General features: G+C 45.1%; 34 protein-coding genes and 2 tRNA genes (1 of these 36 running past the window's edge). 8 read left to right on the top strand and 28 right to left on the bottom strand.

Annotated elements, in window-relative coordinates; genetic code table 11:
* Window positions 1-834: the 3' portion of a hypothetical protein gene (locus tag FAI41_07485; GenBank protein QCE33432.1), read on the top strand. It extends 93 nt beyond the left edge of the window; the window shows 834 of its 927 coding nt (coding positions 94-927); its start codon lies off the left edge, out of view; its stop codon occupies window positions 832-834.
* 17 nt (window positions 835-851) lie between these two features.
* Here the strand turns inward: FAI41_07485 and lptG are convergent, their stop codons facing one another.
* Entirely contained in the window at window positions 852-1,940 is a 1,089-nt protein-coding gene (gene lptG, locus FAI41_07480; GenBank protein QCE33431.1) for an LPS export ABC transporter permease LptG, read from the bottom strand.
* On the bottom strand, window positions 1,937-3,142 hold the full coding sequence (locus tag FAI41_07475) for an LptF/LptG family permease (protein ID QCE33430.1): 1,206 nt from the start codon (window positions 3,140-3,142) through the stop codon (window positions 1,937-1,939). The genes lptG and FAI41_07475 overlap by 4 nt, the downstream gene beginning before the upstream one ends.
* Window positions 3,143-3,189: 47 nt before the next feature.
* Here FAI41_07475 and FAI41_07470 point away from each other — a divergent pair, with 47 nt between their 5' ends.
* Window positions 3,190-4,365: a glycosyltransferase gene (locus FAI41_07470; GenBank protein ID QCE33429.1), complete on the top strand. Its 1,176-nt coding sequence runs from the start codon at window positions 3,190-3,192 to the stop codon at window positions 4,363-4,365.
* Window positions 4,366-4,428: 63 nt separating this feature from the next.
* Window positions 4,429-6,303: a glycosyltransferase family 4 protein gene (locus tag FAI41_07465; protein ID QCE33428.1), complete on the top strand. Its 1,875-nt coding sequence runs from the start codon at window positions 4,429-4,431 to the stop codon at window positions 6,301-6,303.
* 8 nt (window positions 6,304-6,311) lie between these two features.
* Here FAI41_07465 and FAI41_07460 read toward each other — a convergent pair whose 3' ends face one another.
* The 8 genes from FAI41_07460 to FAI41_07425 all read right to left on the bottom strand — a co-directional run bounded on the left by FAI41_07460 (window position 6,312) and on the right by FAI41_07425 (window position 12,478).
* Window positions 6,312-7,280, bottom strand: a complete 969-nt coding sequence (locus FAI41_07460; GenBank protein ID QCE33427.1) for a carbohydrate porin — start codon at window positions 7,278-7,280, stop codon at window positions 6,312-6,314.
* Window positions 7,281-7,297: 17 nt separating this feature from the next.
* A complete protein-coding gene (locus FAI41_07455; GenBank protein QCE33426.1) occupies window positions 7,298-8,005 on the bottom strand; it encodes a hypothetical protein in 708 nt (235 codons plus the stop codon).
* A 161-nt stretch (window positions 8,006-8,166) separates the two neighbouring features.
* A complete protein-coding gene (locus tag FAI41_07450; protein QCE33425.1) occupies window positions 8,167-8,361 on the bottom strand; it encodes a hypothetical protein in 195 nt (64 codons plus the stop codon).
* Between the two features lie 15 nt (window positions 8,362-8,376).
* Window positions 8,377-9,276: a J domain-containing protein gene (locus FAI41_07445; GenBank protein ID QCE33424.1), complete on the bottom strand. Its 900-nt coding sequence runs from the start codon at window positions 9,274-9,276 to the stop codon at window positions 8,377-8,379.
* Window positions 9,277-9,362: 86 nt separating this feature from the next.
* Window positions 9,363-10,886, bottom strand: a complete 1,524-nt coding sequence (locus FAI41_07440) for an efflux transporter outer membrane subunit (protein QCE33423.1) — start codon at window positions 10,884-10,886, stop codon at window positions 9,363-9,365.
* A gap of 1 nt (window position 10,887) precedes the next feature.
* The gene (locus FAI41_07435) at window positions 10,888-11,799 is read right to left on the bottom strand and encodes an HlyD family secretion protein (protein QCE33422.1); all 912 of its coding nucleotides are present in this window, start codon (window positions 11,797-11,799) and stop codon (window positions 10,888-10,890) included.
* A gap of 58 nt (window positions 11,800-11,857) precedes the next feature.
* Window positions 11,858-12,052, bottom strand: a complete 195-nt coding sequence (locus FAI41_07430) for a DUF1656 domain-containing protein (protein QCE33421.1) — start codon at window positions 12,050-12,052, stop codon at window positions 11,858-11,860.
* A 75-nt stretch (window positions 12,053-12,127) separates the two neighbouring features.
* Window positions 12,128-12,478: a hypothetical protein gene (locus FAI41_07425; GenBank protein QCE33420.1), complete on the bottom strand. Its 351-nt coding sequence runs from the start codon at window positions 12,476-12,478 to the stop codon at window positions 12,128-12,130.
* Window positions 12,479-12,832: 354 nt separating this feature from the next.
* Between FAI41_07425 and FAI41_07420 the strand changes: the two genes are divergently transcribed.
* From FAI41_07420 to FAI41_07410, 3 genes are all read left to right on the top strand, one after another.
* Window positions 12,833-13,318 carry a YcgN family cysteine cluster protein gene (locus tag FAI41_07420; protein QCE33419.1) on the top strand — a complete coding sequence of 162 codons (486 nt, stop codon included), beginning with the start codon at window positions 12,833-12,835 and terminating at the stop codon, window positions 13,316-13,318.
* The gene (locus tag FAI41_07415; GenBank protein ID QCE33418.1) at window positions 13,273-14,022 is read left to right on the top strand and encodes a M48 family metallopeptidase; all 750 of its coding nucleotides are present in this window, start codon (window positions 13,273-13,275) and stop codon (window positions 14,020-14,022) included. Before FAI41_07420 ends, FAI41_07415 begins: the two co-directional genes overlap by 46 nt.
* 37 nt (window positions 14,023-14,059) lie before the next feature.
* Window positions 14,060-14,147, top strand: a tRNA-Leu gene (locus FAI41_07410).
* 44 nt (window positions 14,148-14,191) lie between these two features.
* On the opposite strand, the gene FAI41_07405 is transcribed toward FAI41_07410, so the two are convergent.
* The 9 genes from FAI41_07405 to rplM form a co-directional block, all read right to left on the bottom strand.
* The gene (locus FAI41_07405; GenBank protein ID QCE33417.1) at window positions 14,192-14,686 is read right to left on the bottom strand and encodes a molybdenum cofactor biosynthesis protein MoaE; all 495 of its coding nucleotides are present in this window, start codon (window positions 14,684-14,686) and stop codon (window positions 14,192-14,194) included.
* A gap of 47 nt (window positions 14,687-14,733) precedes the next feature.
* Window positions 14,734-14,973, bottom strand: coding sequence for a MoaD/ThiS family protein (locus FAI41_07400; GenBank protein ID QCE33416.1), 240 nt, complete (start codon window positions 14,971-14,973; stop codon window positions 14,734-14,736).
* Window positions 14,974-15,591: a molybdenum cofactor guanylyltransferase gene (locus tag FAI41_07395; GenBank protein ID QCE33415.1), complete on the bottom strand. Its 618-nt coding sequence runs from the start codon at window positions 15,589-15,591 to the stop codon at window positions 14,974-14,976. It lies immediately after the preceding gene.
* A 10-nt stretch (window positions 15,592-15,601) separates the two neighbouring features.
* On the bottom strand, window positions 15,602-16,111 hold the full coding sequence (gene moaC / locus FAI41_07390) for a cyclic pyranopterin monophosphate synthase MoaC (GenBank protein QCE33414.1): 510 nt from the start codon (window positions 16,109-16,111) through the stop codon (window positions 15,602-15,604).
* A gap of 2 nt (window positions 16,112-16,113) precedes the next feature.
* Window positions 16,114-17,178 carry a GTP 3',8-cyclase MoaA gene (moaA, locus tag FAI41_07385; GenBank protein QCE33413.1) on the bottom strand — a complete coding sequence of 355 codons (1,065 nt, stop codon included), beginning with the start codon at window positions 17,176-17,178 and terminating at the stop codon, window positions 16,114-16,116.
* A 76-nt stretch (window positions 17,179-17,254) separates the two neighbouring features.
* Window positions 17,255-18,457, bottom strand: a complete 1,203-nt coding sequence (locus FAI41_07380) for a molybdopterin molybdotransferase MoeA (GenBank protein ID QCE33412.1) — start codon at window positions 18,455-18,457, stop codon at window positions 17,255-17,257.
* 51 nt (window positions 18,458-18,508) lie between these two features.
* Window positions 18,509-19,561 carry a branched-chain amino acid aminotransferase gene (locus FAI41_07375; GenBank protein ID QCE33411.1) on the bottom strand — a complete coding sequence of 351 codons (1,053 nt, stop codon included), beginning with the start codon at window positions 19,559-19,561 and terminating at the stop codon, window positions 18,509-18,511.
* A gap of 177 nt (window positions 19,562-19,738) precedes the next feature.
* The gene (gene rpsI, locus FAI41_07370; protein QCE33410.1) at window positions 19,739-20,230 is read right to left on the bottom strand and encodes a 30S ribosomal protein S9; all 492 of its coding nucleotides are present in this window, start codon (window positions 20,228-20,230) and stop codon (window positions 19,739-19,741) included.
* 9 nt (window positions 20,231-20,239) lie between these two features.
* Complete coding sequence (gene rplM, locus FAI41_07365) at window positions 20,240-20,722, bottom strand: 50S ribosomal protein L13 (protein QCE33409.1); 483 nt, start codon at window positions 20,720-20,722, stop codon at window positions 20,240-20,242.
* Window positions 20,723-21,248: 526 nt separating this feature from the next.
* Between rplM and FAI41_07360 the strand changes: the two genes are divergently transcribed.
* A complete protein-coding gene (locus tag FAI41_07360; GenBank protein QCE33408.1) occupies window positions 21,249-22,946 on the top strand; it encodes a hypothetical protein in 1,698 nt (565 codons plus the stop codon).
* 16 nt (window positions 22,947-22,962) lie between these two features.
* Complete coding sequence (locus FAI41_07355) at window positions 22,963-23,904, top strand: hypothetical protein (GenBank protein ID QCE33407.1); 942 nt, start codon at window positions 22,963-22,965, stop codon at window positions 23,902-23,904.
* Here FAI41_07355 and FAI41_07350 read toward each other — a convergent pair.
* The 9 genes from FAI41_07350 to FAI41_07310 form a co-directional block, all read right to left on the bottom strand.
* A tRNA-His gene (locus FAI41_07350) sits at window positions 23,893-23,968 on the bottom strand. The genes FAI41_07355 and FAI41_07350 overlap by 12 nt on opposite strands.
* An 89-nt stretch (window positions 23,969-24,057) precedes the next feature.
* Window positions 24,058-25,419 (bottom strand): autotransporter strand-loop-strand O-heptosyltransferase, encoded by a 1,362-nt coding sequence (locus tag FAI41_07345; GenBank protein ID QCE33406.1) that lies wholly within the window; start codon window positions 25,417-25,419, stop codon window positions 24,058-24,060.
* Window positions 25,416-26,711, bottom strand: coding sequence for an autotransporter strand-loop-strand O-heptosyltransferase (locus FAI41_07340; protein ID QCE33825.1), 1,296 nt, complete (start codon window positions 26,709-26,711; stop codon window positions 25,416-25,418). Before FAI41_07340 ends, FAI41_07345 begins: the two co-directional genes overlap by 4 nt.
* 176 nt (window positions 26,712-26,887) lie before the next feature.
* Window positions 26,888-28,753 (bottom strand): fatty acyl-AMP ligase, encoded by a 1,866-nt coding sequence (locus tag FAI41_07335; GenBank protein ID QCE33405.1) that lies wholly within the window; start codon window positions 28,751-28,753, stop codon window positions 26,888-26,890.
* The gene (locus FAI41_07330) at window positions 28,753-34,794 is read right to left on the bottom strand and encodes an SDR family NAD(P)-dependent oxidoreductase (GenBank protein ID QCE33404.1); all 6,042 of its coding nucleotides are present in this window, start codon (window positions 34,792-34,794) and stop codon (window positions 28,753-28,755) included. Before FAI41_07330 ends, FAI41_07335 begins: the two co-directional genes overlap by 1 nt.
* A 143-nt stretch (window positions 34,795-34,937) precedes the next feature.
* A complete protein-coding gene (locus FAI41_07325) occupies window positions 34,938-37,859 on the bottom strand; it encodes a hypothetical protein (GenBank protein ID QCE33403.1) in 2,922 nt (973 codons plus the stop codon).
* A 108-nt stretch (window positions 37,860-37,967) separates the two neighbouring features.
* Complete coding sequence (locus tag FAI41_07320; protein QCE33402.1) at window positions 37,968-39,503, bottom strand: acyl--CoA ligase; 1,536 nt, start codon at window positions 39,501-39,503, stop codon at window positions 37,968-37,970.
* Between the two features lie 119 nt (window positions 39,504-39,622).
* Window positions 39,623-42,907 carry a hypothetical protein gene (locus FAI41_07315; protein ID QCE33401.1) on the bottom strand — a complete coding sequence of 1,095 codons (3,285 nt, stop codon included), beginning with the start codon at window positions 42,905-42,907 and terminating at the stop codon, window positions 39,623-39,625.
* A 267-nt stretch (window positions 42,908-43,174) separates the two neighbouring features.
* Window positions 43,175-47,005, bottom strand: a complete 3,831-nt coding sequence (locus FAI41_07310) for a hypothetical protein (protein ID QCE33400.1) — start codon at window positions 47,003-47,005, stop codon at window positions 43,175-43,177.
* Window positions 47,006-47,329 lie beyond the last annotated feature (324 nt).

The following is a 47,329-nucleotide window of genomic DNA, read 5'->3' as shown; positions in this document are numbered from 1 at the left end:
GTTCTTTCTGAAAAGCTTGTTTTGATTGCCTCTAAGCTTTCCATGACGCCGAACATGGTTTCTCTCCTAGGAATGTTTTCAGGCATATTTTCGGGGATTTGCTACTATATTTTCATGGAATCCGTCCGTGGCCCCTCCCCTTTTCTATACACGGATTATATTTGGGTTTTTCTCGCTTTCGGCCTAATGATTTTTTGGCACATCTGCGATGGAGCAGATGGGCAACTTGCCAGACTAACAGGAAAAACTTCCAAAAGTGGTAAAATCATTGATGGTCTCTGTGATTATGCCTGTTTTGCGGCTGTGTATTTCGGTATTGCCTTACCTGACTTATTTAATAATCAGCACTGGATCTTTTGGCTCGGTCTTGCCGCCGGTGCTTGCCACGCGATTCAAGCGGCCTCTTATGAATTACAACGGGAAGAATATGCCTACTGGGCATATGGACGTGGAGATCTTCCACTTGGACATACGCCACAAGGTGGAAAAAATCATCTTTTTTCAGGTCTAAATATTTTATATGAACTCTTACAGAGCCTTGCTGCAGGACGTACAAAACAGTTTCAAGTAGATCTTCAAAACTATATTGAAAATCACCCTGAGCACGGGCGTGAGACAGTTGCAAAATACTATAGAGACGCTTTTCCGAGCCTTATCCATATATGGTCTTTTTTATCCGGTAATACCCGTACTCTTTTAATTTTTCTCTTCACTTTTGCACAGCATCCTCTTGGATATTTCTATTTTGAGATTGCGGTGATGATGCCATATTCATTTTTTATGCTTTACTGCCTCCATAAAAAGCAAAAAGCCTTTATGAGAAGCCTTCCTTAACGAAGGCCTCTCCAGCCTTACCCATGGGGATTAGAACGTGCATAGAGCTGTACGGCGGCAGCAACGACCAATAATGGCGGTAAAAAAGCGCTAATAATCGGTGATATACCTGTTACAAGCCCGGCCCTATCCAAAATTTCTTGGAATAAAGTATATGCAACGGCAATCATCACGCCGATGCCGATACGACTTCCAACCGTTTTACTTCTGGTCGAGCCAAACAAAAACGGTGCGGCAAAAAAGACAAGGGCGACAATCGAAAAAGGCAATGCTAAGCGTTTCCATATCTCACGCTCACATAAAATCGCAGGCTCTCCCTTTAAACGCCCATCAATGATGTGCTGTACCAGTGCTGTTGGTGAAACAAAGCTGATTGGAAAAGTAAGATAGTACATCTCATCTCTACTCAGAAACGGCATCCAGTCTAAACTCTCTAAATTCTCCTCTACAACACGATCTCGGATAATTGTTTTCTTTAAGAGATGGGACATATGCCAGCTTCCATCTGAATTTAAAACAGATTTATCCGCTTTTAAAAATTCTTGTAACTTACCATCACTTCCAATTTTAAAGCGCTGTATATTCCAAGCCCTTCCGTCATCTGCAATACTGCCTACTTTTAAAAAAACGCCGCCTTTGCCTAACGCCCAAAAAAAATGCCCAGTATTCGTTTTATCCCAAGACGCCTTTGCCTGTATTTCTTGAGAAAGATGATAAGCGGCCGGTATCATAAATTGAGACATTAAAAAAAGAAGAACAGAAAGCGGGATAGCCAGCAACGAAGTGACTTGAACAATACGCCAGTCAGAAACTCCAGTACCTGTTAAAGCCGTAAGCTCTTGATGCCGCGCAAGCCCCCCTAAGCCGATCAAACTACCTAATAAAGCAGCCATTGGCGTAATCTCAATCAGTTTACTTGGCAAAAAAAGACATGTCTCAAGCGCTGCATCAAGTAAGGTATAAGTTCCATTACCGGACATCTTTAACAAAGTGACGAATTGCAACAGGCTAAACAAGGCAATAAGTCCTGCTAACGCAACGAGAAATCCTTTAAACGCTTCTTTCCAAACATATCTGACCCAAATCGGCGGCATTATAATGTTCAAGGATTTTTCCTGACTTTATTCAATATTTTATCTACACGAAAAAGAAGTTTAAGCTCATGCCAACCAGCACCATCTGCGAGATATTTTAATAAGAGGACAACCACTAAAATAGATAGACCAATAGGTGCCCACCAAACACCAGGAAAGGCAGGGATCATACCATCCTGCATCCAGTTACGGGTTGTCATATAAGACATATAATAAATAAAATAAATAACGATCGCAATTCCGAGACGGCCGGACTTATTTTGCCGTGGACCATTTCCTTGGCTTAAAGGAACAGCAAGCAAGGCAAGTAAAATTGTTGCAACAAAAGTAGAGCATCGCCACTGCACCTCTGCAACACGCCGTCGATCCCCTGCTGGGAAACGTATCAGATTTAAAGTTGAATCCTTTTCATAGTCAACAAGACGACCTTTTTCCTCTTTTTTGGGCGCTGACTGCAAAGAAGCTCTATTTCCACGACGCATCTCCATAATTCGATCCGAAATATGCGGAAAAATACCGATCTCATACATATGTGCATCTTGAAACTGCAACCAGTCTCCATGCGCCTTTTTATCAATTTTATCTTCATTGATAACAGAAAAGCTTTTACGTGAGGCAATCACACGAAGACGATTATTTCCTAAAGCTTCAAAAACATAAACGCCTCTCGCTTCCTCACCTAAAATCGTTTTGTCCTCTAGATAAATTGTTCGTCTGCCTTCATCTAAAGTATAAAAATTTCCTGGCAAAAGTGCGCCGACATCCATATTGCTCCCTGCACGGGTGGTTAAATCCTCTAACTCCCCATAAGACCATGGACGTACAATATTCGAAATCAATGCAACCACTACCCCCATGCCCAAGGCAGCAATCAAAGCAGGCCTTAAAACAGAGACTGGAGATATTCTCAATGCCGGGATAACGTAAAGCTCACTCCCATCATAAAGCTTTCCAAAAGCCATGATAATTGCAAGATACAGAGAAACAGGGGCTAACACTTCTAAGGCGATGAGCAGCTTAGCCAGCATAATCATACCGATCATATTCGCCGCTAACATGCCATTCGCAGCATCCTGCAAATAGTCAGCAACCCCGTAACTGCAAAAAAGTGCACTGGCAATACCAAGAACACTCGCAAAAGGGCGAAAAATTTCTGACAAGAAATAACGTGTTAATGTTTTACTTTCTTGAACAGTTATGATTTTACTTGTCACAGCTTCTCTTCATTGCAAAATTATTTCGATACAGCCGAAAGAACCCCATGAGCCTATCTTCACTGCGCCCGAAAAAAAAGCATATTATTTTGATTTTTAGACAGAATCTTTTTCGTGCCTCTGAAACTTTTATTCCTTTACAGACTAAAAATCTAGAAAGATACCAACCTCTTTACATGGGGCGGGTTCAATGGGGAAAAACACCCTCTGGCCAAAAAGCGGTTTCTCTTTGGCAGGTATCTTCCAAAAAACGATCTTTTAGAGAAGTCTTCCATTTCCTCAAAAGTATTTTCTCTCTTTCTGCAAAAGTCTGGTTGAAGCTTACAACAAAAGAACAGCAAGAGGAAATTAAACTCATTCATGCGCATTTCGGCCCAGATGCCGTACGTGCTCTTCCGATAGCAGAAGCGCTCAATGTCCCTTTAATTACAAATTTTCACGGTTTTGATGTAACGTTGAATAATTGGCGTTTTCTAACCTCTCCTGTCTGGTTCCCCTATCCTTTTCTGAAAAAATCCCTTGCAAAAAAAGGAGCAATTTTTCTTTGCCCCTCTCGTTTTATTAAAAAACGTGTTCTTGAAATGGGCTTTCCAAAAGAACGAACCATTCTGCACCATGTTGGTATCAATCTCACGGAATTTAGCTTACGTTCTCCGGAGAGGGAGGAAAACTATCTTTTACATGTGGCAAGACTTGTCCCTGTCAAAGGGACATCTATCCTTATTAAAGCGCTCTCTCTTCTTTCAGAACGCCATAAACATATAAAGCTCGTTCTTATTGGAGAAGGCGATTTACGGAAAAAACTCGAAGCTCTTGCTGAAGAACTTTCTCTTTCAAACCGAGTCATTTTTATGGGATCTTGTACGCATGATGTCGTAAAAGACTATACCTCACGTGCAATGATTTCCATCTTACCCAGTATTCCAACAGCAGATGGCCGTGAGGAAGGTCTTGGGCTAGCCTTGGTCGAGGCTTCCGCCTGTGGTGTTCCCGTCATTGGCAGTCGTTCCGGCGGAATTCCTGAAACAATGGATGAAGGGGAAACAGGTTTTCTTGTGCCGCCTGCAGACCCACACGCTTTGGCAGAAAAAATAACCTATTTACTGGATAATAAGGAACTCAGGATAGAAATGGGAAAAGCTGGGCGTAAATTTGTTGAAAGAGAATTTTCTCAGACAACCCAAAATAAGACACTTGAAGCGATCTATAACTCCCTTTTATAATCTCATATGCTCTAAACTCAGCATATTCTTCTCTCAAAATATATTCTTTTCTGGTTTTGCTTTATGAAAATTCTCTTCACTTTTGAAAATCCTCTCCCAAATACGGCAGCGGATGCTGAAGTTTTTCTCTCTACGGCAAAAGCCTTACGGAAACATTTTCAAGATTCAAAAATTTTACTGCCTTTAAATAAAGGACAATCTCTAAGAGAAGTTGAAGAAAAATATGGCGTTCAAGTCATCCCATATAAAGTCCCACTCTCACCTGCTGCATGGCGTCATTTTTGCTGCGGATTAACTTTAGGTTTCCGCAGCAGTTTCCGACAAGCGGATGTTCTTTACACACGCAACCTTTGGGTCGCTTGGGTTTCAACACTTTTTGGCAAGCCAACGGTTTATGACCATTACCGTGCATGGACAGACCAAATTCCACCGCTAACTGTTTTTATTCTCCAGTTTATTCTTCGCCCTTCTTTTCTTTTTTACGCATGCCATTCGAAATATTTAAGAAACAAATATTTAGATATGGGCTGCCCGCAAGAAAGAATTCACCTTGCCCATAATGGCTTTAATCCAGAACGTTTTGCCAATCTCCCTTCAGTGGAAGAAGCCCGTAAACTTTTAAATATACCATCAGAAAAACCTATTATTCTCTACTCTGGACGCATAAACCATAAAAAAGGTCTTTCTGTTGTTTTGGAGGCTGCCAAAAAACTTCCTAATCATCTTTTTATTCTCGTTGGGCATGAAAAGGATAATTCTGTTACTGAAGAAGCAAAAAAGATCCCGAATGTGGAACTCCGACCATGGGAAACAGATGAAAAACGGCTTGGGATCTATTTACAAGCCGCCGATATTCTTTTAATTCCCCCTTCTCTGGACCCTATTGCTGTTGCCGGCGCTACAATTTTACCTTTAAAAACCTTCCTGTATCTCGGAAGCGGTAAAGTGATCGTTGCCGGTACCACACCAGACATTATGGAGCTACTTAAAGATGGGGAAAATGCAAGACTTGTAACACCAGATCACCCTGATGAACTTGCCGCATGTCTTCGTGAATTGACCAGTGACCCAGAGCAAATGGAACGTATCCGTCAAAAAGCATATAAAGATGGAACATCTCTCACATGGGACATGCGTGCAGAACGGATTAGTAAAATTCTCCAGCAAAGATTTGAGATCACGCTTAAGACAAATCAGCCTCCCTTATCGCTGAAAAAATTAAATATTAACTGGGGAAATGTTTTACAAAAAACAGGCAAATGGCTCTTTCGTTTAGCCAGTGGCAAAGGCTATATCCTGCCAGCCACAAATCTTACAAAAAAAAAAGTAAAAAATAACAAGTCAGGTCTTCTTTCCCTCTTTCTTTTATCTTCTCTTTTCGCTGGTTTTTACACAACACCGGTACATGCGTTAACGGCAGCCTATGATATTGATCTTACGCCGGAGCTGGATGTCTGCCGCTCAAAAGATTGGACGGCGAAAGAGTTTAGAGAATTGCCAGCGACATTACAAAGAATACGCAAGACGACCCTACAAATTCTTAAAGAGGCTGTTAAAAAAGCGGCTAAAGAACAGCAGACGCAAATTCGTATTAACAGTCATGAGCTTGAAAAACTAAGGCTAGTGACAAATTCCTGCCCGTACAAAAAGCCAGCACGTCTGCTTTTACAAGCAGACCCTGACAATAATGAGGCCAATGGCTCGCCAACAGTGGATATTGTTCTTGGGCCTTTTACCCGTAATGAATGCTGGAAAATTCTTCGCAATCCAAGCATGCAAGGCCTCACACCCTATTTTATCAATATTGAACTAGATGGGCAGCCCGTCATTTTAGGAACACCAGATGACACCTATAAATGTGCCCGCAATACATGGGCAATCGCTGCTGAGAACAAATTTACCTTTGTTTTACAACTGGGAAATCCCGTTTCTGAATAACAAGGAATCTAAAAAATAATCCCTGTTTCTATGCCAACAACTGTTGCGGTTGCATAACGGTTTGTCCCCCCGGGTGAGAAAATAAATTGTAAATCTGGGCGGATAAGAAGCCAATTAGCAGGTCGCCATCCATAGTTAAGTTCTAGGGCGCTTTCCATATGGGGGGCATAACATCCGCCCGGATAGCCAAAAGATCTATCATTGCAAACAGATTCCGGTAAATTTTTCACAGCATCTGTCAACTGCTCATTCACAAAGAGCATTTTTCCACCCAAAGAAATTGTATCATTGGGACGGTTCGGAAAAGTTCCTTTTCGAACAAGTCCCAAGGTTACAAAGTAAGGCGAAACGGACTCTCTTGGATCACCCCAAGTAAAGGTTCCAAAAATTGTTGTTCCTCGCCTTGGATCCCTGCCGTCTCTTTCAAGCATTGTGTCGCCCTGTATCCAGGCACCGTACCGACTTCTTGTTACTTGAGCATTATTAACGATGGTAGAGGCGGCGGCGGCTGGTAAAGCGTTTCCTGCAAACATACCCATTTGTGAATACACATCTTTGGTCCACTGCGAATCCCAATAAGCACCAATTTTAATATTACTCTGCAATGGCCCTGAATAATCAGAAGTACCGCCACGGTGCCAACCAAGCTGAACAGGTACAAACGCCCCGACAGCCTGACTTAAGCCTAAATTCCAATAGTTGACCGGAGCTGCTGGATTCTTATTTTCTGCGTAAATACCACCAGAAATCAACCAATGGTCATCCCCTGTTGGATAAAATTTAATATACCCACCTGGGGAAGATGCAGGATACCATGTATAGCCTGAGTTCATCGCAATGGATTGCGGCATACCGCAAATCCCATTATTGACAAATTGACAGTAAAGGTTTGCTCCCCAATAATTTGAAGATTGCTCAAAGTCAGATTCCGCATTCATTTCTCCGATTTCAGTACGGACATACTTACTCCAAAGCATTTCCCATGAAAGTCGGGTTAAGCGGGTAAAATCATAGCCCGGTGTTCCTGTCCCCCCCCTGCAATTTCCTGTGGTGGGTCAAGCGCTGGAATAGCGCTGGCAGAAAGCGCTACCGACCCCTGACGCATTGTCATCAGATAATGGATCGTTCCCAGATGAACCCCAAGTAATTTTTGCAAATCAAAATCAGCGTAAACAGCTTCCTCATCTGCAAAACTTCCTGCATGTTTTCTACCACCGCCAGGATCACCATTCCATTCCATGAGCCAGCGCCCACCAATATTGACCCCACGATTTTTAAGAAGTGTCCGCCAACCTCCCCAGTCACCTGTTACCGTTTCCTGATCCATCCAAGCTGGAAAGCTTTTAGGAAGCCAAGTTGCTTCTTCAGGCTCATATGTTGAACCAGCACCAAGATAAGGTGCAAACTCCCCCCCCGCAATCGGCAAAGGCATTGAGCCAAAAGCTTTTGTCTCTCCTCTTAAAATCTGTGTTTCATTATTACTGCGAAAAGGTTGAAAGCCAGAATTCCGCTGGTTCATTAAAGATGAGGTAGGCGCATATGAGTGCGTTTTAGTGCCACCATTCAAAGCCGATGCCAGACTATTCGCTTTTTTATGCGGCTTAACCTTAATGACCTCCTCCCCATCTGAAATAGTTGTCATCGGCGGAGGGTTACGTAAATTGGCAAAAGCTGACTGCGCCCTTGCATGTTGCAAAGGCATAAAAAGAAAAAAGATTCCGAAAAGAAATTGTCTCTGAAAGCGCCTCTTCCCCTGTCCTATTTTCAACAAGAAAAAGGAGAGAAAGAGACAATATCCATAAAAGCAGGTTAGCCAACTATCAGAGAAACAAATGATTTTCATCACCAACCTGCCAAGTAACGCTAAGCCTGGCCATAACTGAAACCCTGCATGCGCAAGACACCATAAAAAGTCAGTACAGCAAGAAACAAAACAAACAGCATGGCACCAAAACATTGCATCATTTCAACATGCAATAAATGATAAAGCCAACCTGAAGTAAAAAAAGACTTTTCGCTATTACGTTCGTCAGAAAATGGCGGGACAGTATTCGTCATTTTAAACCTTACATCTTAAGGAGCCTCAGCATTAACTTCCTCTTGCAAGAATGCTTTGAGCTTAGAATCAACTTTTCCAAGAATGACTCTCAAAGTAACAAGTAGATTTCCTGCGGCATGTGTTTTGTCTGCAGCAATCCCCCTACCTGGAACCCTTAGCACCTTTCCACTATCTGAATCAGCCGGTACCGTCAATCTAACAGAACCTTGCGGGGTTGGAATTTCGAGCTTTCCTCCCAGAATAGCTGTTTTAAAATCAATATCAACAACTGTTCGAAGATCACGTCCCTCACGTTCATAACGATGATCCGGCTTAATGTGAATTGTCAAGAGCAAGTTCCCTGCAGGCGCACCACCACGTCCTGGCTGTCCTTTTCCCTTTAAACGAAGCGTTTGACCGTTTGTAATACCCGGTGGAATTTTAAAACTAACAGATTTACCGTTAACAAAAATTTCCTCGTCTCCCCCCAGCACAGACAAAAGAAAAGGGATCGTCAGTTCAGATCGAACATCCTCACCTGCTCTTGGCCCACGGGCGCCAAAACCGCCACCGCCAAAACCAAACCCCCGTAAAATATCTTGTAAATCTTCTGGGCTGGCACCGGCACCGCCAAAACCTGCGCCACCACCAAAACCACGAGGGCCAAAGCCACCGCCACCGAAACCACCACCGCCAAAACCACGGGGTTGCCCATCACCATCAATGGCACCTTGATCGTATTGGTTGCGTTTTTCTTTATCCCCTAGAATCTCATAGGCCTTACCAACCTGTTTGAACTTCTCTTCAGCCTCTTTATTATCTGGGTTAAGGTCTGGATGATATTTTTTAGCTAGACGACGATATGCTTTACGAATTTCATCATCCGTTGCTGATTTTGTTAGGCCAAGCGTAGCATAAGGATCGCTCATAATCAGATAGTTCCTTTTTTAATCCAGTGGTTCTGAGAACCTAATAATATGACGTTATGTCGATGAAGAATAGCGAGAAATCAGAGAAAATCCTAGCGGGTAAAGATTCTTGCAAGAATTCCTTGATCATGTTTTTCAATTGGCAATTCTGTATTCATCAATTCATCTCCTTGCCAACCCGCACCCATCGCAACATAAAGACCGATGGCATCTTCTAAACGTTTAATCCGTGAAACAACCCATTCATCTTTTGTGTTCAATGCTGTTTGCTCTGTCACCAAGATATTAAGGAAACTCGTTAAGCCATGATTAAACAAAGCACGGGCACGATCTCGTGCTAATTCGGCCTGAACCTCAGCAGAATAGCGTTCAACAACTGTATTATTATCCTGCCCCCAGTCTGTCATTCGATCTTCGACTTCTTGAAACGCATTCAACACCGTCTGATGATACATAAATCGGCTCTGCTCGGCCTCTGCACGAGATTGTGAAATTTTTGCCGTTAACTGACCACCATGCATAATGGGAATAGAGGCCATAATCAAAAAGTTCCAAGCCTGACCGTAAAGCGAAAAGGCCTGATAAAATGCAGAAGCATTCGGGTTATAGTTTAAAGGTGCATTAAAATTAGGATAAAGTTGTGCAACAGAGACGCCAATATTAGCCATAGAAACAGCATAACGACGTTCCGCTAAGCGAATGTCAGGACGGTTAGCCACAACCAAAGACGGTAAGGTTGCTGGCAATGGTGGGGGTTTAGGCATGGACTGAACCTGCAGCAATTCAGGCAAATCCTTACCGGGCATTTCGCCCATTAAAACGGCAATCGCATGACGCATTGTTGCCTCTTGCGCTTTTAATCCCGGAAGTCTTGCACGTTCACTATGAAGTTCAGATTCTGCCTGTGCTACAATAAGGTTATTACCGACACCGTGAGAGAAAAGGCGATTCACCATGTCGCAAACATTTGCGGCGACCCGAATAGATCCCTCCACAACAGCAATGCGCTCCTGTGTACCCCGTAAAATAATATAATCTGTTGCAACTTGGCTAAGAATCGAAAGAAGGAGACCCCGCCGATCTTCAATCGTTGCCTGAACAGAACGTGTCTGCCCCTCAACCTGTCTTGAAATACGACCGAAAACGTCAATTTCCCAGTTAGCGTTCACACCATAGGTAATGATGGAGGCGCCTGCATACTGCCATGCGCCTTCACCATCTGTACTGGTAGAATTATTCGGACGCAAAGGCCAGTTATCAATTGCAGTTGAATAACGTGTTGCACCACCACCGGCATCTGCATCAACCTGTGGATACCATTGTGCCTGCGCTTCACGCCTCAAAGCACGCTCACTCATAATATGGTTCGTAGCGGCCATAAGGTTATAATTTCCCTTAATGGCACGATCAATCAGCTGATTTAAAATAGGATCATTAAAACGGCACCACCAGTTTCTTAAACCCTGTTCCATATCCGCAATCTCATCTGCTGTCGGCACATGCTCCTGCGAAGAGAAGTGCGACGGTAAACGAACATGATCTGGTTTATATTCAGGCCCCACAGTACAGGAAGCTAAAAGCATTGCCCCTGCAAGAGCATAGGAAAGAATACGCATATTACAGGTGATTTTGCAGCCACATAATGAGCTCTCCCCGACCACCAGGCGGCTTTGGTCCAACGGCCACACTGCCTGTCATTCCAGAAACCAAAATAACATTTGGGGGAATTTCATCAAACTCAATACGAACAGGAATACGCTGCGCAAGACGTACCCATGTAAAAATAGGATCTACAGTTGGCAAGCCTAAACGATCCCACTCACCATTTTTATCGTTAATCCCTCGCCCGATACTAACAACGTGCCCTTTCAGTAACTCCCGATAGCCCATCAATTTAATTCGTGCGACATCCCCAATATGCACCCCATGGATTTTTGTTTCCTCCATATAGGCATAAATCCAGAAAGTGCTTGAATCAATCACCGACATGACAGGCTGTCCGATATGAACATAATCCCCGACACGTAAATTCAAATCCGTTATATAGCCATCAACAGAAGCGTAAACTGTTGAACGCTGTAAATTCACCAAAGCTGTATTAAGCTCTGCCTTTGCCTCATTAAGATAAGCCCGTTTCACAACCGTTTCAGAATCGTAATCTTCTTCTTCTTCACGCGAAACGGCACCGCCTAGTCCTAAACGGCGATGCGCATTACGAACGGCAAGCTCATACTCATCCTGCGCGCCAGAAACACGGGCTTTTGCATGCTGGACATCAAGCTGAAATCGCAATTTATCAAGAACATAAATAGGATCACCACGATGAACAAACTGATTGTCCACCACAGGAATAGACGTTACCGTCCCCTCAACCTCAGGGGCACTAATAACAACATACACACGGACACGGCCATCACGTGTCCAAGGATTTAAAACATAAACATCCCAAACGATATATCCCAGCCCAATGGCTAAAATAATCACCATGCTGGTTAATAAGGGGCGTATGATTGTACGAAAACGACTCACAGGCACGTTATCCCAAGACAACAATTAAAAAAGATACGAGCGATTACAGCAGAGTCCGTCATAAATACAATATCAATAAGCTTAAGATGCAACAGAATAAGGCGATCTCAAAGAGCGCCACATGCCAAAACCACTGCAACACGCCAATACGCCATAAAACAGTCCGGAGCAGAACAGTTAAAAAAACTGCAATTAAGCCGTAAACGGTAATCGGCGCAATATAAATACCAAAAAGATTAAATTCAGCCATCATGATAAGGATGTTCTTTCCAAAGGATATCCTCTGGAAAGACCTAGCACTTCATCACCGTAATCAACAGTCTAATTTTTAAAAAAGACGCCAAAACCATCCACGGCCTTCTCTGCTAAAATCTAACCTTTTTTGTCTTTTTTCTTCTCTTTCTCTTCTTAAATCTTCTTTTCTTGTATTCTTTTTGTTTCTAAAAAATGGACTTGTCAGCCAGCTCAGTACCCAGATGACGGATGTTTTTCCAAGGGGAGAATTTAAGAAGGTCAATATGGTTGAAACAGACAGCTCACTACGAAGCTCTTCTATTTTATCCTCACGTTCCAGATAAACTTCTCTCTGTTCACTACTTTGTTTCCTCGTACGTGTTGCAAAAAAGATACAAACACAAAAGCTGACGAAATCCATGAACAACATCGCCAAAGAGGCCAAAATAAAATGCCCCGGCATAAAAAATAAAAAAGTAGCCCAAAACAAGGCATGGAAAGAGAAAACCATAAAAAGAAGTGCGCAAAGCATAGCCCCTACCCACAGCATTCTATGGCCATATCGTCTCACAGCAAGTGCAAGAATCTCCCCCTGAAGACGAAAAAGTTCCATGACTAAATTGATCGGACCATTCATTTCTTATCCCTCTTTCAAAATATGTTCCTCACCGCCCTCATCATGGCTTTCTTTTTTTTGAGGTCATTTTCATTATATACTTAACACACTTCTCTTATTATCAAGGGAACTCTTCAAGTCATAGATATAATCCGAGATTTACCTCTCTCACCTTCAAATTTTATTAAGACCGAAAGTCTAAACGTGTCTGAATTTTGGAAAAACAAGCCCCTTGAATCCCTCTCACACGAAGAATGGGAAAGTCTGTGTGACCATTGTGGGCGCTGCTGCCTTAACAAACTTCTTGATGAAAATACCGGCGAAATCGCCTGGACAAAAGTTGCTTGCCGTGGCCTCGACTGCCAAACAGGGATCTGCAAAAACTATACGAGCCGTTTTCAACTTGTGCCTGACTGCATCTCCCTTACCCCTGATTTGGTAAGAACCATTACATGGCTCCCCCCAAGCTGTGCTTACCGCCTTGTTGCCGAAGGGAAAGACCTGCCAAGCTGGCACCCCCTAAAATCCGGCAAGATAGAAACAATGAAACAGGCTGGTGCTTCTGTGGCTGGTCGTTGCATCAGTGAGCGTGAAGCCGGAGATTTAGAGGATTATGTTGTTGCATGGCCAGAGGAATGGCCACGCCCGTATCGTCCAAAGAACAATTAAAAGTAAAAATGAAAGAAAATTTTTACACTGCCTTTCCTTGGCCTATTGATTGGAAATATTCCACCCGCTCTCGTAGGCTTTCTTTACGGATCAATCCACGGACAGGCGGCGTTGTCCTTTCTCTCCCCCAAAATTTTCCAAAAGAAAAAGCGCTCCTTTTTCTAAAGGCACATCAAAAATGGGTCACGGCACAATTAGATGCGCTCCCGCCACCTGCTGTCCAAAGCAATGAAATCTATATTGAAGGGAAGATCTTTCCGATTGTTCGAATCCCGGCTCTTCCCTCTTTTCTTCCAAAACTTTATCCAGATAGATTGGTGATTCGAGAACATGACCAAAATGAATCTCTTAGAATCGAAGCCTTTTTAAAAGCACGTGCGAAAACACGTCTTCCCGCCTCTTTTCAACGCTGGTGTGAAATTATGGGAACGTCTCCCAGCCGAATCACTTTGCGAGATGCCAAAACACGCTGGGGAAGTTGTAATGTGCAAGGGGCTATTATGCTGAACTGGCGTCTGATTCTCGCCCCGAAATCCGTTCAAGATTATGTCATTATTCATGAATTAGCACATTTAACGCATTTCAATCATTCCGCAGATTTCTGGGCTTTAGTCGAAAATTTTTGTCCGAATGGCAAAATTGGACGAAAAGAAAGTGAAAAATGGCTTAAAAAGCATGGCATAAAATTACAAAGAACTGTATAAGAGCCTTATCAAAGCTGATTCACTCAGCAGGATTTTTGCGAGCTTGGCGGAACCGGTAGACGCACAAGACTTAAAATCTTGAGTTCCATAGGAACGTGGGGGTTCAAGTCCCCCAGCTCGCACCATCTTTTCCATAAAAAATCAAGAGAAGTCCCCACCCCGCATAAAATTATTTATGTTCGTGGTTGCAACCTGCGCCATGATGATGGGCGTGGTCGGCATCGCTTCCCGCTGCGGCGCATTGATGGCAAGCCACCCATTTAGCTTCACCTGTCTGATAATGTTCTTTTTTCCAGACGGGAACACGGAATTTAATCGCATCAATCACATAACGGCAGGCTTTAAAAGCATCATCACGATGTGCCGCTGAAGCACCAACCCAAACAGCCATATCGCCAATTTTTAAATTACCATAGCGATGGAAAGCAGAAACACCGGCAATATCAAATTTCTCCAGCGCCTCTGCAATAATCTTTTCTCCCTCTTTTTGCGCAAGGGCTTCATAGATTTCATATTCTAGACCTGAAACTTTCTGGCCTTCATTATGATTTCTTACCCATCCTTCAAAAGCGCAGTAGCCACCGGCCTCCGGCTTTTGAAGGGCTTTTGCCCATTTTTCAACATCAACTGGCTGGTTAGAAAGAAAAAAGCCTTCTTCCTTCATCTTTAATCTCCTTAAATGATATAAATATTTTTCAAATGAACGATCTCTTAACCACCGGTAACAGGCGGAATAAAAACGATCGTGTCATTTTCCTGAATCTGATGATCCCACGCCACAAATTCATCATTCACAGCGACACGGATATCTGAAGAGGGCATTGGAAAATGATATTTTTCTTTCAATGCTTCATAGAGCGCCATTAGGCCAGCTTCCGGCATTTCAACAGTTTCACCTGTTTTTGCGGCAAGCTCTTTAAGATGTGCAAAATATTCAACACGCACCTTCATTTATGCTTCTCCTTCCTGTATTTTTTGCCATTCATCAGGCGTATTCACATTTTCTAGAATGCTTCCCTCTGGCGTTAAAAGAAATTCTGTTAATCCTTTGAAAGCCTGTCTTGGGCAATGCGCCCCTTCCTGAACGACTTTTTCAAGAGATTTTAAAGCTGCTGGCTCCCAAATGGCACAAAGAGGCTCTGCTTTGCCGTTAAAAGGGCTTTTCCATGAAAAAACAACAGGTTTATCAGCGATTTCCCCCTGCCATTCTGCTCTTGCCTTCACCAAGGGAGCCAAAGCATTAGCATCTGCAAACGGCAAATCACATGCCAAGACAAGCCATGCGACTTCTGGATACGCACGATGCGCCGCTAAAAGACCGGAATTTGGCCCATTAACCCCTTCAATATCAAAAATAGGCTTATAAGCCTGACGCAAAGGATCTGACTGCTGATCTTTTCTTAATGAAAGAAATTGCTGGTCTGTAAATTCTGACAAGAATGTCATCGCCCGTACAAGTTGCGGACGACCTTCATAACAAAGCGCTGCTTTATCTTTTCCCATACGCTGGCTTTTTCCACCGGATAAAAGGAGACCGAAAAGCTTTTCATTTGAAAAAATATTAGACATGATTGCCTTCTTATTGATGACGATTAAAATCCCGTTTGCCACCACTTTTGGCAATCAATTTAATCTCTTTGATAATCATGTCATGGCTAAGCGCCTTGCACATATCATAAATGGTTAATGCGGCAATGGATGCACCTGTCAACGCTTCCATTTCAACCCCTGTACGCCCTGAACAAGAGGCGGTCACTTCGATAACTGCCTCATCCCCTTCCATATAGATTTCAATATCACAGCCATTTAAAGGCAGGGGATGGCATAAAGGAATAAGATTTGATGTTTGTTTTACCCCCATGACAGCGGCAATACGTGAGACGGTAAAAACAGCACCTTTGGGCGTGACATAATCTGTTGCCCGAAGTTTTTCCGCCACCTCTTTTGGGAAAAGCAGACGTGCCTGCGCCGTTGCCTCACGTGAGGTAATCTGTTTATTGCCGACATTGACCATTTTTGGCGCACCATCCTGCTCGTCAACATGGCTTAATTTATCTGCTAAAAGACCTGAAGTTTTATTTTCTGTCATCACTATCCACCAATATAATTCATTTCAATTCGGCGTCCGCCATCAATGGCGCTCTTCCGGTGTGTTTTTCCGTCCTCTTTGAGAAGGGATTTACGATCCAAACTGTAGCGGTCTTTACGCTCGTGCCAGACATTCTCAAAAAATGCTTTTAACTTTTCTGTATTTTTTTCTTTTAGAAACGGACGCAAGTCAAAACCAGAATCTGCAAACAGACATGTATAGATTTTTCCCTCGGAAGAAAGTCGAACCCTGGAACAATCACCACAAAAAGGGGTACTGACAGAGGAAATAAAACCAACCTCGCCCTTACCATCTTTGTAACGGTAACGGTCTGCGACTTCTCCTTTATAAAGCTCACCCAAAGGTTCGAGCGCCCATCTTTCTTCGAGAAGGCCACGAATATCATCGGAGGACATCACCCTGGGCATACTCCAGCTATTGCGTGTACCAACATCCATATATTCGATAAATCGTAGAATGATATTTGTCTCTCTGAAATAAGCCGCAAGCGGAATGATTTGGTCATCATTGACGCCTTTTTGGATCACCGCATTGACTTTAATACCGCCAGGAAAATTAGCTTTTTGTGCGGCCTCAATCCCTTCCAAAACTTGAGAAAGTTTTCCTCGTCCGCCTGACATCCCCTCAAAGGAGCTTTGACTCATTGCATCTAAACTCACAGAAACCCGATTCAAACCGGCATCCTTAAGCTCTTGCGCATATCTTTGAAGCAAAATCCCGTTAGTTGTTAAGGCGATATCTTCAATCCCCTCAATCTTAACAAGACGCTCAATAAGCGTATTTAAGCCCTTGCGTAACAAAGGCTCTCCCCCTGTTAGACGAAGCTTTACAACGCCCATAGAAGCGGCAATTTTTGTAATTTCTTCGATCTCATCAAAGCTAAGGCGCTCTTGTGGCGAAAGAAACTGATAATTGTCGTGAAACGTCTCTTCCGGCATGCAATAGGCACAGCGCAAATTGCAACGATCCATTACAGAAATTCTAAGATCTCTTAAGGGGCGTTTAAAATAATCTCTTACAATATTTTCCGGATCTTTAGGCGGCATTTCTGGCCTCTAATCTTAATAACAGCATATATTATCTCTACAGCAGATTTTCATTGAAATTTTGAAAAAAGGCACTTTACCAAGGGTGGAATGCCACCAAAGAACCTGCTTGAACTTCCCCTTCTCCAGCAGGAATTTCTGCAATACCTGCTGTTTCACCAAGATGCATAAAATCACCGGAAGTTGGAACCTTATGGGGAATCAAAATGGCTTTACCTGCTTTCCATTCCAAACGAACAGGCAAGAAGAAAGTTCGCTTATCCATAGACTGAACCGTTTCTGTCAAAACCGCTTCAGAAGGAAGTTTGGAGAAACGATTATGCATTGCCTTTTTCAATAAAGGCAAAACATATCTTGCACCACAAGCCATCGCTGAAACAGGATTTCCGGGCAGACCAAAAATACGTTGCCCTTCAGGTCCAATCCCAAACCACATTGGAGCTCCAGGACGTTGCGTAATACGATGAATAAGTTTTTTTGCCCCCACTTTTTGAAGTGCGGAAGGCACATAATCGAAAGCGCCCATAGAAACGCCCCCGCTTAAAATCACAACATCTGATTCTTTAAGAACCTTTTGAAGCATCGTAACGAGTGTTTCAAAATCATCCGGAATATGTGAGACATAAGAAGGCACAAATCCCCCTTCTGCCAAGACCCCCCGCATCATTGAATCATTGGAACGGCGAACTTGCCCCTCACCAACCTCCGCATCCACATCGACAAGCTCATCACCCGTTGCTAAGAGCGCGATTTTAGGCAGACGATAAACACTTACTTCCGAATAACCATTTGCGGCTAAAAGGGCCATGATAGGCCCATCAATGACGATGCCTGAATCCAGAAGCAAATCCCCTTTTTTTGCATCTGATCCTTCTGGATGGATAAAGCGACCTGCAACACGTGCCCCGCCATCTCCCGACTTTAAGGAGACTTCAACTTCTTTGCGCACCAAAGCCTCAACAGGAATCACACAATCTGCACCATGCGGCAAAGCGGCACCTGTCATCACTTCCCAGCACACATTTCCCTCAGGTAAAGTTGGTATTTTTCCACCGGCCTGATGGCGTCCAAGACATTTTAAGGGAAAATCATCTGCGGCACGGCAGGCAATACCGTCCATCATCACACGGTCAAAAGGCGGCTGATTACGTTCCGCGGAAATATCCTCTGCCAAAATCCACCCTGCCGCTTGAGCTAAAGAAAGTTTTTCTATGCCAAAATCACCTGCATTTTCTAAAACAATTTGATCTGCTTCTTTAACGGTTATTGCTGCACACATCTGCTTAAATCCTATCTTAAATGTTATTTTCCCATAATTCTAAAGATGCTTTTAAACATAGGTTTTTACCCATCCATGCTTATCTTCGGCTTTTCCTTCCTGAAGATCTAGCAAAGCCTTACTTAGACGGGTTGCAACCGGAAAAGACTGATCTGCGCCTTTAAAATGAACCGTTTCAATCTGACCATCTGCTCCCTTTCGGACAAGTTCGCCAATTGGAAGAATGCCAACGGCCGTCCCAGAGGAAAAGGCCTCTACAATTTCACCGCTATGCCCAGCCGCAAAAACATCATCAATCGCAAGCGGCTCTTCTTTCATCTCAAATCCAAGGTCACGGCCAAGCGTCAAAATGCTATCCCGTGTAATCCCCGGCAGAATAGAACCATTTAAAGGCGGTGTCACAATAGAACCGTCTTTTTTGACAAACATCACATTCATCGCTCCGGCCTCTTCAATATATTTCTTTTCTTTGGCATCAAGAAAAAGAGATTGATGGCAATGATGCTTTTTAGCTTCCAACTGTGCTGTGAAACTAGAGGCGTAGTTGCCTGCGGCCTTCACATCCCCTGTTCCACCGGGCGCTGCACGTGCAGAATCTGCAATCCATAATTTTAAAAAACCATTATCATCCGAAAAATAAGCCGCCATCGGAGAGGCAATAATTGCGAAAATATAGCTATCGGCAGGCCGAACCCCTAGAAAAGCCTCTTCGGCAAACATATAAGGACGAAGATAAAGACCGCTACCAGAAGCTTCTGGGGTTAGATGACCGTCTTTTTCAAGAAGGAGACGCAATGCATTCAAAAACATTTCATCGGAAATTTCAGGCATAACCAAACGACGTGCAGATTTACGCAGGCGGGCAGCATTCTGCTCCGCTCTGAATAATGTGACCTCTCCCTGAGGATTACGTCTGGCCTTCAATCCCTCAAAGATTGCCTGGCCATAATGGAAAACAGCCGCTGCCGGCATGAGAGAAAAAGTTTTTGCATCGGTGATCTCAGGTGATGTCCAGCCTTTCCCCTCCTCATAACGTGAGCAAACCATATGGGGTGTAAAGCTTGCGCCAAATTTTACAGGCGTTTTCGATTTTTCTGTTGTCATTAAGAATATCTCCGCTTTACAAAATATTTTTAAAGTAAATAACTTCTATGGCTCTCACCCACTTTAAGATTTTTCTCCTTTAAACGCTAGGAATATAGATACAAAAAATGCCAGCGAGGAATTCCCCGCTGACATTGATTGAATTCTGAAAAACCTGTGTCGTTCGACACAAAGAAATCAGCGTTTTGAGAACTGGAAAGAACGACGTGCTTTTGCGCGACCATATTTCTTACGTTCAACAACACGGCTATCACGTGTTAGGAAGCCGGCTGCTTTAAGAGGCTTACGCAATTCTGGTTCATAATTAACCAAAGCGCGGGAAAGGCCATGACGCAATGCGCCAGCCTGACCAGAAAGCCCACCACCTGCAACGGTGCAATAAACGTCAAATTCATTGTGACGGCCTGCAACGATGAATGGCTGTGCAATAATCATGCGCAAAACTGGACGTGCAAAATATTTCTCAGCGGATTTTCCGTTGATGCTATATTCACCTTTACCCGGTTTAATCCAAACACGTGCGACAGCGCCTTTACGACGACCTGTGCCGTAAGAACGACCTTGCTCATCACGTTTTGGCTGAACTGGGGCAGCTTCCTGACCGTCTTTTAAAGCCGCAAGAGACTCAAGCCCAGAAGCGGCATCTTTTGTAATTGTTGTTTCTGACATACGCTATTCTTAAGCCTTACGATTTACAGTATTTTTGGAATTCAAGGCAGCAACATCCAGCTGTTCTGGATTTTGTGCTTCATGCGGATGCGTATCTTCTGGATAGATGAAAAGATGACGCATTTGCGCACGCTGAAGTGGTCCACGTGTAATCATACGTTCAACAGCCTTACGAACCAGATGATCTGGATTGTGGCCTTCCAAACGCTGTGCAACACTTCTTTCTTTAATTCCGCCAGGATAGCCTGTGTGATAGTGGAAAACTTTCTGGGAACGTTTTCTGCCTGTCAAACCGACATGCTTTGCGTTGATGATAACAACAGCATCACCACAATCGACATGCGGTGTGAACTGAGGAAGATGTTTGCCCCGAAGTCTGTTGGCAACGATGCTGGCCAAACGTCCTAGCACCAAATCGCGCGCATCAATCAGAACCCATTTGCGCTTTACTTCTGCCGGCTTTAAAACCGGTGTTGATTTCGTAAGTGACATATTGTCTTTCCGCGTTGAGCTATATCTCAAAAGTAATTTCTAAAATAAGCCCTCGGCCATTCAGAAGATTTTTGAGAAAATGCCTTAAAATAATAACTCTGTTTCGTGGCATGCAGTCTTAAACCGCTTCTTGCCTCTCAGAAGGATGAAAGTTCCATCCGCCGCAAGCTTTAACGATGTGCCCCATCGCTGAACAAATAAAATCAGGTTTTTCAATCCTCATACGAGAACGATCCCTGCTCTATATTAGGATAGTCTTATCTCCTATTTTAAAGGTTTCCGTCAAGCTTATTTTTACATTTTTAAAACACTAAAAACCGCTGAAATCAGCTATTTTTTACTATTTGGTATTATAATACCGCAATATTTTTACGTCTTTTTTCATGTATCTACAAAGCCAAAACGGCTTTTTCTTTGACTTTAAAAGGATTCGTTATTTTTGTTTTTTAGGAAAAATTTTATTTTTCATATATAGTCTAAAGTCATTTATGTTCTCATTTGTTTTTGACTAAGGAGTTTCTGTGATATGCGGCAGGGATGGCTTACCCTTATCACCCTAACAATCGCAAGTGTGATTGCCGGCGCAGAGATGTTACATAAAATAAATGATGCCAGCAGAAGTGACATTAACGACTTTCTCAAAAATATTCCGCCTGAAATCGACTTTAAATATACTTCTGTAAGTCCTGCAATTACGATTCAAGGCATGAATATCCGCGATGCCTCCTTTCACATTGGAACAACACAATTCTTTTTTAAAAATCTGTGCCTTGGCCATCCGCATATTGAAGAAAATATTCTTAAATTTTCCAGCTTTACGATGGATCACGCTAGGATCATTTCTGATGAAAATATTTTTTCCTCACGTAAGGGAATCCTTCGCAATTTTGAAATCGTCCCCTCCTCTTCCAAAATTAAGAAATGGGATGAACTTATTTTTGACGAAAATACGCTTGAGGAAAATAAAGGCTTTTCGCCGAGCATTCCGGAAAACAAAAAAATTGTCTCCTCCTTTTTCCATCGCCTTTCCAACCATACGCCTGATCTAAGCAATATTCGTTTCGGACGTGTTCAATTTGAAAATGTCAAAATTGAAAAACGTTTTAAGACGGCATCATTGCTTACGCCAACACAGCCAGCACAACGCACACACAGCGTTGCCTCTCCTCTTTCAGAATCACCACATTCAGAGGAAATCCATTCCCTTATTCAAAAAGACGGTGTTCTCATCCCCTCTCTTTCTGTGGCAAATATCAATATCGAAGGCTATGGCACAGGGGCGCATCCTATCGCCTCTCTCCACAATTTAGAAATTGATATTTTATATAATCTTCTCAATAAAAATCTTCGAAATCCCGAAGATGAAATTCGCAAACTAACCCTTTCTCTTGATGAGGGCGAAATCCATGAGGGGGGTAATCTCCTTCAACGTCCTGGACGTGATGAGATTATTGCCGCACGTCAGTTCTGGGATGATCCCGAAAAGTTTTTTAATACAGCCCCTTACGGCATGACCTTGATCGGTCTTAAAGGCCATCTTCAAGCTAAAACCATTCCGGAAAAAAGATTTTATATTCCTAAAATCACAGGAGAAAGACGTCTCAGCTCGATGAATGAGCGTTGGGCTCTGAAATCTTATTTTGATTTTTCAGGCATTGAGGCAAATCTCAATAATTGGCCGAAGCTCCCTGATGAACTCACGGCCTCTTTCAACACACATGGCCCCTCAATCAAAATTTCCTCTCTATCGGTTCCCAATGAACCAACAGTAAATATACCTGCACGCTGGGTCTCCAAATTAACCCTTAATGTCAATATTGATAAGCAAAACCAAATCAAAGGCTCTTTTGCACTCCGCTACCCGCCAATTACGAAAACGCTTTTCCAAGGTGGCGAGCAAAGACTTGCCTGGGAAAATAATCTTCAAATAAGCAATCTTTCCCTTCTTTTTGCTGGCAGGGAGCTTCCGGTGTTGCTCTGTGCCGCTTGGCAGAGTTTAAAAGAAACGGATACGCTTTCTTATAAGCAAATGCTTGAAATTTTCCACGACCATTCAGCCGATCACCCAGATCTTGAAAATATCGTTGACTGGATGTCCTCTCCCCAAAAAAGAAGCTTAAAGACAACCTTTAATCTTTCCAATTTTTGGGAATGGAATAACCTTCCTGCGAAAGAGGCTTTAGCAGAACTTCCCTTAAAAGAGGCAACAATCAATCCTCTCTGAAACGAGACATTATCGGATGCAACAGCAAGCGCCCCATATTCTTATCTTTGGACTAAGCGGGGCGTGTGCTCAAAGCGCCTTAATACATCTTTCTCAAAGCATCCCTAATGCCATTTTCACAGGATGGAGCCGTACACCACAAAAAATACCGTCCCATCTCCGACAATTATGCAGGGAAATAAAAAGCGGTGAAATTGCAGATATTCATTCAAAAGAAATCTTCAAAGAATTTGACCTGATTATTTTTACACCACCAGCAAAATTTCTGCCCAAAATCTTACAATTAAGCCATTGCCCACTTGTTGCTCTTGGTTCAACACGAAAATTTACAAAATGGCCCGATGCCTATGCTTTTGAAGTTTTAACCGCCGAAAAACTTCTTTTTGCAGATAAACGCCCTGCTTTTTTCCTTCACCCAACAATGATTTTCGGCGATGAGAATAATCAAAATATTTCAAAACTTGGGAAGATTATCAAGAAATTCAAAATCCTTCCCCTACCCAAATCAGGTAAATATCTTGTTCAGCCCATCCATTATGACGATGTTGGCAAAGCATTGGCCGAAGCGGCTAAATTATTACTATTGCGAGTAGAAACTTCGCCTTGCTCTCTCATTATTACAGGTGCTCAGGCATTTTCTTATCAAGATCTTATTCACCTGCTCTCAAAGGCACAAAATCTCTCCAGACGCTTTATTTTGCCCCTGCCTTTACCCTGCCTTCTTTTCTTTAGCTTCACATTTCGCAAAATAACGAAATTTTTTCCTAAACTCACAGCCTACATCCCTTCGCCAGAAGCCATTCGCCGCCTAACAGAAGATAAAGATTTTTCTTTTACAGAAATGGAAGAAATTCTTGGCTTTTCACCAACCGCTTTAAATGCGGAAAATTGGCAAAAAAAACTCTGCCTAAAAAGACAGAGAATCAATTTTCCTAAAAGGAAGGAGTGGGGTGAATGACGGGACTTGAACCCGCGACCACCGGTACCACAAACCGGCGCTCTACCAACTGAGCTACATCCACCAGCACGAGTTATTCTTTAGAAAAAATTAGCGAGAACGTCTAGCCCTAAAATGAGAAAAAATACATTTTAAAGCATTTTGGGGCATTCTTTATTTTTTCTTACGTGTTTTTCGATCTTTCGGCGCAACAAGATTCGATTCTTTCATTAAACGATCAATCGTTTCCTTTACATATTCTGATGTAATAATACGGGTGCACTCAAATTGCCGTGGTGTGTCTTTCTGACGTGGACAGAAAAGGTAATTTGTATGTTCAAAAGGCACTCTGACATCATGCCAGCAGGAATTACAGCCATTGGCAGAAAAGATGCGCCACGGCGTATAAAATTCATTTCTTGGATGGGTAAAACCTGAGATCATAATAATCTTGGCATTTACCGTCCATGCCAGCCAAGAAAGCCCAGAAGACAGACCGATAAAGAAATCCGCATATTTTATCCAGCGTGCCCGCTCTGCTAGCGGACGGTTCCCTGTTTCATCTTCAGCGCCATGTGGAATATGATTCCAATGAATGCCATTTCCTGTCACAGCCTCTTTATCAATGCAAATCACACGATAACCCAGCGTTTTAAGATACGTAATTACATCATGCCACCCCAAAGGGTTATTCCATAATTTACACGCACTTGACCCCTGTGCGGCGATTACAACATAGGGATCGGGAATAGGCCGCTCATCAGGCTCTTCAATAACCGGCTTTGGTGCCTCTTCGGTCAGATCAACCCCCAGCAAGGCGCCTGCCGTTCGATGAAGGCCCAACATCCGGAAATCATCAGGCTGGAACTCATTCGTTTCGTCCTTAAAATAAAGCCCCATGTAATAAGTCGCATATAATTTCTCCCTGATTTCCTCAGAGAATTCCTCTCTTGTGATGAAAGAAATCTGCGGATAGCGCTTTGCGAAAAGATCTCGAATATGCTCCGCGACAACAAGAGTCAGTTTACATTTATGTACATCTGCAAAACGTGCAGCATAGGTAAACCATGCAATTGAATCCCCTAAGGTTCCCCCCGGTAAAATAATGGCAATTTTTTTACCTTTGCCGTTCCATGCATGAGACCACGTCAATCCTGTTTCCTGATTGATGACTTCAAGACGTAAGTTCATCCAGTATTTTTTACGTGCAACAAAAGTGACGTCTTCCGCATGAAATTCATGCAAAAGACTTGCCGTATCTAAATCTCTAACACGGATAATCCACTTCCCCTGCGGAACATAAATTCTTGCCCCTATATTAAAATCATAGCGTATGCCGTGCTCTCCCTCTTGCGTCAGGTTCTGAGCAGGGGCTGGAAACGAATCTTTACGGAGCACCTCTTTTGTCGCTGTTTCCTGCTTTTCAGGCTGATTTTCAACAGGTGCTAAGGTTTCGATATCATGCAAAATATCTTTTAAAGCGGATTTTTTCTCCCCGGATGCGGAAGGGGAGGATATCTGATGTTCTAAAGTCATTTTGACTTCCCTTTTTCTCTGGGAGTACGGCTTGTTGTGGCCTTCTTCAAAGATTTCCGCTGTACCTTAACCGCTGTCGATTTTTCCTTTTGAGGCTTTTTTTCAAGAGAAGGAATCTCTGAAGAAAGTTTTAAACGTGCTCTTTTTTCCGCTGACAAGTCTAAAATCAAAGATTCACAGGCTTTAACGACCTGTGTCCCCGAAATTAAACGGCTACACTCAAAAGCACGGTTTGTATTTTTATGACGTGGGCAAAAGAAATAATCTTTTAAATCCAGTCGAATTGCCAAATCATTGGCACATCCATGACAAACATGGCGATTAATGATCCGCCAAGGGGTTTCAAATTCATTATAATCCTCGGTAAAACCGCCGACCATAATTACTTTTGTCTGCGCCGCCCATGCAAGCCATGACAATCCAGAAGAAAGGCCGATAAAGAAATCGGCATATTTCAGCCATCTTGCCCGCTCTTTTAAAGGACGACTGCCTGTTTCATCCTCCACCCCGTGTGGAATATGTGTCCAAACTGTATTCACCCCTGTCACACGTGACTGATCAATACAAATCACACGATAACCTAAGGATTTAAGGAAAGTAATCACCTGACGCCAGCCATAAGGATTGTTCCACATTTTCCCAAAACCAGATCCCTGAACGGCAATAACAACGTAAGGATCTGAAATCGGCGCTGTTTCTTCAATCTCAATGTCAGGCCGGCGGTTTTCAGGGGTTAAGCCAAGCATATACGCCCCCATCCGCCCCAAACCTGCCTGACGATAATCCAAAGGCTGCCAATTTCGATCATGATCGTCAAAGAAAACCAAAACCTTATACGTTGCATATGGATCGGCAGGTACGTCCTTAATGGTGACAAAATGGATATCGGGATTGGCAGGCGCTAAAAGTGCGACCATATCGGGACGAACAACACAGGTTAATTTTGCGCCGTGCTTACGGCCGAAAGCGATCGCCTGCCCTACCCATGCGAGATGGTCTCCCAGACCGCCAAGCTCCATATGAATGGTAACATTTTTACCATATAATTCGCACTTATGCCGGAAAACAGGTTCCGCATTATTTTCTTCCCAAACGGTAATCAGAAAAGGAACATAATAGCGTTTTGCACTTTGAACACGTCCGCCATCTTCAAGCCACTGGTCAAATAAAACCGTATCCGTACTTGCATCCTGAAACTGAACACGCCATTTTTTACCGCTAGGTACATCTACACGACATCCGTCATTAAAATCAAAACGGATGTTTTTTACGCCTTCCATCGCAAGCTGCATCGGGGCAGAAGAGCTTGTAGACTGTTTTTCCTTTTCAGCCATAGGCGAAGGCGGCCCTGGCATTGGAATCTCCATTGCCAGGTTTTTCTTCAATGATTTTTCTGAAGGTGTACCTTCTTGACTTTCTTGCTTCTGCTCTAAAGAGACATTTTTATCTGCTTTATCGTTGGAAAGTGCTACGGAATCAGCCATTCCAGCTCCTCATATTCTGTCGTTTTCAAATCTCTTGCACCGAACATATATTCCCCATACGTCCTGAAATCACCTAAACGGATCTTTTCGGCGCTGGCTTTAAATCTCAATTTTCCATTTGGCGTCCGGGCTAATCCGCCTTTAGGAAGAAAAAAAACTTTGATAGAGCGTGTACCGCAAATTTCAAACAAACGACGAGAGGCAGCCAGAGCGGCTTGTCGTTCCTCTTTTAAGGCAGCAGCAACTTCAATCAAAACATGAAGATTTCCTGCCTCTTGATAAATAACAATTGCTTCTATTCTACTGCTTTGCCTATTTTCAGCTTGGAAAGAACGAACGGCGTAACGAACTTCCTCCGCCAGATCATAGGGATCAAAAATTTTTCCCTCTTGTATCACCGCATCTTCGACTCGTCCAATCACAAAAAGCTCGCCTTCAAGCAGAAACCCTGAATCGCCTGTCCGAAACCATATTTCTCCCGCTTGATCCTGTTCAAAAAGCATCGGACGCTGGGTCTTAGAATTCCCCTCACGCTCAAAAGTACCGATATAAGATTTTGCAACGCACGGACCGGTGACCCAAATATCGCCGATTTTTCCCTCTTCCAACCATTGATCCGTTGCGGGATTACGTAAACGCAACGCATGATCTGGCAAAATTTTTCCACAACTCACCAAGGAAGTTATTTCACTCTCCTTATCTTCTGCACGTGCGGGTACGGCAGATCCTTTGGCCATCTCAGAACGTAGGAAATTCTTAACTTTCAGCCCCATTTCCGAGCTAATCATCAAAGTTGTTTCTGCCATGCCATAGCCTGTCCGAAAAGTGGAAGCTAAAAAGCCATTCTCCTGAAAAACCTCTATAAATTTTTGTAAAGACAACGCATGAAGGGGGCCTGAACCAACACAGGCAACCTGCCAACAGGAAAGATCTAAATGATCCGCCCTTCCCTCCAAAGCCTCAACCGCTAAATCATAAGCAAAAACGGGCCCGGCGGCGCTTCGAATAGCATAAGAGCTGATCGCCTCAAGCCACCCTGCTGGATTTTGAATAAAATGTTCCGGCTGTTGAATATAGCCCTCGTTTCCTGAGGCTAGGCCGAAAAAAAGCCCCATAATCAACCCCATATCATGCGTAAAAGGCAGCCAAGTTAAGCCTGCCCCTGTCGGTACAGAAAGTACCTCCTCAGCCTGACGGTGCAAATTGATGGAAATCCCCTCATGGCTAACCGGAACACCTCGTGGCTTTCCCTCTGTTCCAGAAGTATATTGAATGAAAGCTGCCGCCTGCCGACTTTCCCTCAAAGGTTTAAAAAAAGGAGCGAAATCCTCTCTGTCATCAATGGCCAGCCATTTCCCTCCAAAGTCTGAGCAAAAAGGGGAAAATCCTGACAAATCCTCTTTTAAACCAATGACGGCTTCCGGCTGCGAATCCTTTAAAATATGTTTCAGATGCCGAACGGCTCCCGACAAAGCAGGGGAAACACCGGAAACGGGAATACAGCCTGCATAAATAATGCCAAAAAAACTGATGAAAAATTCGGGATTATTTCCCCCTAAAAGGACAATGCGACTTCCGGCCTTAACATAATTGGCAATCATTCCAGCGGCTTTTTTTGCCTCCAGATCCAAAGTCTGAACAGAAAGCGTTCTTTCAATTTTCCCTGTTTTATCCAGAAAATGAAAACCGGAATCTTCAGGATGCAAGAGTGCCCGCATCCCTAAGATCTGATCCAGCCAGCCTGTTTTCCAATCCAACGCTGTGCGTTGTTTATCCTTGCCATAAGGGCGAATGACCACAGGAAGATCGGCAAGCTGTAAATCCGTCAAATGGTTTGCAGAAAAAGACATTATGACACCGCCTCAGCCGGAAGATTTTGAGAAGTTTCTAGTGTAAGAGCAGCAATTTTACCCGCCAAAGCGTCCGGTGTTCTTGCTGTCGCTAAAATGGAGACCGGCACTTCGACACCTAACCTTTTTTGCACGGCAACCTGAAGCTCCATCCCTGCCAAAGAATCCAGTCCTAAAGATTCCAAGGGGGTTCTTGCGGTCACTCCGCCTGTTTCAAGTTGCAAAATTGCTGAAATTTCTTCCAAAATAACCCGTAGCGCAAAAGTTCGCCGTTCCGCAGGTGGCAAAGATAAGAGAACCTTATCGCTGTCTATCTCCTCTTTTTCATTCAAAAGCGAGAAACGAGCTTCCTTTCCCAATTCTGAAAGGGTTTTAAAGAAAAGCGGCCAATCCACAATCGCGACAGCACCCCATGATTTTTTTGCCTGCATGAAGACCGCCATAGATTCCAAAGCTTTTTCTGCCTTGAGCAGTCCAATCCCTGACTGACGGAAAATGGCTGACGCATTGCCTCGCTTCATCATGCCGCCCTGCGCAATCGCCCCCCATCCAATGGAAAAAGCATTTACACCTTTTTCCCTTAAAAACCCTGCAAAAACATCTAAAAAGACGTTTGCCGCCCCATAAGCTGCCTGACCAAAATTTCCTGTAAAACCGGCAAGCGAAGAATAAAGCATAAAATGGCTTGGCTGGATGCCGAGCTTTTCACAAACATTCCAAATTGAAAGTGCTCCGCTTATTTTCGGCTGTAAAACATCTGCCATATCTTTCAAGGATAGTTCTACCAATGGGCCATCCTTCAAATATCCTGCCGCATGAAAAATCGCCCCAAGCTTTCTTTTTTGGGTCATTTTCAAAAGAATTTTCTGAATGTCCTCTTCATTTGAAAAATCTGCGGCATGAAAAATCACTTCTGCTTTCTGTTTCTGCGCTTCTGCGAGAAGATCTTGCCATGCCTGACGTTCTGAAGGGTCTTTCCGTGCGACAACATGAAGGCTGCGTGCGCCATTTTTCAAAAGCCACCGCAATGTTTCCATTCCGAAACCACCGGTTCCCCCCGTAATGAGATGAGCCGCTTCCAGATCAGCAAAAAAACTATTTTTAGGATTTTCCCGTACGGCAAGAGGAATCTTTTCCTCATCCACATTTTCCGGACAAAAATCTAAAATAATTCTGCCGGAATGCGCGTTGCTTGCAAAATGCCGAAAAGCCTCCTGTGCTCTGTTCATCGGAAAAAAAGTGGATTGTGGCGGAATAATTTTCCGTTCTAAAATGAGCCCATAAATTTTCCGGCAATCCTGTCGAAATATTTCAGGACGAGCATGCAACATGCGATCTAAATCATAAGAGAAAAAAGCAAGATTTTCATTAAAAGGCGTCAAGTTAAGGGAGCCACCCTCAATAATATCCCGCTTACCGATTTCAACAAAACGACCGAAAGGCGCCATTAATTTTAAGGTTGCCTGTAATGCCTCACCTGACAAGACATTCAAAACCACATCGACACCTCTGCCGCCTGTCGCCGTCTTAATGCCGTCATAAAAAGCTAAAGTCCGACTATCAAAAACGGCCTCGACATTTTTTTGCCGCCGGAGCCATTCCCGGCGTTCCTCACTCCCGGCGGTTGCAAAAATTCTAGCGCCTTTAAGCTGTGCAATTTGCAGTGCCATTTGACCGACACCCCCAGCAGCGGAATGAATTAAAATACTTTCCCCCTGCTCTAAATTTGCTAAACGCACCAAACAGGCCCACGCTGTCGCCGCCGCAACCGAAAAACCTGCCAAGGCTTTAATCATGGAAAGCGGAAACTCTTCTCTTACCCCTTTGGGAATAGGAAATAAAAGCGTTTTATCAATCTGGAGCAAACGCCGAGAGGTAAAAGCCCCTGAGACAAAGGAAAGGCACAAATCGCCTTTTTTCAGCTCCGTCTCTTCCGGAGGACAGGCCTCAATCTCTACCAATGCTTCCAGTCCTAAAATCCCTGCTGTATGGGTATTTTTAAGAACAAATTCGGGCACAAGCCCCATAACATTCAAAAAATCTTTAAAATTCAATCCGGCCGCAATGGTTTTAACCCTTACCTGCCCTTCGGAAAGCTTAGGTAGAATTTGTGTTTCCCATCCTAGCCCCTGCGTGAATTTTCTGCCTTCAAAATCCCTTATGAGTACCAAGGCATTCTGAGAATGGTCTTTAAGCGCCAGAGGATTTTCCGTTTTAGCGTGAAGCAGTGAAAGCGGTTTAACAGGATTTGCCCGAAGTCCGTACCGCCCACGATCCTCTAAGAAAATCTCCGTCTCTGTTGGGGAGTCAGCGACCAATTCCGCCGCCAGTGCCTTTTCGAGTGAAATTCCCTTATCTTGGAAAAAAATAATTTTAAAAGAAACGGATGGATATTCAACACGTGCCGAACGTATAAATCCAACCAGCGGTGCAAGCCATAAAGCACGCTTTTCAAAAGAAACATTCTCAAGACCGGCAAAAGCCCCTTGCCCTGCAATACAAAAAGCAAATTTTTCCTCTAAAGGAATTGCCTTCAAAAGCGACTGTATCTCCTGCAATAAATGTGAAATTTCAGTGATGGGATTTTGGGAAATTTTCAGACTGGGAAAATAAATCAGCTTTTCAGGTTTTTTTTCTGCCTGAAAAGATTTTTCAAACTCCGGTAAAGCAGAAAAATGTGAAATCAGACGGCCATTTTCCTGAAGCCTCTCCAACGCATTCTGCGCTACCTCATCCGGCTGGCCGAAAATAAATAATGCCTGCTGCTCTGCCAAAAGCGAGAGAGGCGGCAAAGATTCCCATTTTGCCTCTAACAGAGAAATCTGTTTTTTCTTGGCAAGCGCAACACATTCCAGCCCCCGTATTTCACCTAGAATATGGCCTTCGAAATCATAAAGAACCCCATCTAAAAGAAGCTCATTTTCAGACAATGATTTTAAAATCATTTTCGCACGCATCTGCCGTAGCGGTGTCTCCGTTTTCCGGCCATGCCAAATAAAATGCGTCATCGCCGAAGGTGCGTAAGACGTTTCCGAGGCCTCCGGCATCAAAGCCGCCGCCATTTGAAAAGCACCATCCAGCAAAACAGGATGAAGAAGATAACGATCCTCATCCTTTTCAATCGCATTTTCAGGCAAAACAATCTCGCCAATGGCAATATCCCCGGCCTTACGTCCTGAAATTTTTAAATTTTTTACAGAGCGAAAAGCAGGGCCATAATAAATCCCAAAACGGCGGAAATTTTGATAAAAAGTGGAAATTTCCACCTCTTCCATCTCTGGTAGCGGCGTGTCCGCTTCAATTTCCTGCGCCTCAACACACCAAGGCGCTGATTTTGCAATCGTAACGGAACCGTGAGAGAGAAAAGGATTTTCTACGCCTAAGCTTGAAGGGGTCAAGCTCGTCAATTTAAGCTGCCTGTTTTCCGAATAAAAATGCCAAAAAACAAGCGTTGTGAGATCTCTTGCCGGAAATAACGGCATTTTCAAGGTCATATTTTCTAAAACGCAAGCAGATTCCGACGTCATATTTTTATGCGCTGCTAAACCGGCCTCGACAAAAGCCGCAAATGGAAAGAGCCAATCCGAGGCCTGTCCAGTTTTACGCCGCATGGCATGATCCGGCAGCCAAGGTAAAAAGCCCGTGGTTAAGTCTGCTTTCCAGCTTTTTTCTACCCCTTCCTGTAGCGTTCCAAGCAAAGGATGTACCGTTAAATCTATCCGGTCTTTTCGTGCGGTTAAACGCTCCGGCCCGGAAAGAAATTCCAGTCCCATCGGATAAATGGGCAAGACAAGATTTCGTCCTCCTGCTGACGGCAAAATCATACCAGCCCCATCGGCCAATAGAGAAGCGGCGGCATCCTTTAAGGCTGTCTCAAGCGGAAATTTACGTTTTAAGATTGTCGCTGAATGCTGTCCGCCAGCATTTCCCAACAACAATGCCAGCGACGCCGCCGGCGGCGAAGGCAGAGAAATTTCCTTTAACGCCTGTCCGTCACATAAAGCGGCAAGTGCCGTTTTGGGCGTAAGTTTCTGATTAAAATAAAGCGCAATTGTGCGTGCAATCTGCGAACTTTTCTGCATTTCAACAATCGAAGCGCTCACTTTCAAGCCCAAAGACTGCAAATATTCTCCTGCTGAAATTTGGAGCAAGGCACTGACAAAAGGCGAAAGTGCCTGAAATTTTCCAGCCTCCCGCAATTCTGAAAAAATTTCAGCTTTTAAATCTAAATCTGGAAACTGAAGTTGCCTTGCCGCAAAAAGCTTGTGCGCCAGCTTAACCGTCCGAGCAGGCAAATCTAATAGGAAAACAGCCCCTTCTCGCAAGGCAATGGCAGGTGAATCAGCACATAAAAGAAAGATATTTTCCAAAGAAATACTATCGGAAATCTCCCCCTGATATTTACCGCAGGAAGGTTTAAATGCCTCTTCTGTCTTTGCGAAATCAGAAAGCGCCGCCACCATTTCATCCAGCGGCCGATTTTCTCTGCACAGAACCAAACGATGCGTTAGCAAATCTCTCTGCACCAAGAGATTTTCACATAATTCCTGCCAAAAATACGCCTGTTTTTCTGAAGAATCAGGATTTTCCTGAAGAAAATTCTCTATAAAATCAGCATATTCTTTGGCCAGATGCTTAAGCGCCAAGCCGCTCGCCGCACTGAGTATAAAGAAACTTTCAGGGCGGTCATTCTTGTGTTTCCGCCTTTTTCCCGGCAGCTCTTTCTTCTGAAAGGAACGCATCAAAACAGCGGCATTTGCCCCGCCATACCCAAAAGAATTCGCTAAAATATAATGCGGACTGCCTTTCTTTACAGAAGAGAGTTTCATGCCCTTTACGGGCAGATATAAATCATTTGCAGAAAGGAATGCGGCTGGCTTCCCCTCGCATGGCCAAGGCGGAAGTGTTTTATTTTCAAGACACAGCATGGCCCGCATCACACCGGCAACACCGGCACTCGCTTCTAAATGGCCGATATTGGCCTTGATGGAGCCGATAGGAAGCGCCGGTAAATTCTCAGAACGATTTTCTGCGATCGCCCCTGAAATAGCGGCGGCCTCAATCGGATCGCCGACAGGTGTTCCTGCGCCATGCGCCTCTACCGCAGAAATTTCATCGGGATGAACCCCAGCCTTTTCTAAAAGACTTTTCATTAAAAGCGATTGCGCTTTGCGAGAAGGCACCGGAACGGCCGAAGTGCGTCCATCCTGATTCAATGCCCCTGCCGAAATGACGGCTCGGATGGGATCTTTATCCTCCAAAGCTTTTGCCAAAGGTTTTAAGAGGAGAATCCCGGCGCCTTCTCCTCTGCCATAGCCGTCTGCTTTGTCAGAAAAACTCTTAGAGCGTCCGTCTTTTGCAAGGAATCCAGATTTACTCATTGTGATAGACGGTTCAGGTATCATCATATAGCTTGAACCGCCGGCCAAAGCCATTTCACAATTTCCCAGCGAAAGATCCTCGCACGCCCGAACAATCGCCGTCATAGAGGAAGAACAGGCTGTATCCACACTCATTGCCGGGCCAAGAAGATTGAATACATGCCCTAAACGTGCGGAAACCATCCCGGCAGTACTACAAACTGCCGCATAATGATCCTGAATTTGGACACGCATTTCAGAACGTCCGGCATAGACGAGAAAATCATCTAAAAAGGCGCCGACATAAACGCCGGTTTTTGTACCTTTGATCTGTCTTGGCGCTAATTTTGCATCCTCTATCGCCCGCCATGCCGCCAGCAAAATATTGCGCTGTAACGGATCAAGCAAGCTTGCCTCTCTGGGAGAGAGACCAAAAATAGCGCAATCAAAGGCTTTGGCATCATGGAGAATAAAATTGCCCTGCGCCATTGTTGTTTTACCAGCCGTTTGAGGGGCTGGAGAATAAAAACGCTTGTTTGACCAGCGATCCGGCGGAATATCAACAGCGGCATTCCCCCGTTGCATCATAAAATTCCAAAGATCGGAAAGAGATTCAATTTTTGCAGGGAAAAGCAAACCTGCACCAATAATGGCAATTTCCATTTGTTTTGAATCGCTCATGATCTTCTATCTCTTTACGAAAGGGGAAAAGTGAATTTAGACTAATTTATTTTGTGCTTTAATGCCTGATCTTAGCATTCAGGAAGGCGCATGATGGCTTTTTTCTAAAATAAAAATGACATTCATAAACAAAAGAGGATTTTTTACGCCTCTTTTTCCATCTTATAAGGATAGGCCTTTGGCTTTTCCTGCTCAGGATAAGGGCCGCCGGCGAGGATTTCGACAATCAGGGAAGCGCCAAAAATAAGTTCCTTATCCCTACCCAAGTCAGGCAACGCGGCCTCCCCTTTTGTCCAGCGGCAAGGACTGCTTTCCACAACATCCCATCCTTGCATATTTGCTGCATGGTAATGCGTTTCAATCGCATGAAAATGTTGCCCAATCGCTACCGTCATCTTACCAACCAGAACCCCTAGCTGACGACGGTCATCCATCCAAGGCCCGACAGATTCCGAAGGACGGAATTTCTTTGAGACCAGTGTAATGGCCCTTTTCCCTGCCGGAATCTGGAAAAAATACTGGTTTCCCCGACGGTTCTTCGCCTTTAAAAGCATCCCATCCTCCAGTCGAAGGCAAAGATCTGGATCTTTCTTAAATTTCGGCAAATAATTCTTTTGCGCCACGATCCCCAGAGACAAAGCCCTTTGCTTAAAATCATTCCAAAGATTTTCGGCAAAAGCATGCGAAACGTCCAAAGGTGCCGCCGCATCTTTTTCCCACCTTCGTGAAGGGATCCGTTCCAAACGGGTAATTCCGTTGGAAAGATTAACCGCCTCACGCCGCTCTTCCGTATTGAGCCAGCTTTCCGTCAAAACACCTTCTGCACGGATAATCGAATGCGGCTCGGTCTCAATGTGGAAAAATTCAAAATGCGCCAGTGAAGTATCGTAATAAATACTAAAACCGTTCACAAGCATCCGAATAGGAATAAAGCGTCCTTCAAAATAAAAACAATGTTCTGAAGTCACCCTTAAATCCCTCAAAGGCAAATTATCACCGAATGCGCCTGCTTTAATACAGACAGACCAACCGGCAAGATCGACTGGAAGCTCCCGATTTATCTTGCTTCTTTTTGATCGGGTTGCCGTAATTTTCCGTTCTATTTCTTTGCCGTCAACCAATGCCCAGACGGTATCGCCTGCTTTCAAATCCTGAATTTCAGTCTCACCCCTTGGGGTGGAAATCAACGTCCCACGCAAGAAGCACTGATCGTAAACAATAACCGCTGTACCGCCATCATCCCAGACTTGAAAAGAGCTTGGATTGTAGCTGCTGCCATCCAGAGTAGCCCCCCAAACCGAATGATTGTTCGACATGAGCGTGATTTTACCATCCGCATAGGTGACACTTTCCCCTGCACTGTAATGCACACCCATCACTTCAATTTGACCGAAATTTCCCATATGAAGGCCACGCACCGTTGCCCCTTTTTCGACACGTAGCAAACCGCCCATCTCCGTAACAGTTGATCCGGTTCCCTTCCCATCATCTAGCCAACCGTCAGAAAAAGTTCCGCCTTTTGAAATGATGCCGCCATCCTTTCCCTCATTATCCTTCAGCTGATTCCCCCCATCCCATTTATCCATTCCGGCACCAATCGTTGCGCCGCTGGCATAACCGCCGGCTTTAACAATCATTGTGCCGCCCTGCATCACGGTCGCATTATCGGATTCCCCATCCTTATCCACCTGTATGTGAGCACCCTTTGAAACCGTTGCGCCGGAATCAATCCCACTTTCGCCAATGATAGCTTTACCACCATTTTCAATAACGGTATCACTGGTCGTTCCGCCAATATTCGTCATTGCGCCAGCGATTTCCGCCCCTGAAGCATAGCCATCACCATTCACAAGGATTGTTCCGCCATGAGAGATAATCGCCCCGAAATCAGAGCCTGTATCATTCACAGAGATAATACCGCCGGCTTTCACCTGTGCATCTGAATCAAGACCGCCGGAATCAACAACAATCTTACCGCCGTTGCTGACAATCGTATCTTTTGAGGTTCCTGAGCCAAACTCATCCGGTGTACTTCCCGTAATGACAACTTGCCCGCCATCTGCCCCTTGCGCCACGTGATGCGCATAATTGGCCCCGACCTCAAGGGTGCCGCCAGCCTGAACCGTGTTGCCCATTGCAGTACCGCCGGCAACAGAAACCAGCGCACCATTTGCAAGCGTATTGCCTGAAAAAGTACCGCCAACATCGACATAGCCGTTTAATCCGCCATAACCATTATCCGTTCCCCCGTTAAACAAAATATCCTTTAACGTGCCGCCGCTTTCCACCAAGCCATAGCCAAGAATTTTTCCGCCTGAAATCAAACCATTCTGGTTGGCATCCACCATACCGCCGGCATCCACGAGCACATTTGCCAAAGTACCTGTTCCGCTCGCAACACCACTGGTGCCGTTTTTGACAATGACAAGCCCTTTATTCCCACCGGCCAGTCCAAAACCGCCGGAAAGAACATGCGCATTCTGAATTAAGGAATTACCATGCGTATAATCATGCCCACGCACAGCCGCACCGCCGGCATCTAGAAATCCGCCATTTCCGGCTGTGAGGTTATAGGCTGTTGCCCCACCGAAAACATCCAATGAGGCCCCGACAAGGCTCCCCTTACCATCTGTTCCGGCAATGGCCATCCCCTCTGAAAGACTGGCACCACTGCCATAAATAAACGCTGCCTGACCACTGAAGGAAATCCAATCTGAGTTTCCAGCGCCATCATCACGATGTTCTGTTGGACCATAAAAAACAGTAGAGGGCGTATCATCATCATTATATGCGGTACCTGCGCCTGTCGCCCCCCTGCCGCCTCGTTTACTCGGGTCTCCGAAATTTGTTCCATCAACATTAATAACACCACCGCCACCAACAACTTGAATCGTGGCAAAATCCGTCACAATTGGTCCTGCATTATCTGCCTGAATGGGTCTTCTGGCGAGATCCGAAAAGCTTTGAACCTGCGCACCATTCGACACAACAGAGGAGGGATTCTGTGTATTCTTCACGTCACGGGAAGAAACTGCACTATGAGGTGCCCGGGGATGATGCGCCATAAATAACCTACATTTTACTTACCGGCAGAAATACCAGATCTTTTTTATTCATAAATTCACGGACAACCATCTTAATAATTTTTTGAATTTTTATCCAGCCTCTGAAAACTAAGCCTCACCGCCTAGATTTTGGGGGATGCGTCCTTTTGCATTTTTAATCAGCAAATGCCGTTCCACCATCCCAAAAGAATCACGTGGCAGGCGCTTAATTCTAAAAATTGGCAAAGGTGGCAGGCCGGGATAGAGTCCATGGAAAAGCATACTTAAAGATTTAAAATCTAATTCACAGCCCTCCTTTGCCACAACGGCACAAGATAATCTCTCCCGACCATCCCCATCCGTATAAATAAAGCTTCCGGCTTCCTGAACATTGGGGTCTTCGCTTAACACAAGATCAATTTTTGCCAAATCAAATTTACCGCCGCCCAACGTGACCAGATCATCTGCACGCCCCTCAATCCATAAAGTCTTAATGCCATTTTGAAGGATAATTTTTCCTCTGTCTCCGCTCAAAAACCATCCGTTTTGGAAATATCTTGCATTTGCGCCCGAATAGGAATCTTTTCTGCCATTCAGTGCCTGATAGGATAAAATCCCATCGGTAACTTTCAGCCAGATTTCCCCTGTTTGACCGGCTGGCAAAATCTCGCCATTTTCGCCTACAGCTTTGACCTGCGCCCACGGCAAAATAGGCCCGACATGCTCCGGTGCAATCCGTTTATTTCCGGTAATCATCGCAATCGGCCCTGTTTCATCGGTTGCATAAACAAGGCGAACATTGGGAGTGAAATGCGCATAACAACGCTCCAACAGACGATCACTCGCCCGTCCGCCCCCTAAAATAAGCGTAATATTGGGATGGGGGGAGGAAAGCGGCTCTAAACTTTCCAAAACGATCGCCACATGCGCCGGCGTTAAAATCGCCACAAATGGCCCCGCACCGACAAAAGCTTGCGCCGGGTTCGCCGGATCATGGAAACGGACCTGCAATCCACTGGAAAAGGCAGAACAAAGTGATAGAAAACCCGTCAAGGAAGAAGGATGCACGGTCGAGACAAAAATAGGACGTGCGCCCCCCTCGATCAAAACAGAATCCATCCATAAAAGGCGAGACATTACCTCCCGCACTTTGCGGCGATTTAAAATAACAGGCTGATTACCACCAACAGAGGCCCCGGCAAGACCGACATAAAATGGGCGATCCTCTGAAATATCAAAATCTGTAGAGATATTCTCATCAAAAGATGTGGGTGTTTGTGCCTGAAATACTTTTTTGAACCATTCGGCACCCAACACAAGATATTCATGTGCCTGTGTTTCCTGCTTTTTGCGCCTTTCCGTAATAATAAAATCAGGGGCTAAAGCCGATAAAGATTCTTCCGTAATGCCTTCGGCTTCCGGCGGTAAAGTGCAGCAAGGCAGGGATAGACGTGCCAACGCTAAAAAAACGATCCAATGATAGAGAGAATCTTCAAAATCAATCGCAACCAATCTTGGCGCCTGTTTTTTCAAAGGCCCTAAAACACCGGCAAGCTTTTGAACCGCAACTTCAAGTGCCCCGAAACTGAAAGCACGCCCCTGCGATTCAAGGGCTATTCTTGTCGGATATAAAGCTGCATTACAGGCTAAGAATTGATCAGGCATTTAAAAAGCTCACCCCTCCGGATTTATGTTTCTCTCTTTTAGAAAGTTTATCAGGAGAGAAAGATTTTATAAATTCCTTCTGTAAACAGGAAGGATGAAACTTTCCACTTAATCCTTTCTCAAGCCTCTTTTGAAAGATCATGATCATAGATTTCAGGATTGTTCTGTTCGGGATATGGACCGCCAGCGAGAATTTCAACAATCAAGGACGCACCGAATTTCAGCGCCTCTTCTGAACCTAAAGAGGGAAGTTCTGCCTCCCCTTTTGTCCAGCGGCAAGGGCTGTTTTCAACAATATCCCAGCCTTTCAGATTGGCCGCTTGATGATGCGCTTTAATCAAATGGAAACGATCCCCAATGGCAACGGTCATTTTTCCAACCAGAACACCAAGCTGGCGACGGTCATCCACCCAAGAACCAATGGATTCGGAAGGACGGAATTTTTTAGAGACCAGCGCAACAGCCCTTTTTTCTCCCGGAATTTGGAAAAAATACTGATTCTTCCGGCGTTTAAGCGGTTTCATCAGGGTGCCATCAGATAAAAGGAGTTGCAGATCGCAATCTTGGCTGAAGAGTTTCTTCTCTGATGTCCGAAGCGGCAGATCTGACGCAACCGCCCTCTCCTTAATTTTCTGCCAAAGGCCACCGACAAAATCCGCTGAAATATTTAGAGGCGCAGCAGCATCTTTTTCCCATGTCCGTGAGGGGATACGTTCTAGGCGGGTAATCCCGTTGGAAAGATTAACAGCCTCTCGCCGCTCCTCTGTATTGAGCCAGCTTTCTGTCAGGACACCCTCGGCCAGAATAATTGAATGTGGCTCGGTCTCAATGTGGAAATATTCAAAATGCTCACGGGAAGTGTCATAATAGATATTCCTGTCATTCACGAGCATCCGGATCGGAACAAGATTGCCGTTAAAAAAGAAACAATGTTCGGGTGTCACCCACAAAGTTCTCTCTGGCAAATTCTCGCCAAAAGCACCTGCCTCAATACAGACAGACCAGCCGGCTAAATCCACAGGAAGGGCTTTGTTAATCTGGCTTTTTGCGTATCGAAGTGCCGTGATCGGACGTGCCGTTTTTTTCCCACCGACAATCGCCCAAATCCTATCCCCTTTCCGAAGATCTTGGACTTCGACCTCTCCTTGCGGTGTGGAAATATGCGTTCCACGCAAAAAGCACGTATCATAAACGATAACCGGCGTACCATTATCATCCCAAATCTGGAAAGCGCCGGAATTATAATTTCCAGATAAAGTTGCGCCCCACACAGACTCGCCATTTGACATGAGTGTCAAATGATGATCGCTGTAAACAACACTTTCGCCAGCGCCATATTGCACGCCCAACACTTCGATCTGGCCATAATTTCCCATATGCAAGCCTGTGACCGTTGCGCCCGGCTCCACACGGATCAAACCACCCATTTTCGAAGGTGATTCTCCACTCCCTGCGCCATCAGCCAGCGAGCCGTCAGCAAAAGTTCCGCCATCTGAAACGATCGCACCATCCGAAGTCGGATCATCCAAAACACCATTCGCCCACGTATCCTGATCTGCACCAATGGTTGCACCGCTGACATAACCGCCAGCATTCACAATTAAAGTTCCGCCTTGGGCAATCACAGCACCTTTATCCGTGCCGCCGGCATCCACACGAATGGTTCCCCCGGCAAGCGCCGTTGCCTTTGAATCCACGCCGCCCGAACTCACAATCTGTGTGCCGCCACCGGAAATCACATCATTCGTTGCTGTCCCTTTTGTCAAATCACCGGAATAATAAGTGCCGTTCCCCTTTGCGCCAGAGTTGAAATAATGCGAATTTCCCTCTCCGATAATGATAACGCCTCGATCCCTGATATCATTGCCGACAGCCGTTCCAGCCACAAAAATGGTCGCCTCGCCTTCGACAGTATTACCGCTGAAAACAGCATTAGAATTAATATAGGCATTTGCATTGTCTGGGGCACCCCCTGGCAGAATATTGGCATTTCCAACCGGTGCACCGGAAAAGAGAACGCCGCTTATCAGGCCGCCATTTTCAATCAAAGCAGTACCGTAAACATTTCCGCCAATCACGGTGCCGTTTGTATTCACATCTAAAATACCGCCGGCATCCACCGTCGCATCTGAAATAAAACCAGAACCGCCCAATGTATATTTTGAGCCATTTTTAGTCACTGTAAGACCAGCACCGCCGCCAGCCAAACCATATCCGCCCGACATGACATGCGCCGCTGAAATATATCCCTGCGCTCCGCCGCCGGCACCGCTAATGCCAGCAGCAGCAAGCAATCCGCCGCTCATCGCGGTTCCGCCAAGAATTGTACCGCCATTCAGCGCATCCAAAGACGCATATCCCGAAACCGTTCCCCCCTGAACAACTCCTGCCGGCCCATTATTAAAACCGTCCTTTGTTGCAACACCCTTATAAACCGCACCGTAACCATCATTGTTAATGACGACATGAGAGGCCGTTCCGCCATTCCCAACGGAAATGGCACCGTAAATGGCAGAAGCATTACTGCCAGTACCGCTGAGATTTCCCGTTGCCGTCAAGTTCGAAACGATGCCGTTTGATCCTGCAACATAAATAGAACCGCCGCTAATCGCTGTTGCGTTGGCAATATTCGCATTATTTTCATTGAGTGACGCACCACTATAAACCTGCGCACCATCAACGGTAGCGCCCGCAGCAATATTGACATTACCGCCGGAATAAAGCGTAGCTCCCTCAACCACACCACCATTAGAAATATTCATCAAGCCGCTGTAATTAACGGTGACCCCGTCTACAAGACCGCCTGAAGAGACATTGACGACACCGCCTGAATCAACGGTCACATCATCCGAAACACCGCCACTACTGACATCTAAAAAGGCGGAGGAACCGGAAACAATCACATCCTCAACAATACCGCCATCATCAACATTGATTGCGGCAAAATTGCTGACGGTGGCGCCGCTAATGAGATCGCCTTTTCCGACATTGACGGCAATAAAATCCGTATTTCCTAAAAAATGGGACGCACCTGAAAGCTTTATGTCGTGACTTGTGCCTTGCTGATTAACATTTTGAAGATAGCCGACCAAGCCGCCATAAATATTGGTATAGGTTCCCCAGCCATGGCCTCTGTCCGTAGGATTGCTTCCCCATGCGACAAGAGAGCCATCTGTAATGTCTGAATTTGTTGCATTAATGTCTTGTGCCGGCCCGTTCGTAATGACCGTACCCTCGCTAATGCTTGTACTTCCGCCGCCTTGATCTAAATTGATATTTTTTTCTCTAGCTTTAAGTTCTGCAAAGCTCTGAATATGCCCGCCCCCCACAATTGCAGCGGCATTTTTTTGCAAATCGGAACTATTGGAAAGCTCTTTAGAAGAGGGATGAGAGGAAGACATCATTCACTAACACATTAAATAAATAGAATATTACCTCTATATATCTAAACATCTCACTCTATCCAAGTCGCTGACAGGGAGAGGAAATCGCCAACATGTTAAGCATTGGCGTTCATAGGCAAAAAATATAAGAGGGCGCAATGACTCTGAGTTATGGCATCTAAGCCTATGAGAAGCAAGCCTCCTCAAAAATCCTTTTGCATCAGAAACATTCATGCAGGATTTTATAAAATCCTGCATGCTGTCTTTTTTCGCTTTCATAAGGCTGTTTTAGGCTAAAGATCTCTCGCCTTCAAAAGTAGAAATCTCAGATTCTGTGGCTGCCATGATTTGATTCTCCGGATAAGGACCGCCGGCAAGAATTTCAACAATAAGAGACGCACCGAATTTTAACTCCTCTTCCGAACCCAAGGATGGTAGCTCTGCCAACCCTTTTGTCCAACGGCAAGGGCTACTTTCCACAACATCCCATCCCTGCATATTCGCCGCATGATGATGCGTCGTTACAGGGCGGAATTCCTGTCCGAATGCCACCGTCATTTTACCGACCAGAACGCCAAGCTGGCGGCGATCATCCATCCAAGGGCCTACGGATTCAGAGGGACGGAATTTCTTCGAAACAAGATATCCTCCCTTAAAACCGGTCGGAAGCTGGAAGAAATATTGATTGCCACGCTTATTCAGCGGTGCGATTTCCTGCCCATTTTCTAAACGCAGACGGAGTGCCATCTCTCTTGAAAATCTTTTTTCCTCCGGTGCGTAAAAAGGAACCTGCTGAAGTGCGGCATATTCTGCAAATTTTTGCCAAATTGGCTGCACAAAATTCGCAGAAACCTCCAAAGGTGCCGCCGCATCTTTTTCCCAAGTGCGGGGTGGCATGCGCTCCAAACGGGTAATCCCATTGGAAAGATTGACAGCCTCACGCCGCTCTTCCGTATTGAGCCAGCTTTCCGTCAAAACACCTTCTGCACGAATAATCGAATGCGGCTCGGTCTCAATGTGAAAAAATTCAAAATGCGCTAACGACGTATCATAATAAATCGTTCTGCCATTAATCAGCATACGAACCGGCACTAAACGATTATGAAAAACAAAGCTATGTTCCGGCGTGACACGCAAATCACGTTTAGGCAACCCCTCTCCGAATGCACCTGCTTTAATACAGACAGACCAGCCGGCAAGATCAATCGGTAAATTTCTGTTTATCTGATTTCTTTTTGATCGGGTTGCTGTGATTTTCCGTTCAATTTCTTTGCCGTCAACCAATGCCCAGACGGTATCGCCTGCTTTCAAATGCTGAATTTCAATCTCACCCCTTGGGGTGGAAATCAACGTCCCACGTAAGAAGCACTGATCGTAAACAATAACCGCTGTACCGCCATCATCCCAGACTTGGAAAGAGCTTGGATTATAGCTGCTGCCATCCAGAGTGCCGCTCCAAATAGCCTGACCATTCGACATAAGTGTGATGGTGTTATTTGCATAGGTAACACTCTCCCCGGCGCCATATTTCACGCCCATCACTTCAATCTGGCCGAAATCCCCCATATGAAGATTATCAACGATTGCGCCTCTTTCCACACGAATTAAACCGCCCATCTGGTCAACGGTCGATCCCGTCCCGACACCATTTGCCAGTGATCCGCCGTACCAAGATCCGCCATCTGTAATAATGCCGCCATCCTCGCCATCTGTATCTTGTACCGAGTTCCCCCCAACCCATTTATCCTGGCCGGCGCCAATCGTTGCGCCATAAGCTGCACCGCCGGCTTTGACAATCATTGTGCCCCCCTGCATCACGGTCGCATCCGAATCCCTGCCGCCATTATCAACAATCTGCTTTCCGCCACTGCTGACAACACCGGAAATAGAAGTGCCACCCGCTAGATCTCCACCGGATGACACAGCTAATGAACCATTTGCTCCCTGCGTAACATAACGGGAATAACCTTCCCCAATCTCAACTGTACCGCCAGCCATAACCGTATTATTCGAAGCCAGCCCGCCGGCAATACTCAAGAGAGCCCCGGACATCACCACATTGCTAGAGACAATCCCGCCTACATCCACATAGCCGTTAGCGCCATCTATTCCACCATCTGCGGCACCGCTAAAAAGCACGCCTGAAATCGTACCGCCGCTTTCAACCAGCGCATAGCCGCCAACACTGCCGCCCAAATAGGTGCCCTGACTATTCACATCGGCAATACCACCGGCATCCACCAAGAGATTGGAGAAAATGCCAGAACCGTCGAGCGTGATTTTTGTGCCATGTTTCGTCACGGTAAGGTCTTTATTTCCGCCGACCACCCCAAGGCCGCCCTTCTGAATTTGACCGCCATCAAGCAAAGACTGACCGCCACCGCCATTCCAAGGAAGATTTACCGTGCTTCTAATACCGCCAACAGCGATAATACCCCCGGAACCCGCTGTTCCCCCAAAAATTGTTCCGCCGTTCAGCGCATCCATCGAGGCAGGACCATCCGCACCGCCGGCCACATAACCGCTGCTGATATAAGCGCCGGAACTTACGGCGCCAATTCCGGCCCCATCCAGCACAGTGGCATGAGACATCGAGCCATTCGAAATACCGAGAACCTGACTACCCAGAAAAGTAATGGAATCATAGGTTGCCCCATTAACAACCCCGCTGCCCTCCCCTGCATTGCCGAACCAGCCCTTATTGCCCGGATCGTAAAGCGTTGCCCCGCCGTAAAGCGTGGCGTTTGAAATCACTGCCCCCTTATTAACGGCCAAAGTTCCGCCTGAATAGACCGTTGCCCCTTCGGTGCCGCCCTGTTCGGCATCCATCACACCGCCGGATAAAACCGTTCCGTTACTTACCTTACCGCCATCTGCAAAAACAGTCGCATAGGCATTGGCTATTGCACTGGTCGCCGCCCCCTGAACGTCGATCACGGCCCTCGAAACACCTAAAAAACCATCAGAACCGCCGGAAGCACTCAAATTTGTCGCATTTGCACCGGCATCAACCGTTATCGTTCCCCACGTATCAACGGTCGCACTGTTAATATGCGCACCCGATGCGACATTCACAACGGCACTCGCACCCGAGGCAATTTTTCCAATGCCTAAAACATTCAATCCCGCAGCCGAACCGGAAACAACAAGTCCTGAAACGGAACCGCCCGCATTAACATTCAATGTCCCTGCCGCCGCAACTGTTCCGTTAAAAGTTCCCCCATCAGCAACATTTCCGATTGCCGCCGTTCCGGCAGAATAAACAACTCCAACGCCAAGGGCACCGAGCTGTTCTGACGCAATACCAGAAATTAATCCTGAAACAACAGAGCCGTGCTCCCCAACTGCCAAAGTTCCGTAAGCGGCCGCTGTCGCACCACTGGCAACGCCGCCGGAACCAATATTAATCGTTGCACCGACAGGCCCTGCGTCAACTCCGAGAAGGCCGCCAAACCAACTCCCTGACGCAACGACATTGGCAACAGTTCCGCCATTTGAGGCAATAATTGTTCCGCCGGCGGTCGCTGTCGCATTAGAAACATTATGAAGGGAATCCCCCGCCATTACCGTTCCGGCACTCCCGGCGATAATTGTTCCCCCTGTCAGTCCCGTCGCACCATCAATAACCCCATTCTGAAGCGCTTGGGCAGTCCCACCACCATAGACCGTTGCATTATCAACAATCCCACCGGTTATCGCCACAATATCCGCACCGCTGGAAACGATTACCCCATTAATCTCATCACCAGCACCGACAATAACCGTCGCAGAGCCGGAGTAATAATTGGTTGGATAGAGCGGCCACCCCCCTGCAGAAGTAACAACACCGCCGGCAATTGTAATATCCTGACTGCTACCTTGCTGAGAAACGATAGTTGCATAAGAACCGCCTCCCCAGGGAGCATTTGTCCCGCTCTCACCGTTAACAGAGATCGTTGTGTCACTTGGAATATTATATGTGCCGGCAGCAAATACACCAAAAGGGATATGGCTTTTAGCCTCTAACGCATCAAAAGATGTAACGCTCGCCCCATTCGAAATAGCAGCGACATGATTCTCATCATTTAACGCTGAAAGATTCGGTTTCCCGGACAAATGATCTTTTTTTCCATCCGACACGCTATATTCCTCTCATGCACTTCATCGCAATAAAGCGCCCTGCTCCAAAAGACCAAAGGCCGGTTTAAATATAAAAAATGGGAGATCGTCCAAGGGCTTTTCAGCGTTATGAGGCCGAACTCAATATAAAAATATTGCCCAACATATGCCTTCTTTTTACGTTTTGCAAATTTTACATATAATTTTCTGTTCTTCAGGCTGGAAGCGCCCTTTTCTAAAAAAAGAGGACCGATATGATCCTCTTTTTAAAACGCTTATTTCCCAAATTTAGAATGGAATTTTTCTAAAAGCGGCGGACTCAATTTCACGAACAAGGTTGAAATC

Source organism: Acetobacteraceae bacterium (assembly GCA_004843165.1).
In the GTDB taxonomy this organism is placed as follows: Bacteria; Pseudomonadota; Alphaproteobacteria; order Acetobacterales; family Acetobacteraceae.
Note: the sequence above shows the minus strand (reverse complement) of the source record. Positions and strands in the feature narration are given on the sequence as shown.

Coding starts and splice junctions, on each gene's coding strand:
- FAI41_07340 (QCE33825.1), bottom strand. CDS start 26,711: ATGCAGCTTGCGATGGAAGGCGTAAAAAACATCCGTTTTGATTTTAAT.
- FAI41_07405 (QCE33417.1), bottom strand. CDS start 14,686: ATGAAGGAAGAAGGCTTTTTTCTTTCTAACCAGCCAGTTGATGTTGAA.
- FAI41_07415 (QCE33418.1), top strand. CDS start 13,273: ATGGCCAGAGGAATGGCCACGCCCGTATCGTCCAAAGAACAATTAAAA.
- moaC (QCE33414.1), bottom strand. CDS start 16,111: ATGACAGAAAATAAAACTTCAGGTCTTTTAGCAGATAAATTAAGCCAT.
- FAI41_07395 (QCE33415.1), bottom strand. CDS start 15,591: ATGTCTAATATTTTTTCAAATGAAAAGCTTTTCGGTCTCCTTTTATCC.
- FAI41_07360 (QCE33408.1), top strand. CDS start 21,249: ATGCGGCAGGGATGGCTTACCCTTATCACCCTAACAATCGCAAGTGTG.
- FAI41_07450 (QCE33425.1), bottom strand. CDS start 8,361: ATGACGAATACTGTCCCGCCATTTTCTGACGAACGTAATAGCGAAAAG.
- FAI41_07325 (QCE33403.1), bottom strand. CDS start 37,859: ATGGCGCATCATCCCCGGGCACCTCATAGTGCAGTTTCTTCCCGTGAC.
- FAI41_07355 (QCE33407.1), top strand. CDS start 22,963: ATGCAACAGCAAGCGCCCCATATTCTTATCTTTGGACTAAGCGGGGCG.
- FAI41_07335 (QCE33405.1), bottom strand. CDS start 28,753: ATGTCTTTTTCTGCAAACCATTTGACGGATTTACAGCTTGCCGATCTT.
- FAI41_07315 (QCE33401.1), bottom strand. CDS start 42,907: ATGATGTCTTCCTCTCATCCCTCTTCTAAAGAGCTTTCCAATAGTTCC.
- FAI41_07320 (QCE33402.1), bottom strand. CDS start 39,503: ATGCCTGATCAATTCTTAGCCTGTAATGCAGCTTTATATCCGACAAGA.
- FAI41_07400 (QCE33416.1), bottom strand. CDS start 14,973: ATGAAGGTGCGTGTTGAATATTTTGCACATCTTAAAGAGCTTGCCGCA.
- FAI41_07380 (QCE33412.1), bottom strand. CDS start 18,457: ATGTGTGCAGCAATAACCGTTAAAGAAGCAGATCAAATTGTTTTAGAA.
- FAI41_07470 (QCE33429.1), top strand. CDS start 3,190: ATGAGCCTATCTTCACTGCGCCCGAAAAAAAAGCATATTATTTTGATT.
- rplM (QCE33409.1), bottom strand. CDS start 20,722: ATGTCACTTACGAAATCAACACCGGTTTTAAAGCCGGCAGAAGTAAAG.
- FAI41_07430 (QCE33421.1), bottom strand. CDS start 12,052: ATGATGGCTGAATTTAATCTTTTTGGTATTTATATTGCGCCGATTACC.
- FAI41_07460 (QCE33427.1), bottom strand. CDS start 7,280: ATGCTTTGGAGTAAGTATGTCCGTACTGAAATCGGAGAAATGAATGCG.
- moaA (QCE33413.1), bottom strand. CDS start 17,178: ATGCCGCCTAAAGATCCGGAAAATATTGTAAGAGATTATTTTAAACGC.
- FAI41_07465 (QCE33428.1), top strand. CDS start 4,429: ATGAAAATTCTCTTCACTTTTGAAAATCCTCTCCCAAATACGGCAGCG.
- FAI41_07455 (QCE33426.1), bottom strand. CDS start 8,005: ATGCCTTTGCAACATGCAAGGGCGCAGTCAGCTTTTGCCAATTTACGT.
- rpsI (QCE33410.1), bottom strand. CDS start 20,230: ATGTCAGAAACAACAATTACAAAAGATGCCGCTTCTGGGCTTGAGTCT.
- FAI41_07345 (QCE33406.1), bottom strand. CDS start 25,419: ATGACTTTAGAACATCAGATATCCTCCCCTTCCGCATCCGGGGAGAAA.
- FAI41_07440 (QCE33423.1), bottom strand. CDS start 10,886: ATGCGTATTCTTTCCTATGCTCTTGCAGGGGCAATGCTTTTAGCTTCC.
- FAI41_07375 (QCE33411.1), bottom strand. CDS start 19,561: ATGACAACAGAAAAATCGAAAACGCCTGTAAAATTTGGCGCAAGCTTT.
- FAI41_07330 (QCE33404.1), bottom strand. CDS start 34,794: ATGAGCGATTCAAAACAAATGGAAATTGCCATTATTGGTGCAGGTTTG.